Annotated in this window: 58 protein-coding genes (1 of these 58 only partly in view); 33 read left to right on the top strand and 25 right to left on the bottom strand. The window is 56.5% G+C overall.

The features are described from left to right. From mrdB to lipA, 6 genes are all read left to right on the top strand, one after another. On the top strand, positions 1-655 hold the 3' portion of the coding sequence (gene mrdB / locus QCD69_RS14990; RefSeq protein WP_253454924.1) for a peptidoglycan glycosyltransferase MrdB. It extends 458 nt beyond the left edge of the window; 655 of the gene's 1113 nt are visible here — the last part of the coding sequence; its start codon lies beyond the left edge, outside the window; it ends in the stop codon at positions 653-655. Between the two features lie 9 nt (positions 656-664). Continuing rightward, positions 665-1804: an endolytic peptidoglycan transglycosylase RlpA gene (rlpA, locus tag QCD69_RS14985; RefSeq protein ID WP_253454925.1), complete on the top strand. Its 1140-nt coding sequence runs from the start codon at positions 665-667 to the stop codon at positions 1802-1804. A 133-nt stretch (positions 1805-1937) separates the two neighbouring features. Further along, a complete protein-coding gene (gene dacA / locus QCD69_RS14980; RefSeq protein WP_253454926.1) occupies positions 1938-3149 on the top strand; it encodes a D-alanyl-D-alanine carboxypeptidase DacA in 1212 nt (403 codons plus the stop codon). Between the two features lie 109 nt (positions 3150-3258). After that, on the top strand, positions 3259-3522 hold the full coding sequence (gene ybeD, locus QCD69_RS14975; protein ID WP_013201269.1) for a DUF493 family protein YbeD: 264 nt from the start codon (positions 3259-3261) through the stop codon (positions 3520-3522). A gap of 76 nt (positions 3523-3598) precedes the next feature. After that, positions 3599-4249: a lipoyl(octanoyl) transferase LipB gene (gene lipB, locus QCD69_RS14970; protein ID WP_253454927.1), complete on the top strand. Its 651-nt coding sequence runs from the start codon at positions 3599-3601 to the stop codon at positions 4247-4249. 139 nt (positions 4250-4388) lie between these two features. Next, positions 4389-5354 (top strand): lipoyl synthase, encoded by a 966-nt coding sequence (lipA, locus tag QCD69_RS14965; RefSeq protein WP_253454928.1) that lies wholly within the window; start codon positions 4389-4391, stop codon positions 5352-5354. A gap of 73 nt (positions 5355-5427) precedes the next feature. Here lipA and tatE read toward each other — a convergent pair whose 3' ends face one another. From tatE to pagP, 5 genes are all read right to left on the bottom strand, one after another. Continuing rightward, on the bottom strand, positions 5428-5634 hold the full coding sequence (gene tatE / locus QCD69_RS14960; RefSeq protein WP_125288552.1) for a twin-arginine translocase subunit TatE: 207 nt from the start codon (positions 5632-5634) through the stop codon (positions 5428-5430). A gap of 280 nt (positions 5635-5914) precedes the next feature. Continuing rightward, complete coding sequence (locus QCD69_RS14955; protein WP_301252587.1) at positions 5915-6718, bottom strand: deaminated glutathione amidase; 804 nt, start codon at positions 6716-6718, stop codon at positions 5915-5917. Continuing rightward, positions 6718-7173: a GNAT family N-acetyltransferase gene (locus QCD69_RS14950; RefSeq protein WP_253454930.1), complete on the bottom strand. Its 456-nt coding sequence runs from the start codon at positions 7171-7173 to the stop codon at positions 6718-6720. Before QCD69_RS14950 ends, QCD69_RS14955 begins: the two co-directional genes overlap by 1 nt. A gap of 676 nt (positions 7174-7849) precedes the next feature. Next, entirely contained in the window at positions 7850-8059 is a 210-nt protein-coding gene (gene cspE, locus QCD69_RS14945) for a transcription antiterminator/RNA stability regulator CspE (RefSeq protein ID WP_004156612.1), read from the bottom strand. A 150-nt stretch (positions 8060-8209) separates the two neighbouring features. Beyond that, on the bottom strand, positions 8210-8785 hold the full coding sequence (gene pagP / locus QCD69_RS14940; protein ID WP_253454931.1) for a lipid IV(A) palmitoyltransferase PagP: 576 nt from the start codon (positions 8783-8785) through the stop codon (positions 8210-8212). 1316 nt (positions 8786-10101) lie between these two features. Between pagP and QCD69_RS14935 the strand changes: the two genes are divergently transcribed. Beyond that, positions 10102-10347, top strand: coding sequence for a hypothetical protein (locus tag QCD69_RS14935; RefSeq protein WP_253454932.1), 246 nt, complete (start codon positions 10102-10104; stop codon positions 10345-10347). A 32-nt stretch (positions 10348-10379) separates the two neighbouring features. Here QCD69_RS14935 and QCD69_RS14930 read toward each other — a convergent pair whose 3' ends face one another. Together QCD69_RS14930 and QCD69_RS14925 are read right to left on the bottom strand one after the other, a co-directional pair. Continuing rightward, the gene (locus QCD69_RS14930; protein WP_253454933.1) at positions 10380-10793 is read right to left on the bottom strand and encodes a CesT family type III secretion system chaperone; all 414 of its coding nucleotides are present in this window, start codon (positions 10791-10793) and stop codon (positions 10380-10382) included. Between the two features lie 18 nt (positions 10794-10811). After that, positions 10812-11720, bottom strand: coding sequence for a hypothetical protein (locus QCD69_RS14925; RefSeq protein ID WP_301252580.1), 909 nt, complete (start codon positions 11718-11720; stop codon positions 10812-10814). A gap of 131 nt (positions 11721-11851) precedes the next feature. Between QCD69_RS14925 and QCD69_RS14920 the strand changes: the two genes are divergently transcribed. After that, complete coding sequence (locus QCD69_RS14920; protein WP_301252579.1) at positions 11852-12796, top strand: lytic transglycosylase domain-containing protein; 945 nt, start codon at positions 11852-11854, stop codon at positions 12794-12796. Positions 12797-12844: 48 nt separating this feature from the next. Here the strand turns inward: QCD69_RS14920 and QCD69_RS14915 are convergent, their stop codons facing one another. After that, complete coding sequence (locus tag QCD69_RS14915; protein WP_301252578.1) at positions 12845-13486, bottom strand: hypothetical protein; 642 nt, start codon at positions 13484-13486, stop codon at positions 12845-12847. Positions 13487-13890: 404 nt separating this feature from the next. On the opposite strand from QCD69_RS14915, the gene QCD69_RS14910 reads away from it, so the two are divergent. The 11 genes from QCD69_RS14910 to QCD69_RS14860 all read left to right on the top strand — a co-directional run bounded on the left by QCD69_RS14910 (position 13891) and on the right by QCD69_RS14860 (position 20875). Beyond that, a complete protein-coding gene (locus QCD69_RS14910; RefSeq protein WP_253454937.1) occupies positions 13891-14850 on the top strand; it encodes a sigma 54-interacting transcriptional regulator in 960 nt (319 codons plus the stop codon). A gap of 107 nt (positions 14851-14957) precedes the next feature. Beyond that, complete coding sequence (locus QCD69_RS14905) at positions 14958-15188, top strand: hypothetical protein (protein WP_253454938.1); 231 nt, start codon at positions 14958-14960, stop codon at positions 15186-15188. Between the two features lie 73 nt (positions 15189-15261). Next, positions 15262-15624, top strand: a complete 363-nt coding sequence (locus tag QCD69_RS14900) for an EscI/YscI/HrpB family type III secretion system inner rod protein (protein ID WP_301252577.1) — start codon at positions 15262-15264, stop codon at positions 15622-15624. Between the two features lie 6 nt (positions 15625-15630). Then, a complete protein-coding gene (gene sctJ, locus QCD69_RS14895; protein WP_253454940.1) occupies positions 15631-16404 on the top strand; it encodes a type III secretion system inner membrane ring lipoprotein SctJ in 774 nt (257 codons plus the stop codon). Between the two features lie 3 nt (positions 16405-16407). Further along, positions 16408-16986 carry a type III secretion protein HrpD gene (locus QCD69_RS14890; protein ID WP_253454941.1) on the top strand — a complete coding sequence of 193 codons (579 nt, stop codon included), beginning with the start codon at positions 16408-16410 and terminating at the stop codon, positions 16984-16986. Then, entirely contained in the window at positions 16973-17563 is a 591-nt protein-coding gene (gene sctL, locus QCD69_RS14885) for a type III secretion system stator protein SctL (RefSeq protein ID WP_301252576.1), read from the top strand. The genes QCD69_RS14890 and sctL overlap by 14 nt, the downstream gene beginning before the upstream one ends. Positions 17564-17659: 96 nt before the next feature. Continuing rightward, positions 17660-17887, top strand: a complete 228-nt coding sequence (locus QCD69_RS14880; protein ID WP_253454943.1) for a type III secretion protein HrpF — start codon at positions 17660-17662, stop codon at positions 17885-17887. Beyond that, entirely contained in the window at positions 17874-18257 is a 384-nt protein-coding gene (locus QCD69_RS14875) for a type III secretion system chaperone (RefSeq protein WP_253454944.1), read from the top strand. The genes QCD69_RS14880 and QCD69_RS14875 overlap by 14 nt, the downstream gene beginning before the upstream one ends. Positions 18258-18270: 13 nt before the next feature. Further along, on the top strand, positions 18271-20364 hold the full coding sequence (gene sctC, locus QCD69_RS14870) for a type III secretion system outer membrane ring subunit SctC (protein ID WP_301252574.1): 2094 nt from the start codon (positions 18271-18273) through the stop codon (positions 20362-20364). An 11-nt stretch (positions 20365-20375) separates the two neighbouring features. After that, complete coding sequence (gene hrpT / locus QCD69_RS14865) at positions 20376-20561, top strand: HrpT family type III secretion system protein (protein WP_125288536.1); 186 nt, start codon at positions 20376-20378, stop codon at positions 20559-20561. After that, positions 20558-20875 (top strand): hypothetical protein, encoded by a 318-nt coding sequence (locus tag QCD69_RS14860; RefSeq protein ID WP_253454947.1) that lies wholly within the window; start codon positions 20558-20560, stop codon positions 20873-20875. The genes hrpT and QCD69_RS14860 overlap by 4 nt, the downstream gene beginning before the upstream one ends. A gap of 278 nt (positions 20876-21153) precedes the next feature. On the opposite strand, the gene sctU is transcribed toward QCD69_RS14860, so the two are convergent. Then, on the bottom strand, positions 21154-22239 hold the full coding sequence (gene sctU, locus QCD69_RS14855; RefSeq protein ID WP_253454948.1) for a type III secretion system export apparatus subunit SctU: 1086 nt from the start codon (positions 22237-22239) through the stop codon (positions 21154-21156). Beyond that, positions 22239-23039 carry a type III secretion system export apparatus subunit SctT gene (sctT, locus tag QCD69_RS14850; RefSeq protein WP_253454949.1) on the bottom strand — a complete coding sequence of 267 codons (801 nt, stop codon included), beginning with the start codon at positions 23037-23039 and terminating at the stop codon, positions 22239-22241. The genes sctU and sctT overlap by 1 nt, the downstream gene beginning before the upstream one ends. 405 nt (positions 23040-23444) lie before the next feature. Between sctT and QCD69_RS14845 the strand changes: the two genes are divergently transcribed. Further along, on the top strand, positions 23445-25214 hold the full coding sequence (locus QCD69_RS14845) for a hypothetical protein (protein ID WP_253454950.1): 1770 nt from the start codon (positions 23445-23447) through the stop codon (positions 25212-25214). A 282-nt stretch (positions 25215-25496) separates the two neighbouring features. Here the strand turns inward: QCD69_RS14845 and sctS are convergent, their stop codons facing one another. From sctS to sctW, 9 genes are read right to left on the bottom strand one after another with little or no spacing between them, the layout of a single operon-like run. Beyond that, positions 25497-25757 carry a type III secretion system export apparatus subunit SctS gene (gene sctS / locus QCD69_RS14840; RefSeq protein ID WP_253454951.1) on the bottom strand — a complete coding sequence of 87 codons (261 nt, stop codon included), beginning with the start codon at positions 25755-25757 and terminating at the stop codon, positions 25497-25499. A 7-nt stretch (positions 25758-25764) separates the two neighbouring features. Beyond that, entirely contained in the window at positions 25765-26418 is a 654-nt protein-coding gene (sctR, locus tag QCD69_RS14835; protein ID WP_125288530.1) for a type III secretion system export apparatus subunit SctR, read from the bottom strand. Between the two features lie 4 nt (positions 26419-26422). Continuing rightward, the gene (locus QCD69_RS14830; protein ID WP_253454952.1) at positions 26423-27442 is read right to left on the bottom strand and encodes a FliM/FliN family flagellar motor switch protein; all 1020 of its coding nucleotides are present in this window, start codon (positions 27440-27442) and stop codon (positions 26423-26425) included. Then, positions 27439-28041 (bottom strand): type III secretion system HrpP C-terminal domain-containing protein, encoded by a 603-nt coding sequence (locus QCD69_RS14825; protein WP_253454953.1) that lies wholly within the window; start codon positions 28039-28041, stop codon positions 27439-27441. Before QCD69_RS14825 ends, QCD69_RS14830 begins: the two co-directional genes overlap by 4 nt. Then, a complete protein-coding gene (locus tag QCD69_RS14820) occupies positions 28038-28499 on the bottom strand; it encodes a type III secretion protein (protein WP_301252571.1) in 462 nt (153 codons plus the stop codon). The genes QCD69_RS14825 and QCD69_RS14820 overlap by 4 nt, the downstream gene beginning before the upstream one ends. Continuing rightward, positions 28483-29844, bottom strand: a complete 1362-nt coding sequence (gene sctN / locus QCD69_RS14815) for a type III secretion system ATPase SctN (RefSeq protein ID WP_301252569.1) — start codon at positions 29842-29844, stop codon at positions 28483-28485. Before sctN ends, QCD69_RS14820 begins: the two co-directional genes overlap by 17 nt. Beyond that, a complete protein-coding gene (locus tag QCD69_RS14810) occupies positions 29841-30737 on the bottom strand; it encodes an FHA domain-containing protein (protein ID WP_253454956.1) in 897 nt (298 codons plus the stop codon). Before QCD69_RS14810 ends, sctN begins: the two co-directional genes overlap by 4 nt. Before the next feature lie 10 nt (positions 30738-30747). Next, positions 30748-32856 (bottom strand): type III secretion system export apparatus subunit SctV, encoded by a 2109-nt coding sequence (gene sctV, locus QCD69_RS14805; RefSeq protein WP_301252567.1) that lies wholly within the window; start codon positions 32854-32856, stop codon positions 30748-30750. Further along, positions 32853-34016: a type III secretion system gatekeeper subunit SctW gene (gene sctW, locus QCD69_RS14800; protein WP_301252566.1), complete on the bottom strand. Its 1164-nt coding sequence runs from the start codon at positions 34014-34016 to the stop codon at positions 32853-32855. Before sctW ends, sctV begins: the two co-directional genes overlap by 4 nt. Before the next feature lie 281 nt (positions 34017-34297). Here sctW and QCD69_RS14795 point away from each other — a divergent pair, with 281 nt between their 5' ends. The 3 genes from QCD69_RS14795 to QCD69_RS14785 all read left to right on the top strand — a co-directional run bounded on the left by QCD69_RS14795 (position 34298) and on the right by QCD69_RS14785 (position 37160). Further along, positions 34298-34840: an RNA polymerase sigma factor gene (locus tag QCD69_RS14795; protein ID WP_253454959.1), complete on the top strand. Its 543-nt coding sequence runs from the start codon at positions 34298-34300 to the stop codon at positions 34838-34840. A 191-nt stretch (positions 34841-35031) separates the two neighbouring features. Continuing rightward, positions 35032-36522 (top strand): PAS domain-containing sensor histidine kinase, encoded by a 1491-nt coding sequence (locus tag QCD69_RS14790; protein ID WP_253454960.1) that lies wholly within the window; start codon positions 35032-35034, stop codon positions 36520-36522. Continuing rightward, positions 36519-37160 carry a response regulator gene (locus QCD69_RS14785; RefSeq protein WP_253454961.1) on the top strand — a complete coding sequence of 214 codons (642 nt, stop codon included), beginning with the start codon at positions 36519-36521 and terminating at the stop codon, positions 37158-37160. The genes QCD69_RS14790 and QCD69_RS14785 overlap by 4 nt, the downstream gene beginning before the upstream one ends. On the opposite strand, the gene QCD69_RS14780 is transcribed toward QCD69_RS14785, so the two are convergent. Next, positions 37138-38259 carry a hypothetical protein gene (locus QCD69_RS14780; protein ID WP_301252564.1) on the bottom strand — a complete coding sequence of 374 codons (1122 nt, stop codon included), beginning with the start codon at positions 38257-38259 and terminating at the stop codon, positions 37138-37140. The two genes, QCD69_RS14785 and QCD69_RS14780, sit on opposite strands and share 23 nt — an antisense overlap. A 702-nt stretch (positions 38260-38961) precedes the next feature. Between QCD69_RS14780 and QCD69_RS14775 the strand changes: the two genes are divergently transcribed. Then, positions 38962-39183, top strand: a complete 222-nt coding sequence (locus QCD69_RS14775) for a hypothetical protein (RefSeq protein WP_253454964.1) — start codon at positions 38962-38964, stop codon at positions 39181-39183. Positions 39184-39631: 448 nt separating this feature from the next. Here QCD69_RS14775 and gntT read toward each other — a convergent pair whose 3' ends face one another. Next, positions 39632-40948: a gluconate transporter gene (gntT, locus tag QCD69_RS14770; RefSeq protein WP_301252562.1), complete on the bottom strand. Its 1317-nt coding sequence runs from the start codon at positions 40946-40948 to the stop codon at positions 39632-39634. A 207-nt stretch (positions 40949-41155) separates the two neighbouring features. On the opposite strand from gntT, the gene QCD69_RS14765 reads away from it, so the two are divergent. From QCD69_RS14765 to QCD69_RS14740, 6 genes are all read left to right on the top strand, one after another. Next, positions 41156-41377, top strand: a complete 222-nt coding sequence (locus QCD69_RS14765) for a hypothetical protein (RefSeq protein ID WP_301252560.1) — start codon at positions 41156-41158, stop codon at positions 41375-41377. A gap of 820 nt (positions 41378-42197) precedes the next feature. After that, a complete protein-coding gene (locus tag QCD69_RS14760) occupies positions 42198-43622 on the top strand; it encodes a cytochrome ubiquinol oxidase subunit I (RefSeq protein ID WP_125288515.1) in 1425 nt (474 codons plus the stop codon). Position 43623: 1 nt separating this feature from the next. Continuing rightward, entirely contained in the window at positions 43624-44631 is a 1008-nt protein-coding gene (cydB, locus tag QCD69_RS14755) for a cytochrome d ubiquinol oxidase subunit II (RefSeq protein WP_125288514.1), read from the top strand. 22 nt (positions 44632-44653) lie between these two features. After that, entirely contained in the window at positions 44654-44803 is a 150-nt protein-coding gene (locus tag QCD69_RS14750; protein ID WP_125288513.1) for a DUF2474 domain-containing protein, read from the top strand. A 216-nt stretch (positions 44804-45019) separates the two neighbouring features. Next, entirely contained in the window at positions 45020-45274 is a 255-nt protein-coding gene (locus QCD69_RS14745) for a CsbD family protein (RefSeq protein WP_125288512.1), read from the top strand. A gap of 347 nt (positions 45275-45621) precedes the next feature. Further along, entirely contained in the window at positions 45622-46953 is a 1332-nt protein-coding gene (locus QCD69_RS14740) for a carbohydrate porin (protein WP_301252559.1), read from the top strand. An 85-nt stretch (positions 46954-47038) separates the two neighbouring features. On the opposite strand, the gene QCD69_RS14735 is transcribed toward QCD69_RS14740, so the two are convergent. The 3 genes from QCD69_RS14735 to pqqU form a co-directional block, all read right to left on the bottom strand. Next, complete coding sequence (locus QCD69_RS14735; RefSeq protein ID WP_301252557.1) at positions 47039-48142, bottom strand: ABC transporter substrate-binding protein; 1104 nt, start codon at positions 48140-48142, stop codon at positions 47039-47041. 172 nt (positions 48143-48314) lie between these two features. Continuing rightward, positions 48315-50708 (bottom strand): glucose/quinate/shikimate family membrane-bound PQQ-dependent dehydrogenase, encoded by a 2394-nt coding sequence (locus QCD69_RS14730; RefSeq protein ID WP_253454969.1) that lies wholly within the window; start codon positions 50706-50708, stop codon positions 48315-48317. 147 nt (positions 50709-50855) lie between these two features. Further along, positions 50856-52967, bottom strand: coding sequence for a TonB-dependent receptor PqqU (pqqU, locus tag QCD69_RS14725; RefSeq protein WP_441004985.1), 2112 nt, complete (start codon positions 52965-52967; stop codon positions 50856-50858). Positions 52968-53430: 463 nt separating this feature from the next. Here pqqU and QCD69_RS14720 point away from each other — a divergent pair, with 463 nt between their 5' ends. The 3 genes from QCD69_RS14720 to QCD69_RS14710 all read left to right on the top strand — a co-directional run bounded on the left by QCD69_RS14720 (position 53431) and on the right by QCD69_RS14710 (position 55687). Beyond that, positions 53431-53811, top strand: a complete 381-nt coding sequence (locus QCD69_RS14720) for a hypothetical protein (protein WP_253454970.1) — start codon at positions 53431-53433, stop codon at positions 53809-53811. A gap of 41 nt (positions 53812-53852) precedes the next feature. After that, positions 53853-54989 (top strand): iron-containing alcohol dehydrogenase, encoded by a 1137-nt coding sequence (locus tag QCD69_RS14715; protein ID WP_301252555.1) that lies wholly within the window; start codon positions 53853-53855, stop codon positions 54987-54989. A gap of 305 nt (positions 54990-55294) precedes the next feature. Continuing rightward, entirely contained in the window at positions 55295-55687 is a 393-nt protein-coding gene (locus QCD69_RS14710; protein WP_301252554.1) for an RcnB family protein, read from the top strand. A 100-nt stretch (positions 55688-55787) separates the two neighbouring features. On the opposite strand, the gene QCD69_RS14705 is transcribed toward QCD69_RS14710, so the two are convergent. Beyond that, on the bottom strand, positions 55788-55985 hold the full coding sequence (locus tag QCD69_RS14705) for a hemolysin XhlA (protein ID WP_253454973.1): 198 nt from the start codon (positions 55983-55985) through the stop codon (positions 55788-55790). Positions 55986-56265 lie beyond the last annotated feature (280 nt).

Genomic DNA, 56265 nt, shown 5'->3' with positions numbered 1-56265 from the left:
GGTGGCGGCGCAGCCCGATCTGGGAACGGCTATCCTGATCGCCTCCTCCGGCCTGTTTGTGCTGTTTTTATCAGGCATGAGCTGGAAGCTGATCCTCGTGGCCGTGATGCTGGTCGCCGCCTTCATTCCGGTGCTCTGGTTCTTCCTGATGCACGACTACCAGCGCGACCGCGTCATGATGCTGCTGGATCCGGAAAGCGATCCGCTGGGCGCGGGCTACCATATTATTCAGTCCAAAATCGCTATCGGCTCCGGCGGGCTGCGCGGCAAAGGCTGGCTGCACGGCACCCAGTCGCAGCTGGAGTTTTTACCCGAGCGTCACACCGACTTTATCTTTGCCGTGCTGGCCGAAGAGCTGGGCCTGGTCGGCGTGCTGGTGCTGCTGGTGCTCTATATTCTGGTGATCATGCGCGGCCTGCTGATGGCGGCCAGAGCGCAAACCACCTTTGGTCGCGTGATGGCAGGCGGCCTGATGCTGATCTTCTTTGTTTATGTCTTTGTGAATATTGGCATGGTCAGCGGTATATTACCCGTGGTCGGCGTCCCGCTGCCGCTGGTAAGCTACGGCGGCTCCGCCCTGATTGTTCTGATGGCCGGGTTTGGCATTATTATGTCGATCCATACCCACCGTAAACTGTTGTCGAAAAGCGTTTAAGAGGCTTATATGCGTAAGGATTGGCTCTGGATTAGTCTGGCAGCGGCGCTGCTGGCAGGCTGTGTTACTGAACAACAGCAGGCACCGGTTACACAGCAACAGCAAACCTATAACGGCCCGGTCGTTGAAATCGGCGGCGTCGAGCCGCGCTACGAGCCGTTAAGCCCCAATGCCAACCAGGATTATCGGGTCAACGGCCAGAACTACCGCATCGTCACCGATCCGTCTAATTTCAGCGAAACCGGGCTGGCCAGCTGGTATAGCGAATCGGCCGACGGCAGCCGCACGGCGATTGGCGAGCAGTACGATCCGCAGGCGCTGACGGCGGCGCACCCTACTCTGCCGCTGCCGTCCTATGTGCGCGTCACCAACCTGGCGAACGGACGACAAATCGTGGTGCGGGTCAACGATCGCGGGCCTTACAAGCCGGGCCGCATTATCGATCTGTCCAAAGCGGCGGGCGATCGCCTGAATATTTCCAATAACTCCCGCGTGAAGGTGGACTTTATTAAGGTCGCGCCGGACGGCTCGGTTTCCGGCCCCGGCACCATCGGCACCACGGTCGCGAAACAAAGCTACGCGCTGCCGCCTCGCCCGGATCTCAGCGGCGGCATGGTGGTAATGGGCGGCGCGGCGGCGGCACAGGGCATGACAAGCGCGCAGGAAAGCACCGGCGCCTCGTCTTCTGAACAAACACCGCCTGACGTCCGGCCCGTGGATAACAGCACGCTCAGCAGCGACGACAACCTGGGCGCGCCGGTACGCAGCAGCGGCTTTTTAGGCGCGCCGCAGCCGTTGGCCAATGGCGTCCTGGAAGGCAGCGAGCCTGCACCAGCGGAACCGGCACCGGTGCCGACTCAGCCAGCCCCTGTCTCGGCGCCAGCCGCAGCGACTTCGGCACCGGCCGCAGCCGGAACGGCCTTTACGGTGCAGGCGGGCGCGCTGAAAGATGGCGCACGCGCACAGCAGCTGGCGGCCTCGCTGAGCAAACAATTTGGCGTGCCGGGCAGCGTTGACGCGCGCGGCGGCGTTTATCGCGTGCAGCTGGGGCATTTTACCTCGCGTCAGCAGGCGGCAGCGCTGCAGCAACGGCTTGCCAGCGAAGCCAACCTCACCTCTTTCGTGACCACGGCAGCTGGCAAAATGTGATAACGATCCGGCAATCCATCTTTACCTGGCGTTACGCTGTATGAGCCAGGTAAAGACGGATGCCGCTCCGAAATGCATTTGCTATAGTGAGTCACTTTTTTTTAACTTAGCCATGGATGTTGTTGTCCCCGACATGAATACTCTGACCTCTTCCCAACTGTTCAAACGCCTGACGGCAGGTTCGCTGATCGCCCTCAGCCTTACCGCCTTCGCCCACGCTGAAGACGTGAACATCAAAACCATGATCCCGGGCGTGCCGGATATTGATGCCGAAGCCTATGTGCTGATCGATTACAACTCTGGCAAAGTGCTGGCGGAGAAAAACGCCGACGCGCGCCGCGATCCGGCCAGCCTGACAAAAATGATGACCAGCTACGTGATTGGCCAGGCGGTCAAAGCGGGCAAAATTCATCAGGATGATATGGTCACCGTGGGTAAAGATGCCTGGGCGACCGGCAACCCGGTGTTTAAAGGCTCTTCGCTGATGTTCCTGAAGCCGGGCGATCGCGTGCCGGTTTCGCAGCTGACTCGCGGTATCGTGCTTCAGTCCGGCAACGACGCCTGTGTGGCGATGGCCGACTATGTCGCAGGCAGTCAGGACACCTTTGTCGGCTTGATGAATAACTACGTTAAGGCGCTGGGTCTGCAAAATACCCATTTCCAGACCGTACACGGCCTGGACGCCGAAGGTCAGTACAGCTCGGCGCGCGATATGGCGCTGATCGGCCAGGCGCTGATCCGTGACGTGCCGGATGAGTACTCGGTCTATAAAGAAAAAGATTTCACCTTTAACAATATCCGCCAGACCAACCGCAACGGCCTGCTGTGGGATACCAGCCTGAACGTTGACGGCATCAAAACCGGCCACACCAATGCGGCAGGCTATAACATCGTCGCTTCCGCGACCGAAGGCCAGATGCGTCTGATTTCGGCCGTGCTGGGTGGACGTACCTTTAAAGGCCGCGAAGTAGAGAGCAAAAAGCTGCTGACCTGGGGCTTCCGCTTCTTTGAAACCGTGGCGCCACTGAAAGCCGGTAAAGAGTTCGCCTCCGAGCCGGTGTGGTTCGGCAACAGCGACCGCGTGCAGCTGGGCGTGCAGAAAGACGTTTACCTGACTATCCCTCGCGGCCGCATGAAGGATCTGAAAGCCAGCTACACGCTGAGCAACACCGAACTGCACGCGCCGCTGGCGAAAAACCAGGTGGTCGGCACCATCAACTTCCAGCTGGACGGCAAAACCATTGAGCAGCATCCGCTGGTGGTGCTGAACGATATGCCGGAAGGCGGATTCTTCGGCCGTATCGTTGACTACATCAAGCTGATGTTCCATCACTGGTTTGGCTAAATCTGTCGCGTTCCGCGCTTGATTTCGGCCTGAATGGCCCGCATATTGATATTATCTGTAGGCTCCCGCTGTTGGCGGGAGTCTTTGTTTTAGCGTTACCGGAGCCCCTATGAAAACCAATCTTAAAGAACTGCTCGAATTTCCTACCCCGTTCACCTATAAAGTGATGGGTCTGGCGCAGCCGGAACTGGTTGATCAAGTAGTTGAAGTCGTACAGCGCCATGCGCCTGGCGATTACTCTCCGGATGTAAAACCCAGCAGCAAAGGCAACTATCACTCGGTTTCTATTACCATTACGGCGACCCATATCGAGCAGGTGGAAACGCTGTATGACGAGCTGGGCAAAATAGAAATCGTGCGGATGGTGCTGTAGCCATCACCGATCGGGGGCTGACCACGGCCCTCGTTCGGCGTTATACTCCCTTCTTTACTCCCTGACCGGACTTTCCATGCATCAGGATACCCTACTCGTTCGTCAGCTCGGTTTGCAGCCCTGGGCGCCCGTCTCTCAGGCCATGCACGATTTTACCAATCAGCGCGGCGCGGAAACGCCTGACGAAATCTGGCTGGTGGAACACCCGCCGGTATTTACTCAAGGCCAGGCCGGTAAAGCGGAGCATCTGCTGATGCCGGGCGATATCCCGGTTATGCAGAGCGATCGCGGCGGACAGGTCACCTATCACGGGCCAGGTCAGCAGGTCATGTACGTGCTGATAAACCTGAAACGGCGCAAAACCGGCGTGCGGGAGCTGGTTACCGCCATTGAGCAAACGGTGATTGCCACGCTGGCGCACTACGATATCGAGGCCGCTGCCCGGCCGGATGCGCCCGGCGTTTACGTCGAGGGCAAAAAAATCTGCTCGCTGGGCCTGCGCATCCGCAACGGCAGCTCTTTTCACGGGCTGGCTTTGAACGTGGATATGGATCTTGCGCCTTTTCTGCGCATCAATCCCTGCGGCTACGCCGGGCTGGAGATGACACAAATCAGCGCCTATAAAAAGGGCGTGACGCTGGCCGACGTGCAGCCGTTGTTAATCAAGCATTTTGCCCGCGAGCTGGCGATAGCGGACGTAAAGTGGCTGGACGAGCGAACGCCATAAATTTACAATTCCGTCACATTTTCTCCTCTGCCCTGGCTGAAACCCGCGCCGCGAGGTGATATAATTTTTGCGCTTTTCTCAAAAAAATTTGAACGTCACGCGGCTGATTAGCGCATGCCAACCTGGAAACAGCAAGATTATGAGTAAACCTATTCAGATGGAACGCGGCGTTAAGTACCGCGACGCAGATAAGATGGCGCTGATCCCGGTCAAAACCGTGGTCACCGAACGCACAGAGATTTTACGTAAGCCGGAGTGGATGAAAATCAAACTCCCTGCCGACTCCAGCCGCATTCAGGGCATTAAAGCCGCCATGCGTAAAAACGGTCTGCACTCCGTCTGTGAAGAGGCTTCCTGCCCTAACCTTGCAGAATGTTTTAACCACGGCACCGCCACCTTTATGATCCTGGGCGCGATTTGTACCCGCCGCTGTCCTTTCTGCGACGTGGCGCATGGGCGTCCCGTGCAGCCCGACGCCAACGAGCCGGAAAAGCTGGCGCAGACCATCGCCGATATGGGCCTGCGCTACGTGGTGATCACTTCCGTTGACCGCGATGACCTGCGCGACGGCGGCGCTCAGCACTTTGCCGACTGCATCACTGCTATCCGCGCTAAAAATCCGACCATTAAAATCGAAACGCTGGTGCCGGACTTCCGTGGCCGTATGGATCGCGCGCTGGATATTCTGAACGCCACGCCGCCGGACGTGTTTAACCACAACCTTGAGAACGTACCGCGCGTATACCGCCAGGTTCGTCCCGGCGCCAACTATGAGTGGTCGCTGAAGCTGCTGGAGCGCTTTAAAGAAGCGCATCCTGAGATCCCGACCAAATCAGGCCTGATGGTGGGTCTGGGCGAAACCAATGCCGAGATCGTGGAAGTGATGCGCGATTTACGCCGTCACGGTGTGACCATGCTGACGCTGGGGCAGTATCTTCAGCCAAGCCGCCACCATTTACCGGTACAGCGCTACGTCAGTCCGGCGGAATTTGACGAAATGAAAGAGGCGGCGATGGAAATGGGCTTTACCCACGCGGCCTGCGGCCCGTTCGTGCGTTCTTCCTACCATGCGGATATGCAGGCGAAAGGCCTGGAAGTGAAATAACTCTTTACATATTTGCAACAAAAACAAAAACGGATGACCCTGTCATCCGTTTTTTTATCGCTTAACGCGGGCGTTACTCTTTATGAGCAACCTGTTCAGCCGCTTTTTCTTCAGCGACAGGCGCTTTCTTCGCGGAGGTGTCATCGTCGCTCATCGCCTTTTTAAAGCCTTTGATCGCCGAACCCAGATCGCCGCCCAGCGAGCGTAACTTGTTGGTTCCAAAAAGCAATACAATCAGAGCGCCAATAATCAGCAGTTTGGCAATACTGATACCTTCCATACACACCTTCTTTATTTAACCGGACCGGTAAAGGTCAATAAGCATAAAGTGTATTAACGCGCAGATTGTCGGTCAATACAAACTGCCATCTGTAACAGAGTAATATCTGCACAGCGGCCTGCGAAATGATATCAGATAAAGCGGCTCAGGAAAGCCTGAAATCGCGGATGTTGGGGGCTGGTGTACCACAACGCGTTATCAATGCCACACCATTGTTCCATAGCGGTATGGTGATATCACCCGTTGCCCTCTCACTCCGAAGCGTTCCTTACCCAATATTTCAAAGCTTCCGCGAGCTGATAAGTTCAGGGCGAGCAAAACGGCGATTCTCCAGCACCGGCAGCACGCTACGCGCATGAGCGATACGGGCGGGATCCAAATCAGCAAAAAGCAATATCGGCGCTTCAGCCGCCCTGGCTATCGCCACGCCCAGCGGATCGACCGTCAGGCTGCAACCAATATTACGCGGGCCGCAGTCGCCGACGGCCACCATATAACAGGTGTTTTCCAGCGCACGCGCCGTTACCAGCACCTCCCAGTGCATCTCCTTCAGCGGCCCTCTCACCCAGGCGGCTGGCAGCACCAGCACTTCCGCGCCGTCCAGCGCCAGACGACGAGCCTGTTCAGGAAAACGCACGTCGTAACAGGTCATCAGACCCACTTGCATACCGGCAACTTCCACCAGCGGCGGCACCTCGTCACCGGCGGTGACATTGCGGGATTCCTGCATGGTAAAAGCGTCATAAAGATGCAGCTTGTCGTAGCGGGCAAGGATTTCGCCATTGCGAATGACGATAAGCACATTCAGCGCTTTGCCGTTATCGGTCGGCACGTGTACGGTCATTATTGTGGTTAACCCGTTGCCGCGACTGGCTGCACGGATTTCGTTTAAAAATGGCCCGTCCAGCGGCTGAGCGGCTTTCAGCACCAAATCCGGATCGGCGATATCACGAGCCAGCACGGCTTCCGGTAAAACGAGCAGATCGGCACCGCCGGCCAGCGCCCTGGTCATTAAGTCCGTACAGGTTGCCGCATTCTCCTGCCAGCTACGGCTGACCGCAAACTGTCCTGAAGCCACTTTCATTATGTCTCTCCGTGGGGATAAAAAGCGTGCGCATCGAGATTTTTAATCAGGTAGCGGGGAGCCTCGCTATAGCCTTCCCGGCTATAAAAGGCGTTAGCCTTGGTGCGCTGCTCATGGCAGTGGACTTCCATCCGATCGCAGCCGTGGGCTTTTGCCAGCTTCTCGGCGTGGCTTAACAGTTGATGTCCGACGCCTTCGCTACGCTTGCCGTCCGCGATACAAAAATAGCTGATGCGCGCGAAATCCCCCGCCAGCGCCAGCTGCGGAATAAAATGTAGCGAGAGAAAGCCTAATACGGTGCTGCCCTGCTCGGCAATCAGCAGCTGTTCTGCCCTGTCGTCGATCAGCTGCGCCAGACGACGCTCAATAAAGACTTCGGTGTTGGCATAGCCCAGTTCGGTTAACAGCGCGCTCAGGGCAAAACCGTCGTGCGTATTCGCCAGTCGGATCCTCATTCTCTCTCCTGTTAATTGCGGCCCGCTCAGGGCGTCAGCGCTTTTCTTCTACAGGTTATATAGCCTGACTGACACGATAAGCAACCCGACCGACGCCGACGCCTGTTACAGAATAAGCCGCGTTTGGGCTTCACAGACCGCAAAACAGGCATCTGCACCCGGCGCAGTTAACGATGACTGTTTCGTTTATCACGTTTTGGCACACTCTTTACGCAAACAGGAAGAAGCGCTAACAGGACAGGATCTTTGCGCACGCAAGCAGAGAGCAGGACTCGCAGGCGGAAATCTGTGCGGCACGCATGCACTGAGCATTAAGGGAACCTACGCGGCACGCCAGCAAAGGGCGGTACTTACAGACGGTAACCTGCACGACACGCAAGCACAGAGCATTAAAGGAACCTGCGCGGCAGGCCAACAGAGGGCGGAACTTACAGGCGGCAATCAGCGCGACACGCATGCACAGAGCATTAAGGGAACCTTTGCAACACGCAGGCAAAGAGCAGTACTTACACAGGCGGGAACCTGCGCAATATGCAGGCACAGAGCAGTACGGGAACTTTCGCAACAGCTATCCGGCTTACAGGCTCACCTGGCCGGGCATTCCATGGAGACGAGGCATCACTCAGGCGAAAAAAAACCCGCCATAAGGCGGGTTTTTAAAATTCTGTCTGATAACTTAAATAGCGGCAACGTTAGCAGCAGATGGGCCTTTGGCACCGTTGGTGATTTCGAACTCTACGCGCTGACCTTCAGCCAGAGTTTTGAAACCGTTGCTCTGGATGGCAGAGAAGTGAACGAACACGTCTTTGCTACCATCTTCAGGAGTAATGAAACCGAATCCTTTGGACTCATTAAACCACTTAACGCTACCTTTGATCTTAGACATCTATATTACCTTTACATGAAAAATGGACACTAAACTGTGTCGACGGTTAGTACAGCAATTGCTGAGCCTTTTGTCCAGTAGCCTTTCACGAAAAAGTGATAAATATCGCTTTTTTTACGCATCAATTTTAATTTTAGCGTGCGCCTGTTGTTAAAACTGCCAGCGCAGCCAGGCAAAATAGACGTTGCCGTTGTTGTAAGTCCCCGGAATATAAGTCATCTGGAAGGTGGCATCACGAAAACCTATTGAAGCAAGCGGCAAAACCGCCGGAACCGGGATATATTTCCAGTTGTCTCTTGCCGTTACCCCAGCCGTATAGCCCAACCCCAGCCGAAAATCTTTATTGCGCAGCGGCTGCCAGATTTTTTCCCAGCCGTAGCCGCCGAAGGGTTCCCATTTGTTAAAGGAGTCCTTGAAGGCCATCACGTACAGGCCGTTCCAGTTGCCTTTTTCGTCATAGCGCGACATGCCGCCGCCTGCACCCCAGGGGCGCTCGTTGTATTTATCAATATGCGCCTGGTCGTAAGTCCAGCGGTTGTGCCAGGTGATAGCCGGCACGTAAAGGTCGTAATGCTGCGGCTCGTTCCAGGTCGTGCTGACGCCGTCGCTAAAATTTTGCCAGCCGCCGGAGATCGCGGCGCCCAGTGTTTGTGCCTGAGCTGTAGCGGACAGGCTTCCTGCGCCTGCCAGGCTCAGGAAAAGAAGAAAAAAGCGAAAAAATGTCATTTTAATCTACCGCTCACCCGTGGTGCTGTTAAAAAATCTCTGCCGTTGCTGATTAAAAACGGCAGGCCTGGTCATATTGTTAATCCGGCCCCTATTGTAATTACCGCCATTAAACGGTTCATGAATGCACAGCGAACAAATTTTCAACTGTGCAAATTTTTTTAAAGTTGAGCCGGTCGACATTGCGGTTATGCAAAGTTCTCTTTTTTTTCTGATTAAAAACGGGACGAAATAATGCGCTAATGGGGTCAGTTACAATCATGAATTGTTTTAATGGAGTTTGATCTGGATCATTTATTTAGCGCAATTAATGCTTATTTAACCAAAAAAAGAAATAAAAGCGCCCAAAGTAACAATATTCATCGTCTCCCTATTGTAAATAAAAGGAAAGAACTGGGTTATCTCTTTTGAATCATGTTGTTATGGGTTAATATCATTTCACGAAACTGATAAATATTATTTATCGATCTATACGCGTTTTTTGGTAAAATTAATCCTGGTTAACACAGAAATTTAAGGAGCCGACGTGAGAATACGATGCGGGAGATGTGGGCACGCAGAGCTCATTTTCACGACTCGCGGCGACCGCTTTGGCGATCATCACGGGGCGATATGTGCGTATTGTTGGAAACCCATCACCTTAAAAGATTGCCTGTTTCGTCAGGCTATCGCGGTAACTGAGCAGGATGAAGCCGACATATTCCATCAGTTACCGGATAAAAAGGAAAAAATGACCGCGGCGTCCGCTCTGGCGAAACCGGCGGGCAAAAGGTGACAATACGCGCGTATTGCCACCTGATGACTAATCAGAAAAGTACTTTAAAGACGCCGGTTAACGTCAGCAGGCCGACAATAAAAATAATCGCAATAATCCAGAGAATAATCTTCATTCCATTTTCCTCAGCCAGATAAAAAAATTACTACTGTGTAGCCACTTGATTATAGAAGAAGATTTCCGTCCTGCCGTTTTCGCCGTCCGTTTTTTCCGGCCCCCGCCCGTGGTAAAACAGCCTCCGTCGCTTTTCATGATGACCTTTTACCGCTTCGTTCGCAGACGTTCCTGACCTCTGCCAGCAATTTAGTACCATTTTTCGCCTTTTATCCTTAAATCATTGTGATTTCAGGCACCTTCACGGTGTTTAAATAAAAATAGTTAAAAATCAATGAATTAAATAAATATCCAGCCATGCATTTTTTAAGCGACAGCGATCGCACTTTGCGCTTTCTTTACAGAGGAATCTTAGGCGCGCAGGCAGGCGCTGGCTAGACTTAACAGGGCTTGCGATACCAATCCCTGACGGTAATAAGGAGATCTTATGAGCACTCTGGACAGCAGCCTGGGTCGATACAGCCTGAAGGCAAAAAACGAGGGCGATCATATCCACGGCTCAATTGCCATTAATGATGAAGGCGGCTCGCCGCTGACGCTGCAGGAGTTCGATGAGCATTATCTGGATGATGTGATCAATAACGTTATCTATCCTGTCACCGGCGGCAACCGTGCCATTACCAACGCCTTCAAAGAAGAGCTGGTGAAGGCCGGGTTTAAACAGCCGCACTGACAGCGTAAGGGCCAACTTTCGTGGCCCTTTTTTTATGACGAGCCTGTGGTCGGCAGGGTCAAAAAGCGCTGCATGCTTTCCGCCTGTGCGATAAAGCGTTCAAACAGCGCCAGCAGCTGGTGCGGCTCCAGTAAAATAAAAGGCTCGCGGGTCCACAGCAGCACGCTTTGCTGCTCCGGCAGCGTGGCGGTCAGCACCGGCGGATGCGCCAGCCCCAGCAGATTGCACTGCAACAGCATGTTCAACGTGGCGGGATCGGCAAAATCACTTTCGCGCATCGGCAGCTGACAGCTTAGCGTCAGGTAATCTCGCGGGCTCTCCTCCCACAGCAGCGCGATGCCCTGCGCTTCCATTACGTAGCTTCCGCTCTCTTCCAGCTGCGCCTCATCAATGCGCAACTGACGCAGCAGCGGAGCCAGTAGCGTTTTCAGTCGACTGATAGCCATAATTTTCCTGTTAAGCGTTTACACGCCGCGGTTAATGTTGCGCATCAGCTCCGCCACCTCTGTACGGGTCGCATCATCCTGACGACGGCGCCGGGATTCATACACGGATCGCTTCATCTCTGGTTTTAGCTCGGTGACATCGCCGCCGCTTTCGGTTTGATAGTACACATTGATATTTTTCGAGGCCTGATATTGCTGATACAGCCCGCCACCGTGGCGCCGGGCAATCTGTTTCAACGAGCTGAGATCCTTACTGTCGATAGGCTGCCCCTCCCGCCGCATCTCGCGCTGGTAAAGCGCATTGACTTCCTCGCGGCTGGCCTTGTCGCCATGCACTAATCGCTCCCGCACCTCGGGATTAGCGGCCTGCGGCGCGTACTCTTTCACGATGCGATAGCGTTTGGACAGGTCGTAGTTCTGCTCTTTGTCGGCACGGCCATAGAGCGGCCAGGCATCGGAATAGATGCGCTCGCCGTTGATGCGTCTGTCGCCTACCATCACAAAGGCGTGATCGCCATCCAGCGCGCTGCAAACGGCTACCGGCTCGCTGATGCCGGAGGAGGCCAGCAGCAGGCCGTTTACCGCCGCCATTTCGCCGCAGTTTCCGGCCCGAAAGCGGGCGGCGCGCCATGGGCGGTTATCCTCAGAGCTGTTTTCGGCCCGGCAGGCGACCGTACGTTTTACCACGCCGCCGCGCGTGTGCAGGATGTCGTGGATCTGGTTAGCAGACCCCTTATCTAATGTTTTCCAGGTGTCTTCGATCGAGCGATTCGCTTTTTTCAGGATCTGCTGCTGGCTTTCCGTCACGGTGATGATGCGGCCATTGCGCGTCCCTTCCAGGCCCGGCTTGCCCGGCAGCATTACTTTCGCGTCATGACGGGTGCGGTGGCTGGCGCCAGAAGAGGTACCAAAAAGATTAAAGGGCATAAATTTTCCATCTGGTAAAAATCCGTAGCAGTAAGTGGCGTGACAAAACGGGAAGTTCCCCTCAGGCGGAACCCATACCGCCTCCGGGCCACTAATCATCACTCTTCCCTGGTCTACGCTTAAGGAAATTCATGATGACCCCAATTTCTTCCGCTAACGCTTTGCCGCCGACTATCCCCGGCCTGGATAGTTTGTTGTCGCCCGGCGAAGATTTACTTAGTCCGCTTAATGAAAAACACCAGGCCTCGATTAATTTCGCGCAGTCAGGCAGTCAGGGCACCTCGCTGGAAAGTCTGCTTGATAATAACGGCAACGACACGCAGCAAAACAGCGACCTGTCGCAGCAGGTATCGCAGCTGATATCGGAAATCATGAAGGCCGTGCTGCCGCTGATCCAGCAGCTGCTTCAGGGCCAGCAGGCCAGCAGTGGCGAAAACGGCGCTACCGGTTCAGGCAGCACCACCGCGCCAGTAACGTTCAAAAACAGCGGTAACCCAGCGGAAAACAGCGGAGCGCAAACCGCTGTCCCAGCGCTGTCCGCAGCCCAGACGAGCGCGACGTCAGGCAGCTCTCCGGCCCTCTCTCTCGGCAGCAGCGATCTTCATCTGCCCGACTCGCTCAAGCCTTTTGAGGCCGACATTCAGGATGCGGCGCAGGCTACCGGCGTGCCTGCTAACGTGCTTGCCGCGCAAATCTGGCAGGAGTCCCGCGGCAATCTGGGCGCGGCGACGGTCAACGGCGGCAACGGGCTACAGGATGCCGGTCTGATGCAGGTCAACAGCAATACCTTTGCCGATCTGCAAAGTAAAAATCCGGATTTGCTGGGCGCCAACGCCAGCCCTGATAACGCGCATGACAATATCATGGCGGGCGCGCTCTACATGAAAGAGCAGCTCGGCGCATTTGATGGCAGTATGGGCGCAGCTCTGCGCGCCTATAATTCCGGGCCAAACAACGTCAACACCGCTGATTTAAGTGATATTTCCAAAACGGGCACGGGCGACGCGACCTATGTCGATAAGGTGATGGATTTTGCCAATACCATTGCTACCGGTAAAGGCACGCTGCCAGCCTGATAAAAAAAGGGCGATCGACGATCGCCCTGAAAAGGTATGCCGGAAAACCTATTTGCTTTCGCCGCCGCCCTGCGCACCAGCGCCGCCGGAAAGGGCCGAAAGAATGGCGCCCAGGCCCAGCATCTGCAGGGCACCGCCCAGCTTAGCGGCCAGCCCGCTGCTACCCTGCTCGTCTTCGGCTCCCTTACCACCCTGCGTTGCGCCGCCCGAGCCGCCTGAGCCACCCTGGCCGGATGCGTTGGCGCCTTCAGATGACTGCCCCAGCATCTTTTTAATCATCTCCATCAGCTGGGCCATGATATCGCCGCTGCCGGCGGCTTCCTGAGCGCCGGACGTTCCGTTGCCAGAGCCCGAAGAGCCAGAGCCGTTTTTATCGCTGTTCGCCTCGCTGCCTTTCAACAGCTCCAGAATGGCGTTCAGCAATTGCGTAATACTGCTTTCGTTGCCTGTCGACTGGCTGCTGCCGTTACTGCCGTTACTGCCGTTCTGGGCAAGCGCCTCTTTGCTGCCAAACTGCACGCCCTGGCCGCCGCCGCTGTTTGACGCCGAAGTAGCAAAATTCAGGATATTACCCAGTCCCGGGCTGCCCTGACCGTTATTTTGCTTGTTGCTGAGTGGTAGCTCCAGACCCGCATCGCCACCCGTTTTGCCGCCGCCAATCGCGCCGTTTACACCGCCGCCTATTTTCATGCCGCTTCCTCTGTTCAGTGAAATGATCGTCACGAGTCCACCCGTCAAGGCTTCGTCTCCGTGTTGGGTGGCGATCGGGCCGGGCATGTTCCATTGGCGCTGGTAAAGTCTTAATTACGGTAAATTAAATTACACATTCTTAACGTTTTGTAATCTAAATAATGCGCTTGTTTACATCAGCTTACCGCTGCGCTGCGAAATTTGTGTAGGGATTTCCCTACCTTGCCCCACGGAGATCCCCACAACAACTTCAGAGGAAACTGATAGCCTCTCAAGGCCGCGCTAGTAAATAGTAAGCGAATATTGAGTGTTACCCCGAGCAGCCCGCCGCTGATCCCGTGTTGTTTTCGCTTAAGTTGCAGCAGATTGCTAACTGCATAGTCCGAGGGTAGACAGGAGAAAATATGGTAACGGGTAGTGAGAAACAATCAGGCAGTATCCGTCACGATAAAGTCACGGCTTTCCTTACCGAGCCTGGCGCAGCCAGAACGGATATCCACGCCAGCCTGCATCCGCTGATCGACAACCTTGCGCCGCTGAAAGTCGATCTGCTGCTGGAAGGCGAAACCGGGACGGGCAAAGATACGCTGACCCGCCGCATCTACCAGCTTTCGGGCGCGAAAGGGCCGCTGATTTCCGTGAACTGCGCGGCTATCCCGGAAAACCTGGCGGAAAGCGAACTGTTCGGCGTGATCGCCGGCGCCTACACCGGCGCCACGCATTCCCGGCCGGGCTACATTGAAGCCTCTGACAAAGGCATTCTGTTTCTGGATGAAATAGACAGCATGCCGCTGATATTACAGGCGAAGCTGCTGCGCGTGCTGGAAACCCGCGCCATTCACCGGCTGGGTTCCACGCAGCCCGTGCCGCTGGATCTACGCGTGATCGCCGCTTCCCAGACGCCGCTGATTGAGCTGGTGGACGCAGGACGTTTTCGCCGCGACCTCTATTTTCGGCTTTCCACCATCAAGCTGGAGACGCCGACGGTGCGTTCCCATGCCGAACTGATTATCCCGCTGTTTCGCCGCTTTACCCAGGAAGCGGCCATGCGGCTACAGCAGCCTATTCCGCCGCGTTCGCTGGCGCTGGACGAAGCCCTGCTGCTGCACAGCTGGCCCGGCAATATTCGCGAGCTGAAAGCCGCGGCGGAACGCCACGTGCTGCATCTGCCGCCGCTGTGTAATATCACGCCGGGCGAAGGCGAAGCGACATTATTAAAAGATCGCCTGCGTCGCATTGAGCGCAGCCTGATTAAAGAGTGTCTGCATCGCCACGGCCATAAGATTGATGACGTGGTGCATGAATTAGGTATTCCGCGCCGCACCCTTTATCACCGTATCAAATTGTTGAATATTGTTGCCTGATGCGTTTATAAAAATAATTTATTTTCTTTGGAACCCTTTTTGCGCCACACCCACTTAATTAACGAATATGCTAACAACCACCCCTTAATATAATCAGGAGCCACACTATGTCTTCAGTATCCTCAGGTATCTCTACTGCAGCTACAGCGGCAACAAGAGTTGAAAGCGCAACTGATGGCGCAAGCTTTATGTCACAGATGCAGGATGTTCAGGGCCAGATGCAGCAGGATATGGTCGATAAAGCCAAGCTTGATGCACAGAACAACAAAATGAACGGCGTTGCAGACAGTGCCAGTAAGGCGGGTTCTGCTGCCGCTCAGGTAAAAATCCAGTACTAGTTTCGCCTGCTGGTGCGGGTCTGCGCCCCTGACCCGCACCGCTTTTCGTTCTGTTATCCAGCGCGAGATCGTTATGAAAATAAATTCCTCCCCGGCAGATTTAACCGAGCTTCCGCAAATAAAAACCACGGCGGAGCCGCAGCAAAGCGACGTCGATTTTTTTTCGGCCCAGCTTAAAGAACCGCAGGTTGAAAAAGTTTCCGCCCCTGCCGAAGTCACGAATTTTCTTTCCGGCATTGCCAGTTCATTAAGTAATAATGAACACCAGAGAAAAGAAGCCTATCAGGATTTACAAAAAGCTTCCCGCTCGTCCAATTTATTAGAATTTAGTCAGGCTAATGCCGCCTTATCTAATTACTATATTGAAAATTTAATGAATGCAAAAATCGTCGCCAAAGGCGTTCAGAGCATTGATAAACTGACCAACCTACAGTAAGCCCCTATGAAACTTTTGCTGAAATGGCTAATGATTAGCTCGCTGGCGCTTTTTCTGGTCGGCTGCGGCGATAAAACCGTGCTGTACAGCGGGCTGGCGGAAAGCGACGCCAACGATATCATCGCCGAACTGAATCAGCATCAAATTGCCGCGCAAAAGCTGATTGAAAAAGCGGGCATTTCCGTGTCGGTCGATGCGGAAAATATCGAGCGCAGCGTAAAAATCCTCGACTCCGCCGGGCTGCCGCACAAGGCGCGCACCAATCTTGGCGAGGTGTTCCAGAAAAGCGGCGTGATTTCCAGCCCGATGGAGGAGCGCGCCCGCTATATCTATGCGCTTTCGCAGGAGGTGGAATCGACGCTGGCGCAGATCGACGGCGTGGTGGTGGCGCGCGTGCACGTAGTGCTGCCGGAAAGGCTGGCGCCCGGCGAGCCGGTACAGCCCGCTTCCGCCTCGGTGTTTATCAAATACCATAACACCCTGGATCCGGACAGCATTGAGCCGCGCATCCGCCAGATGGTTTCCACCAGCATTCCGGGCCTGGCGGGCAAAAGCGATAAGGATTTAGCGATCGTTTTTGTGCCGGCGCAGACCTATGAAGACAAGATTGAAGTGGTACAGATGGGGCCGTTTCAGCTTTCGCCGGATGAGTACGGCACGGTGAAATGGGTATTCGCGCTGTTCGCCATCGTGCTGCTGATCGCCTTCGCTTTGCTGCTGTTCAAGCCCGGCCGGAAAAAAGAAAAACCGGCCAGCGCCGCTGCGGCGACAGGAAAATAAGCCGTGGAGCAGGCTTCCATCGCGGACTGGCTGCACTGGTGGCAGCAGGGCTGGTGGCAACAGGCGGAGGCGGGCTGGACATCCGACTTTTTCGCTCTGCCGCCGGCGGCGCAGCAGGCATTGAGCTGGCAGCAGCCGCAGGCCGTCGCGGCCAGCTTCGGCATCTCCCCCGCCCTGCCGCCGGAACCGTCAGCGCGGATGCTGGCGCTGATCGCGTTCGACGACGAGCGCTGGCAGCGTCTACTGGCGCTGCTGGCCGCCACCTGCGCCCCACAGGCCACGCCGTCCGGGATGGCGGGCAGCGATTTGATCTGGTGTCGGCGCTTAAGCAAAGGCCTGCGCTGCGACAGCTGGCTGGATGCCGCCTGCTTTCATCCCTGGCCCATCGGCGGCCTGCTGCTGCTGCGCGCGCTACATCCGGAAAGCTGGCCTCGTTTACGGCTGCGTTTTCCCCCTGAATGGGCCGCACAGCTGGAAGAATATCCCACGTTAACGCTGCCGCACGCCAGGCTGGCGGCGCTTTACGACGCGGCCATCTGGCAGTGTCAGCAATCAGGAACCGAGCCGCATGTGGATCACTAAAAAACTTGCCGTGCTGGCGATGCCTGCGGGGCCGCTGCTGAGCCGCGAAGCGCTGGTTGACCATCAGCAGGCGCTGAGCCTGCTGCAAACGGCGGAACAACAGGCGCAGCAGCGGCTGGCCCGTGCCGAAGAAGAAGCCGATCGGCTGCTGGAAGAAGCCAGAACGCGCGCGGACGCGGCCGTTGCCGATCGACAGCAGGCTTTTGTCGCGCAGGCGGAGCAGTTTTTCGCCGACTGGCAGCAGCAGCAGCAGCAGTGGCAGGAGGCGCTGATTCCCCAGGCCGAGGCGCTGCTGAAACAGGCAATGAATCAGCTGCTGGCGGCGCTGCCCGCCGATGACCGCCTGACCGCCATGCTGCGGCAGCTGCAACAGGCGCAGGGCCGTCAGGCTGCCGCTACGCTAAGCTGCGCGCCCGTCCGACAGGATGAAGCTGCCGCCTGGCTGAAGCAGCATCCGCTCGACTGGCAGCTGGTCAGCGACAGTTCGCTGGATGCCGACACGCTGCGGCTGACCACCGACAACGGCGAGCTGAGCCTGAGCTGGACTCAGGTTTGCGCGGCGCTGATCCCCGACTAGCGCCCTTCTTTTCTGCCACAACAATTTTTTCGCCTCGTCGGAACCCGCTCGCGTTCTCCGCCACTTAATGGCACCCCCCAACCGGAGACTGAAACGATGAGCTATGAAGATTCGATCCAGCGTCGCCTGACCAGTCAGGTCGCGCACGCGCAAAAAGATATGTATCAGTTCGCGCAAGAGAGTCAGGACCAGCCGTTTAACGTCAGTGATATGTACGCCTTCCAGAACGAGATGCTCGACGTCTCCAACGCCAACTGGGCCAGCTCGCAGTACACCCAGTACAAGCATGGTATCCGCAAGGCCATCATTGATGCCATCAACTGATGTCGCCGATCTGATTGAAGCCTGTCTGGATAAAACCAACGGCGAGCTGGCGCTGTGGATTGACGAGATGCCGATCACGCTACAGCGCCTGCCCGGCGGCTGGTTTTTTTTTGCCGAGCTACAGCTGCCTGTGCCTGTTAATGATGCGCTGATGCAGCGGGCGCTGCGGCTGACCGACCCGGCGCTGCATCACTTCGGCGACCTTACCGCCGCGCTTTGCCTGCATCCGCAGCGCGAAACGCTTTGTCTGCTGGCGCGGTTAAAAAGCGACGCAAAAGAGGCCGCCGTCGCGCTGTTAGAAAGTCTTTGTAATCAATGTGAAATCTGGCAGGACACCCTGCTGATGCTAATGCGGCCAACGAGCCTGTAACAAGGAGAGAAGCGTGCCTACGCCGTCTGCTTTTTTACCCTTTCGCCCTTTGCTGCTGGCTTTGGCGATCGGGCTTTCTGTCTCACACAGCTACGCCACTACACCGGAAGAATGGCGCGAAGGCGCCTACGCCTATTCCGCTGACAATACGCCGCTCAGCGTGATCCTGCAGGATTTCGCCAGCAGCCACGGCGTGGATGCCAACGTCACCGGCCTGCCCGATACCTTTGTCACCGCGCGCCTGCGCTCCGACAATGCCGAGGCCTTTCTGAACAGGCTGGCGCTGGAGTATCGCTTTCAGTGGTTCGTCTATAACAACACGCTTTATGTCAGCCCACAGTCGCAGCAGACCTCGCGTCGTCTGAAGATCAGCCCGGATGCCGCGCCCGATATTAAACAGGCGCTACAGGGCGTCGGCCTGCTGGAGCCGCGATTCGGCTGGGGCGAGCTGCCCGACGACGGCGTGGTGCTGGTCACCGGGCCGCCCAAATATGTCGATCTGATTGCGGATTTCAGCAAAAAATCCGAGCCGGAAACCAGCGAAGACAAGCAAATGATGGCGTTTCCGCTGAAATATGCTGACGTGGCGGATCGCACTATCAAATATCGCAACCAGACGCTGGTGGTGCCCGGCGTGGCCACCATGCTTAACGAACTGCTGGGGCAAAACAGCAACGGTTCGGCCAACGGCGCCACCACCACGCAGAACGGTCGCGGCGGCAGCGACAGCCCCTACCAGGCGATGCAGAACGAAAGCCGCAGCATCATGGAACAGATGATTGGCCGCAATACCCGGCTTGGCCGCAGCAACGAGCAGCAGCCGGGCAAAACGCTGCAGGGGAAAGTCTCCGCCGACGTACGCAACAACACGCTGCTGGTGCGCGACAACAAAAAGCTGCGCTCGGAGTATCAGGAGCTGGTCAGAATGATCGACGTGCCGCAGAAGCTGATTGAAATCGATGCGGTCATCGTGGATATCGACCGCAACGAGCTGGCCCGTCTTTCCACCAACTGGTCCGGGCAGTTCGGCAACGTAACCGCCGGCGCGTCGATGCTGAACGGCGCCAGTACCCTGTTCGTTACCGATTTTAACCGCTTCTTCGCCGATATTCAGGCGCTGGAAGGCGAAGGCACCGCGTCGATTATCGCCAATCCGTCGGTGTTGACGCTGGAAAACCAGCCTGCGGTGATCGACTTCAGCAATACCGCCTTTATCACCGCCATCGGCGAGCGGGTTGCGGACATTCGGGAAGTAACGGCGGGCACCAGCCTGCGCGTCACGCCGCGTTCAATCGGTGATAACCCGGAAAAAGCCGCCGTGCAGCTGGTGGTGGATGTGGAAGACGGCAAGCTGGACAAAAACGAGGACGGCAGCGCGCAGGGTACGGAAAACGGCGTGATCAGCACTCAGGCACTGGTGCAGGAAAAACGGTCGCTGGTGATGGGCGGTTTCCACACCAAGCAGAGCGGCGATGACGAAGAGCGCGTGCCGATCCTCGGCAAAATTCCACTGCTGGGCAAGCTGTTTACCTCCAACAACCGCACCACTTCTCAGCGCGAGCGGCTGTTTATTATTACGCCGCACCTGATTGGCGACCAGGTCGATCCTTCCCGCTACGTTGATGCGCAAAACAGCGCGCAGATTAACGATGCGCTGCGGGATATCAACCGACGCCATCAGTTCGGCGACATGAAGCGCACCATCGAAAATGCGATGCAGGATCTGGCCGAAAGCCGTCAGCCGGGCGGTTTACAGCCCAGCCAGACGGGGCTGCCGCTCGGCTCGCTCTGTTCGGTACCGCTGACCTTCCGCGCCAGCGCTCGCCAGCAGTGGTACGGCAACGACGCGATGCAGATTTCGGTAGGTGTGATCACCAACACCAGCGGAAAAGAGGCGCGCTTTGACGAGGCATCCTGCCGGGGCGATCGCACGCTGGCCGTGGCCGCCTGGCCGCATACCCGCCTGCAACCGGGCGAATCCACCGAGGTGTACGTGGCTTACGATACGCAGGCGCCGGCCAGACCTGGCCGCGTATCGCTGCTGCAATCGGCGCCGGTGTCGCTGTCCACCAGCGGCGTAAAAACGACGCGCCTGCTGTCGCGCTAATGAGGCTGATAATGAAAAAACCTGTTCTGATCCTGCTGATGGCGATGCTGCTTACCGCCTGTGCAAAGCCTAAGTTCGCGGGCTGTAGCGAGATGTCTTGCCGCCCGGTGTCGGACGATCGGGCGGTCACCATCTGGTGGCAGCCGGATATGCGCAACGGGCCTTTTGACTATTCACAGGCTTCGGTTAATCAGTGATCCGCGTCGATTCCCATCGCGCCTTTCTGGCTGCATGGCAGCGTGGTGAGGCGTGCTGCTGGTGCGATCCCGTCGGACACGAGCTGCGTTTTTATGCGCAACCCGTGCCGACGCTCCAGCTGCTGCCCGCTCCTTTTTCCCCTTTCCGGCTGCGTGAGGCGCTGATGCGCCGCTTTCTCGCGCCCGGCCGTTACGAAGGCTGTTATCTTTCCGCTACGCCCGAAGGCGCGCCGCTGCTGATGCTCCAACTCACCGGCAGCGAAGTGCCGCAGGATGCGATCGGCACGCTGTATTCGCTGGCGGATATGACGTAGCCAGCAGGCCCCGACATAAAACGGGGAAACGTATAATATAAAAAAGCGTATTCCCGTTTAGGCTACGGATTATCTGGCACTAAATTTCCTTAAGCAGTTTCCGTAGCGGAAAGGTTTCCGTATTCCGGGAAATAAGCCGTAAACGGCCATCTTCAAATGGAAGCTTTACCATTAATATATTGATTTTAATGATATAAATCCAATCAGCCAACTTTGAACTTACTAAAAATGACATCACACCCGAGCTCAGTAAAGCGGCCCTGGCATTGCACGCTCTGTTACTCTTCGATTTCCAGCACTTCATCCAGCTGCTGATCCTCCAGCTCTTTCAGCAGGCGATAGACCTGGGCGACGGCCTTCAGCGTTTCTCGCGGGATATAGTCGCCTTCATTCACCGTTCTGAACAGCGTGCGGGTCAGCCAGACGAAACGGATCACCGGCATCTGCCGTTTTTTGGCTTCCTCAATAATATCCTGCGCATCTAAGCCTTCCGCCTTAAACAGCAGGCGCGGCAGCGGCGTTTCACCGGCGCGGTAATAAAGCCCGACGGCAAAGTGCGTAGGGTTGACCAGCACCATATCCGCCTCTTCCACCGCCACTTCTCTTCTGGGCCTGGGCTCTTCGTTAAGGATCTGATGCGACAGCGATTTGCGATGCCCTTTCATGTGTGGATCGCCTTCGCTCTGCTTGAACTCGTTGCGGATATCGTCATGGCTCATGCGCTGCTGTTTGAGGAAGAAATATTTTTGCAGGCCGAAATCGAACGCGCTCAGCACCAGCAGCAACGCCAGCGTTTCCCGCACGATTTTTATAAACAGCGCCAGCACCGCCTGCCAGAAGCCGTTGAGATCCTCGCCGTAGGCCAGCTGCGCCAGCGGCCCCAGGTCGGGTTCGATCGCCAGGTAAAAAATAACGCCGATGGCGACCGCCTTCAGCACGCTGGTCAGCAGCGTGCTCAGTTGTTTGCCGGAAAACATATTCTTCAGGTGGCCGACCGGATTGATGGCGTCGAACTTTGGCGCCAGCGCCTCGGTAGAAAACAGCGGGCCGAACTGTAGCCAGCCGCCGATAATGCGCAGCAGAAAAATCAGCGCGCAGACGATGCCGCAGAAATAGCAAAGCACCATCACCCCGTCCAGCATCACTTCCTGCATGGCATGGCCGAAAGGATCGTTCAGGCGGGCAAGCGGCAGCATAATCATCGCCTCCAGCCGCTGCATGCCGCCGCCGACCAGCGCGAAAATCGTCTCCATCACGCCTACGCAAATCAGCAGTTTGGGAATATCCGGCGTCTGGGCGACCTGACCCTTTTTGCGCGACTCCTTGAGCTTTTGGGGCGTGGCGTCTTCGGTTTTTTCCGCCATCAGCGCACCCCTTTAAACATGTCCGCCAGCTGCGGCACCAGATCTTTTAAATCGAACAGCCGCTCGCCTGCAACGTAATTCAGGATCGGCAAATAGAGCACAAAGAACAGCATGCCCAACAGGCATTTGGCGGGCATCGCCAGCACGGTAGCCTGGAGCTGCGGGCTGTAGATGCTGAGGATGCCGACGCTAAAATCCACCAGCAGCAGCAGCGCCACCAGCGGCCCGGCGTAAAGCACCATATGCGTGAAGATACCACCCAGCAGCTCCAGATAGACCTTCAGCCCGGCTTCGCCCGGCAGCGGCAGCCACTGCATCGGCGGCCAGAGGCTATAGCTATCCCAGATAATCTGCGTAATGGTCGACAGGCCCAGCCCGACTACCAGCAGCAGGATAATCGACTGCTGCATCAAAAAGCCGAGCGGCGTGGCGTCCGGCCCGAGCTGCGGGTTGAGCTGGCCGCCCGTCAGCGCGCCACGCTGGTTATCAAACAACGCGCCCACCGACTCGAACAGCCAGAACGGCATCGCCATCAGCAGGCCGATCGCCACGCCGATAATCACCTCTTTCAGCGCCAGCGCCGCCAGCAGAAACAGCGAGGGATCGTCCGCCGCCAGCTGCTGCTGGATCATCGGTGCGGGAAACAGCGCCAGCGCCAGCACGATGCCGGAGCGCAGGCCGCCTTTAATGGCGTTGAACGAGAACACCGGCGACAGCAGCAGGCAGGGGAAAATGCGCGCCATCGCCAGCGTCAGCGCAAGGATAAAGTGGTAGCCATCAAAAAGGACGTTGTTCCACATATTGTTAAATCTTTCGGGTTGCCGTTTATAGCTGAGTGGCAGAAAACCACAGAAAGTTCACTAAAAAAGCTATACGGATGTACGGATTACTTAAAGATGGTAAGCGCCTGCTTACGTTCATTGCGGGCAAGATTATTCTTACAAGATATTTTAAGAAAAACCCCCATCACAAGCCCCTTGCAAAAAAAATAAAAAAAGGTAAATCGCGCCCTGAAAAATAATATTAACGATCATCGTAAAAAAATCATATTCGTAACGAATTTCCCATGTTAAAAAAGAAAACAGGCGCAGTTAAGACCCTTACAAGGTTGCATAATATTAAATGAAACCGGATATTTAAGATTAAATATCCAATGGGTTAACTCGCCTGGTTAATTAAAAATTATTTTTTCATTGGAGAAAAAAATGCCCACTACTACTGTTAATGACGTACATACGAAAAGCGTTGCCACTTTTAACGATCTGCGCAAGCTTGCCCCTGCCTATGAAGGCGAAAGCGTGCTGCTTCGCTGTCACACCGCCCCTGGTGAGGCCATTTATAAAGGCACCGGCGGCGGCTGGTTTGTCGGCTCGCTGACGGCAGCAACGGACGATGGCGGCACCATTGCCAATACCGCCGGCAACGCCTACCACTGGCGTCGACAAATCAATAACCTGGCAGATTTAAACATTGGCGACTTTGGCGCCGTACCGGATGGTAAAACGGACGCTATCGCCGCGATCAAAGCCATGTATAACTTCACGTTTAAGCATTCAGGCGAGGCATATAAAGCCTGGATTACTTTTCCTGAAGGTAATTATGCCGTATCCAGCCTGAATATTTCTTCTGTTTACCTGCGTATGCTGAGAATTAATGGGCCTACCGTTGCTTACGGCTACTCGCCTGTGGCAAAGCTCACGCTTATAGGCGATGAAGGCAGTTTTGTTTTTAATACCAATGCTCGCCGCACGGAAGTTTCCTGCCTCGAAATTTATGGTCAGTACGATTTAGCAAAAAATACGCGCGGCTTTATGACGAATAAATGCGCCGAAGGACAGTACTATCAGTGCGACAGGCTTAATATTAGCCAAACGGGCGGCATCGTATTTAATATGATCGATACGCTGGATACGAAGTTCAACAGCTTTTACACCAGCAATACTTACGACTCTATTTTGAAAGGCCGTCCGTCTTATCAAAATTCATGGAATCATCTTACCGCTATCGAACTCAGCAACTTTAACGTACAGGAAAGCCACTCTACTACGCCGGCCTTTGATTTACCGCGCGCCACCCAGTGCTGTATCTACAACGGCTGGATGGAGAAATGTAACTACCCGATGGATATCAGTAACGGCGAGTGGACCATTGACGTGTTCAGTATGGAAGGCGCAACGGTGCCTGCCGATATCACCTTTACAAAAGCTATTTTGCGCCATATCAATTTGCAAAACGCCGCGTTTAACCGTAATAACGCCACGGTAGTGCGCTATCTCGGCGGTTACGATATGGGCTACCGTCGTGAAGAATCTTTTGGCACCACGCTGGCCGGATCCATGGCGGCTAACTGGTACAGCTCCAATCTGCGCTTTAACAACACCACCGAAGCGCCGGTATGGGTTTACGTTGGCGACTATGTCACCACGGCCGAAAGCGATCAGGTTACCGTGCGCTTTTTAGGCGCCCGTTCTGAGAGCCCGGCAGCAAGCGGCGCCATTAATAATCTGACCAATAACTTTGGCGGCGGGGAAGCTATCCTGCGTATGCGCCGGGCGAAAGGCGACGATACGGTTAAAGCAGTGGGCGCGGTGGAAGTCAGGGGATCGAGCCCGGTAACCGATATCCGGCTAAACCGGCCCTATGCGAATAATGTGAGCATCTATGTGAAGCTGCCCGCCAACAGCGGCTACGTTCACGTACAGGTTGAAAGCACTACCGACAGCCGTTTTCATGGCGGCAAGTGCTTCCTGTGGACACCGCGTGGCGAGGTCGTGGCAGATACGGTAGTCAGCAAGCTGAGCTCTCCGTGGACACCGGTTGATGCCGCTGCTTTTGGTACGCTTAGCGGGCACGGCATCGCTTTTGATACCGACGGCACGCTGGTGCTGACCACGAAAGCACTGCCGAAAGACAACAAGCTGCGCGTGCGCATCAACGGTATTAACTATCGTATTCCGTTGGAAATCGATTCCTGACTATCAGCCGGTTTTTATGACCGGCCAACATTAATGGCACGACGGTAAAAGGCAGCGGCAGTAAAATTTATGTTGATGGCGAGCTGCAACAGGCACTTACGAACACCTCGTTTCCTGGCGGCGAAGCTGTCGCGGCACGCAAAATAACGGCTATGAAGTCGCTGACAGAGAAATTTACAGCGCCTGATTGCCAGAGCAGTCGCGTGAATAAACCTGTCCTTTACCCTGTAATAACAACCCGCCGATCCGGCGGGTTTATTTTTTTATAAAGCTAACTTCTGGTTAGTACTTCACGTTAGGCATCATGGCAAAGGCGCTTTGCGTGAGTTCGGTCAGCTCCACGCCGATCCAGCGGCCGGTCAGCGCCAGCGCGACGCCCACCGCCACCAGCTTAATGGCGAAAGGCAGCGTCTGATCCTGAAGCTGCATCACCGCCTGCAGCAGCGAGACGATGACGCCGACGATCACCGCCACGATCAGCGGCGGCGCGGAAAGGATCACCACCAGCAGCATCGCCTGGCGGAAAAGGGTCAGGATATCCATTTTTCCCTCACAGATAGCTGTAAAACAGGCCGTCGAGCAGCCGCGTCCAGCCGCTGACCAGCACGAACAGCAGAATTTTCAGCGGCAGCGAAATGGTCATGGGCGACACCATCTGCATCCCCAGCGCCAGCAGCACGTTGGAGACGATCAGATCCACCACGATAAAGGGAATAAAAATCAGAAAGCCGATCTTGAAGCCGTTTTGCAACTCCGACAAAACAAACGAGGGGATCAGCAGCAGCGGGCTGTCGTGAGATACCGTGGCCGACATCTCTTTTGGCCACATGCGCTGCGCGTTTTCCTGTAGGTGGATCAAGATATCCGGGTCGGTATTCTTCACCATAAAACGCTTCAGCGGCTCCGCACCGTTGCTGACCGTATAGTCGAGCCGCTCCGCGGACTGGGTGTCAATCGGTACCGTTTTTACCCGCTGGCTGATTTCGTTGAAAACCGGCGCCATCACAAACAGCGAGGCGGCCAGCGCAATGCCGTAAATCGCCATGTTGGGCGGCACCTGCTGCACGCCCATCGCGTTGCGGGTCAGCATCAGCACCATAGAGATTTTTAAAAAGCAGGTGCAGACAATCATTAAAATCGGCACCAGCGACAGCGCGCCAAGAAACAGCGCCAGCGTCATCGGGTTCAGCGATAAAGCATCCATGCGTCTACCGCGCCAGCGGGTTGTGGCCCGGCAGCATCTGGGTGATTTGCAGGCCAAGGCGGCCCTCCACGTCGACCAGTTCGCCTTTCGCTACCGCATAGTCGCCGTGGCAGAGCAGCGCTTCGCCGGGCGTCACGTTGTCGATCATCACCGTCGCGCCCGGAGCGAGGGCAGAGAGTTCTCCCAGCGTCAGCTGCAGCTGGCCGCAGCGTACCGACAGCGCCAGCGGCAGTACGGAGAAATCCGTGGCTTCCGTCGTCGATCCCTCGTCCCACTGGGGATCGGGAGTGATCGGCTGCTCAAACTCGTCAGGGGGCAAAGTCACGTCATCGTTCTCCATCTCGCTAAGATAAAAATGAGCCGTCGTACCGGGCGTTATCCGCAACTCTCCGTGCAGCAAACGCCCGGCGCAACGGATCGTTCCACGCCCGTCCGGGGCAAAAAAAGGCTGCGGCGGCAGCACCACATCACCGCGCTTCAGCGCGCCTGGCGACAGCTCGACTTCGCCGATAATCAGCGGCAAAGCCAGTGGTAAATCGGGCGGAAGCGGCATGGCTTCTCGCTGCCAGCCGGGTTTGCTCAGAAGACGCGACAGGGTGTCGGCTGAGAGCGCCAGCAGGCTGCGCGCCTCTCTGTCTCCCCATGCCAGCGTCATCACCAGCAGAAATTCGCCCGCTGCTTTTTCTTCCGTTACAGCTATGTGGCCGAACAACGCCAGAAGTTCGCCAGAAAGTTGACTTTGCCACCACGGCCAGTACCAGCTTTGTTCCGGCGCGGTCGCAGGCAGGGCAAAAGTAGGCGTGGCGGCCATCAGCGACAGCACCGCCTGCGCGTCGGTAAATGCCAGCGTGCCCGCTTCGCACTGCCAGACGCTCATTTCGCCGGGCTGATAGCCGTCAGCCAGCGCCAGACGCAGCACGCCCGGTTCACCGGCCAGCTGCCAGGGATAAAAACAGCCCGCGCCGATTTGCCCGCGCAGCCGCGCGGCCTGTTTACTGAGTTTTTTTAGCGACAGCCTGTTCATGCTTCCTGCTCCGACGAGCGTCGTTCGAAACGCAGCCGTACCTGACAGGCCATGCGCTGACGCAGCGACAGACGACAGCGCTCCTGATGCGGCAGCAGGACGCGCCAGGCGGCGGGCTGCAGCTGCAGGGCGATATCCCAACCGCCTGCGGCCAGCGCGGAAAAGCGGGCGTCGACGTGGCCCAGCTTCGGCAAGAGCAGCGTCAGCGTCATCTCAGCGGGCGGGCGCTGCTCCGTGGCAGCGAGCAGATCCGTTTCGATTTCCTGCCACATCGCCATCGCGGGCGGCGCGCCGTAAGCGCTGCTTTCATCCAGCTGCGCAAAGCCCTGCTGCTGAGAATCGGACTGGCTGAAAGGCGGCGGCGTAAACGGCCTCTCGCCCTCTTCCAGCAGTTCGCTGAACAATGCATCTTCTTCACGCGCGGGCTTGCGCGGCTCGCGGCGTAGCGCAACCTTTTCACCGTCGTCGGCAGGCTTCTCTTTACGCTGCGCGATGCGCGCTTCGCCGCGCTGCTCCCTGTGGCGTTCCGTTGTCTGGCGCTGGAGATCGTGCTGCTGTTGCAGCCGCGCCGCCTGTCTCTGTGCGGAAAGGGTAATCATTCGCTTACCTCCTGCTGTAGTAAAAATTCCAGTTTCTCCACATCGCGCTGTCGCTGCCGCGTCTCCTGACGCGCCGCCTCGACGCGCTGCTGCTGATCATGCTGAGCCTGGGTCAGTTCGTGCAGCTTCAGCTGTCCGCTGTGCACCTTTTTCAGCGCCTGCTGCTCCTGTTCGAGGGCGCGTTCCAGCAGATAGCTGGCCTGACGCACGCCGCAGTTTTGCGCCGCGAAACCCGCTCTCAGCTGCTGATAGCCCTGCCGCCGCTCGTTCAGCTGTTCGCCAGCCCGATCTGTTTGCGTCTCCAGCTGGCGCAGCGTCTGCTCCTGCTCGCGCTGCTGTCTTTCACTGCGGTTGAGCCGCTGACGACGGATCGGCAGCAGCAGATCCAGCGTGCGCCGCAGCTCAACGGCGGCGACGTCGGCAACCGGCTCCGGTTCCGGATTAACGTGACGGCGCATAGCGGCTCACCTCTGACAGCTGAAAACAGGTCTGCTCGAAGCCGGACGGCGCGCGCATCGCCTGTTGCAGATAGCCGTTGATGGCGTCCTGCGCCTCTACCGCCGCATCCGTCAGGCTGTCGTTGCCCGGCTGGTATTCGCCCAGCCGGATCAGCATTTCCACCTGCTGCCAGGCCGCCATCAGCTGGCGCACGGAGGTCGCCTCTTTAATCTGCTGGCGCGCCACCACGTTGCTCATGGTGCGGCTGAGGCTGGCAAGAATGTCAATAGCCGGATAATGACCGCGCTCCGCCAGCTTGCGCGTCAGCACGATATGGCCGTCAATCAGCGAGCGCACCTCGTCCGCGACCGGATCGTTCATTGAATCCTGTTCAATCAGCACCGAATAGAGCGCGGTGATCGCGCCGGTAGTGGTTTGTCCGGCGCGTTCAAGCAGGGTTGGCAGCAGCGTATAGACCGAGGGCGGCAGGCCGCCACGTCCCGGCGGTTCGCCGAGCGCCAGGCCGATTTCACGCTGCGCGCGGGCAAAACGGGTCAGGGAGTCCAGGATCAGCAGCACGCTTTTGCCCTGGTCGCGAAAGGCTTCGGCGATGGCGGTGGCGGTAAAAGCCGCGCGGGCGCGCTCCATGCTGCTGCGATCGGACGTGGCGCACAGCAGCACCGTACGGCTGCGCAGCTCGCTATCCAGCTCATGGTCAAGAAACTCACGCAGTTCGCGGCCGCGCTCGCCTATCAGACCAAACACAATCACGTCGCACGGCGTATTGCGCGCCAGTTCGGCCAGCAGCGTGGTTTTGCCGCAGCCTGCACCCGCAAAAATACCCACGCGCTGGCCGACGCCCAGCGTCAGCAGCCCGTCGATGGCGCGCATCCCGGTCGGCAACGGCGTGTCGATCCTGGGTCGGGCCGTTGGCGGCGGCGCATCGCCCAGCACCGGTTTGACATTGTCCGCTTCGCCCGGCAACGCAAACGCGCTGACGCTGCCCGCTTCAATCGGGCGACCAAAGCCGTCCAGCACGCTGCCCAGCAACTGCTCCGACACGCGGATGCTGTGCGGCAGAAACAGCGGCGTCACGCGGGCGCCCTGGGCGATGCCGTCCAGCTGGCCTAAGGCGGAAAGCAGCGTGTGCTGAGGGTTGAATCCCACCACTTCCGCCAGCACACGCGTGTTGTTTTTGCCCTCAATCTGGCAGAGATCGCCAATGCGGGCGCCCGGCAGGCTGCTTTCCAGCAGAATGCCGCTGATGCCGGTGATGCGCCCGTAAATAGCCACCGGCGAGAAGCGCGCCAGCCGCTGCTGATGGGCGGCAAACCAGTCGTCAAGCAGAGGAAAATCAGACTTCACCAGTTCACCTTTATCTGTTCCCGACCGGCGAATTCAACTTCGCTGGAGGTGATCGCCACCAGCCGCAAATCGCCAACCTGATCGCCGACAAACAGCCGTTCGCCGGCGTCCGTCACCACGTTAGCCCGCTTGCCAGTGGTGATCTGCACGATGCGGAAAGGCAGCTTCGCGCTGCGCAGTCGCGTATGGTTAACCAGCTGCGGCAGCACGTTATACTGCGCCTGAAAGCGCGTCAGCATCCTGTCGAGGATCTGTAACCGCTCTTTGCTCAGCTCGCCGTTCAGGATCAGTCGCCCTTTATCCATATCGATTTTCACCCCCGGCGTCAGGCCTCGCTCCCGCAGCATCGCCAGCAGCGGCGGCCGCACCTCCTGTAAGGTTTCCAGCATTTTGCGGCTGGAAGGCGTGGTGGCGGTCTGCGCCACGGTGGGCTGAAGGATCCAGCTGATAATCGTGAAGCTCAGCAGCAGGATCAGACTGACCGACAGCACCTGAATACCGCGAGAAAAAAGGCGCGAAGGCGCGGGCGCGGAGGCAGCAACCGGTGCGGCGACGGCCGCAGGTGCAACGGGCAGCGGCGCCGCGCGCATCGCTTCCCAGGGCTGCTCCGCCGGCGCCAGACAGAGCCAGACCTCGCCCAGCGCAAAAGGCGTATCGGGCGACAGCGGATCCAGCAGCGTCAGCGGCTCGCCCTCCGCCTGGCGCACCTGGCCTTCAATGCCGTGCAGCTGCCAGCGCTCGTCTTCAAAACACAGCGCGGCGTGCTGAGAAGCCACGCCGTCGTCAGTTAATTGCAGATCGGCCTCTTCGCTGTGGCCCAGCGTCCAGCGCCCGCCGCTGACCGGCAATGCCGCTCCCTGATGGCGGCCCGTGAGTACGCGTAGCTCAAACATAATCCACTCCTCAGGCATCGAAAGCGTCGATGCCCTCCTCCAGTTCAAGACGACCGACAACGTTAATCGCCAGGTTGGTTTGCAGCTCGGCAAACGACAGCACCGGCACCTGATGGAACTCATCCTGAATCAAACCGCGCAGCGGACTGCGCAGATCCTGCGCCACCAGCAGCACCGCCAACGCCGACTGTTCCGGCATAAAGGCGCTGCGCAACTGGGTCAGGATGGCCATCGTTTGTTCCTGGGTCAGCGCAAAAAAGACCTCGTTCTGCGTCTGGCGCAGCGCGTCGCGCAGCTGCTCTTCCATCTCCGGCGTCAGTAGCCAGACGTGCAGGCCATCATCCTGCGCGTACTGATAACAGATGTGTTCTTTCAGCGAGATACGCACCAGATCGGTCAGCAGACTGATATCCCGCTCGTGCTGACCGTGTTCGATCAGCGCTTCGGCAATGGCGCGCACCGAGCGCAGCGGGATGCGTTCCGCCACCAGGTTTTGCAGCACGTTAGAGAAACGCGCAATCGGCATCACCCGCTGGAGCTCCTGCGCCAGCTCGGGCTGTTCGCTCTCCAGCCAGCCCATCAGCGCGCGCGTCTCCTGCAGACCGATAAAGTTGGGCGCGCTGGCGTGGATGGCGTTTTCCATCCTTTTCATCAGCAGTTCGTGAAAACCCCAGCGCGGCACGTTTTCGTCCTGGAGCACCGCGTGATCGGCGGGCAGCCACAGCAGCGTCGTTTCTCTTCTGGCTTCCGTGCCGGGCTGCACGCCCTCCTGCGCCGCCAACGCTTCATGTTCGTGGCGGCTGACGGCAGGCGTCGTTACGCCAAAGGTGCCGATAACGCGCGGGATCTCGTAGACCGAATAGCGAAACTCATCGGCGGGCTGCTGCTCCTGAAACTCGATATCAAAAGCGGGCAGCGTAAAGCCGTAGTTATAAACGATGCTGTTGCGCAGGCGACGGATAGCCTGCACCAGCTCCAGCGTTTCCGCCGTGCCGCGCGCGTTGGCCGGAAATTGCAGCAGATAGGGCCGCGTGGGGTTGAACTGGCGTAAATCTTCCGTGCCGTTCAGCTCGGGCGGGATCACCTCGTTTTCCATCTGCGGCTGGCTGGCTACCAGCTCTCTTTTTGTGCGCCACACCTGAAAACTGCCCGAGGCCAGCGTCAGCAGCGCCAGCACCACAAAGACGCCGGTCGGCATCCCCGGCAGCAGCGCAAAGCCGAACATGCCGATGGAGGAAAAAATCCAGGCTTTAGGCTGGCTGGTGAGCTGCTCCGCAATTTCCCGACCGATATTGTTATCCATGCTGCTGTCGCCGTCGGACGAAACGCGGGTGATAATCATCCCGGCCGTCAGCGAGATCAGCAGCGCCGGGATCTGCGCAATCAGGCCGTCGCCGATAGTCAGCACCGAATAGGTGTGCATCGCATCGCCTGCCGGCATTCCCAGCTGCATTACGCCAATGCTGAAACCGCCGATCAGGTTAATAAAGAGGATAACTAACCCGGCGATCGCATCGCCTTTTACAAACTTCATTGCGCCATCCATTGCGCCGAACAGCTGGCTCTCTTTCGCCAGATCGACACGTTTGCGTTTGGCGGTATTCACATCGATGATGCCCGCGCGCAAATCGCTGTCGATCGACATCTGCTTGCCCGGCATCGCGTCCAGCGTAAAGCGTGCGGCCACCTCCGCCACCCTTTCCGACCCTTTAGTGATCACCAGGAAGTTCACCACGGTCAGGATCAGGAACATCACCATCCCCACCGCAAGGTTGCCGCCGACCACGAAGGTGCCGAAAGCGGCCACGATATGGCCCGCGTCCTGCTGTACCAGGATCTGTCGCGTGGTGGAAATCGACAGCGCCAGCCGGAACATGGTGGTCAGCAGCAGCACCGCCGGAAAGCTGGAAAACGCCAGCGGCTTGGGCAGATACATCGCCAGCACCACCAGCAGCGAAGAGAGACAGATATTGACGGCAATCAGCGCATCGATCAGCCCCAGCGGCAGCGGAATAATCAGCATAAACACGATCGCCAGCGCAAACATCGCGCCGATGATCTCGGAGCGCTGCATGGCCGCCAGCGCGATGCGGTTGAGGATCAAAAACAGGCTGTTCATACCGCTCCCTGACTTCCCGCGCGGTTCTGGTCATTGATAAGTTTGGTGATGGTGGCGCGCAGTAGCGTCGCTGCTTCCGGCTGATTTTTCTGGTCCCGCCACAGCTTCGGCGGCATATCGTTGACCAGCGGCAGCAGCCCGTTCAGAAAGCGCATCCGCGCCTGCGGCTGTTCGACCTCAAACTCTTTCACGATGGCGGTGATATCGCGCGGCTGTAGCCCCATCTCCGCGATGCCCAGCAGACGTCGGGTCATCGCCAGGCCGTCGAGCGCAGAGAGCGGAATTTTCCCGCCGCTGCGTAGCCGGTTAAGCAGTTTGTCGCTGTTAGCGATCATCTGCGTCAGCTGCCCCGCCTCGCTCAGGGCAACATGGATTTTGTGCAGCGAGCGCGAAGAGAGCGAAGGCGTCAGCGAGGCAATATCCTCCGCCAGCGCGCGCTGTAAAGTACGCAGTCCTGGTACAAACTGCTCACGGCCAAAACGCTCCAGCAGGCTGTCCAGCATTACCGCCGCCGACTGATGCTTAACGATGCCGTGATAGTAGAGATGACGTATTGCCTGCTTTTCCGTGGGATCGGTGGTAAAGCTGGCGATGGCCGAGGCCGTATTCAGCCCGGCCCTTACGCTTTCGCCGTACTGCTCGTCGAGTTTGTTCAGCGCCTCGCCAGCGGCGTTGGCGGTCGCAATATCGCCGCTGCGATCGGCTTCGCGCAGCGTCATCCGCAGCAGCAGATCGCAGCGCGCCGGATCGTTGTCCACAGAGGCCACCAGCTGCTCCGCATCCGGCTCCCGCCCCAGCACCCCTTTCAGGGCACCAAGCCGCGCCTCCAGCTTCTCCTGCTGTTCGTCGTCCAGCATCTGGTAGAGTTCGCCAAGCCGCTCGATGCGCTCTACCGCGCCGCGATTGCTGCGCAGATGCTGGGTATTGATCTGCCGACGGTTCAGGCCCTTGGTTTTTTTCTCTACCTTTTCGCTGAACATCATGCCGATCTCTTCCAGCGAATCGGTCAGCGAGGCGGCCGCCAGAGGGGTGTTTACCGGTCTTGCCCGAACCTCCGGGCCTGTGCCCGTGCCCGTTGCTGCCGGACGCGGTATATCCTGCTTTAACACCGTTTTGGCCAGCGCCTGTTGATACTGAAGAGAAGATTGGACTTTTATCATCCCGGCCCCAAAGGTTGATTTCGCGATGGGATTAAGTGGTAAAAAAACGAAGCCGGTTCCCCAATAAATAAAAGTAAAAAAAAGACGACCAGCTGAAACTTTCAACCTCCGTTATTAGTGTAAAAACTTGCACAACTCTTTTTGCTTTTTTGTCGCTATTTGTCTCAGATGATTCTTAGTTAATTCACAACAACCGCGCTATGACTGCTATTTCATCTTTTTTTTGGCCTGGCACACCCTTTGCAATAACAACGTATCTGAATAATGCCAGGAGCAAAAAAATGTTAACTGCCACGCCAATTGAAATGTCTTTTACCCCTGAAGCCCCGGTCGCCGTTTTATGGCAGGAAATTCTTTGCCAGCAAAATCGCAAGCTGCATAATTTTATTCGCAAGCGTGTTTCAAATCGGGAAGACGTGGAGGACATTGCGCAAATGACCTGTGTGGAAGTGCTGCGCAACAGCCATAAATTTTTAGGCGCGTCGCGGCCGGAAACCTGGCTTTTTGGCATCGCCGCCAATCTCATCCGCAACTACTACAAAACGCATCAGAACCGTTTCCTCTTTGACAGCATCAACGAAGACAACGTGCTGGAACTGATTCAGGAATGCGATCCCAGCGATATTATCGCTAACGATCAGCTACTCAGCGTAATGGCCGCGTCGATCGATCGCCTGCCGGAAGAGACGCGGCGGATGCTGACGATCCTGGTGGAGCGCAACGGGAGCTACCAGGACGTGGCAACCTCGCTGAATATCCCTTTAGGCACGGTAAAATCGCGCCTGTCGCGCGTGCGTGAATCGCTGAAAAGCACGATAAGCTGAGGAACAGGATTTTTGCAGGCTGATGCGCGTAATAATTAATTATTTGCGATCCGTCACCATTTTCAGAGTCAGGTTAATGGCCTCCTGACAGAATATTTGCTGTACTGAGTCAGTTAAAAAATTTTCTGAGCTGCACGATAAGCTGTAATAATTTATGCTTATTATCCCTTTTTCATTAAACAGAGAGAGAAATGCTTTCGTCTGAGATATTTAGCCTTAACGTCAGTAAAGAGCCTTATAATGGCCGCGCCATTCTGCCCGACTTCGCGCTTGACCGCGTTAACGACGCCATCTATTTGGTGCGTCAGGATGCCCAACTGGCTTATATCAATAATAAAGCCTGCGAAATGCTCGGTTATAATTACCAGGCGCTTATTCGATTAAGCTATTCCGATATTGAAGGCGAACTGCAGGATCCCGACGTCGCCGCGCTGTGGTGGAAACTGAGCCTGCGGCCGGAAGGGATCCGCTTTACCTCGCAGCACCGTATGCATAACGGCGAAATCATCCCGGTCGAGGTTAACTCCAGCGCCTGGGAGCACGAGGGCGAAATGCTGGTGCTGTGCGTGGTGCGCGACGTGCGCGAGCTGAAGCAGCGCACGGAGCGCTATTTGCAGCAGGAGCAGCAGTTTCGCTCGCTGGTGGAAAACTCGCCGGATCTGATAGCCCGCTTCGATACCGATCTGCGCTGCCTTTATGCTAATCCGCGCGTGCTTGATTTAATCGGCTGTAGCGAAGAGAAAGCGCGCGGCTGGCGGCTTACCGACAGCATTCCGTTTGATGAGCCTGGTATGCAGCTGTTTCGCCTGGTTTCCAATACGCTGGCAAGCGGCGAAAAGAGCGAATCGGAACTGGAGGCGCGCTTTGGCGAACGCGCGATGGTGCTGCACGTGCGCTGCGTACCGGAATACGATTTGAAAGGCGAAGTGGTGACAATCCTGGCCGTGGGCCGCGATATCACGCGCCTGCGGGAAGTGGAAAACGAAGTGCGCGCCGCGCATCATCAGCTGCGCCTTCTTGCCAGTAATCAGCAGGAGCGCACCGAGCAGGAGCGCAAGCATATCGCGCGGGAGATCCATGACGAGCTGGGCCAGCATTTAACCAGCCTGCGCGCCGGGCTGTCGGTTATCGGCATGCAAAGCAAAAATCCCGCTCGCGTTTCCAGCCAGGTGGATTACCTGATGACGCTGATCGACAGCACCATCCAGGTGGTGCGCGACGTCTCCACGCGGCTGCGCCCCAATATGCTGAACATGGGGCTGATGCCCGCGCTGGAGTGGCTGCGCGACGAGTTTGTCAAAAACGGCGGCTGTAGCTGTATGCTGATCGTTCCGGAAGGCAAGCCGGTAGCGCTCTCCGACCAGGTGGTGACCACGGTGTTCCGCATCGTGCAGGAGTCGCTTACCAATATTTCCCGTCACGCCCGCGCCAGTAAGGTATCTATTATCGTCCAGACCACCCGCGACGCGCTGGTGATCCAGGTACGCGATAACGGCCGCGGTTTCCAGATGCACTCCGTGCGTCACGACGCCTTCGGGCTTTTAGGGATTAAAGAGCGTGTGGATATGCTGAATGGTCAGGTGACCATCACCAGCCGTCCCGGCGAAGGCACGCAGCTGGAACTGACCCTTCCTTTAAAAAACCAGGCCTATTTTCCGTCAGCAACCAGGGATGCAGGATGAATGATGTCATAAGATTAGTGATCGCCGACGATCACGCCCTGATGCGTGAAGGGCTGAAACAGATATTTGCGCTCGACGACCATATCACCGTCGTGGGCGAGGCTGGCGACGGCGGTCAGGTACTGGAAAGGCTGCGTCTTGGCGGCCTCGATCTGCTGCTGCTGGATATCTCTATGCCCGGCATCAGCGGCGAAGATTTAATTAACCGTATTCGCTCGCAGTATGAAGATCTGCCTATTCTTGTGCTGAGCATGTTTAACGAACCGCAGATCGCCCGTCGCGTGCTGAACTGCGGCGCGGGAGGCTACATCACCAAGGACAAAAATCCGGATGCGCTGCTGGCGGCGATCCGCAGCGTGGCGCGCGGATCGCGCTATATCGACCATGATCTGGCGCAGGAAATCGTCTTTGCCGAATACCAGAACGGCAACCGCGCGCTGCACGAAACGCTGACGACCCGCGAACGCCAGATCCTGCTGATGCTGGCGCACGGCGAAACCATCAACGCCATTGCCGAAGCCCTGGCAATCAGTAATAAAACCGTCAGCACCTATAAGTCGCGCATGATGGAGAAAATGCAGTTCAGCAGCAACGCCGATATCGTCAGATACGCGATCAGCCACCGCCTGGTGCAGTAGCTTCAGGCGTTTTGATCTCCGTTTCTTCCACGGGCGGCGTCTCTGCCGCCTGTGGTTTCTCCGGCTGCCAGGCGCGGTGGTGGCGCTTGCTGACCAGGAAAATCGGCGTGGCGATAAACAGCAGCAGGCTGCCCGCCATGCCGCAAACCAGCAGGCTGATGCCGCCCGGCCAGCCCGCGCCGGAGGTTAATCCGGCCACGACCAATGCCAGGATAAAGAAGAAGGAAAGCGTCAGGCTGACCGGCCAGATATTGGTAATATCCATATCGCTGAGCGCCATTTTCACCGGTTTTACCGCGCGCTTCTCGGCCTCTTTCTCTGCCCGGATCCTGCCTTTTACCGCTTCCAGATCGATACCCGGCGCAATAAAATCGCCCAGCTGCTGCGGATGATGCAGCTCGTCAAAGACGCGCGCGACGGGCGGGAAAGTCAGCGGCCAGCTGGCGCTGTGCACGCCGTAGGCGGTCAGCGCGGGCAAGGTAATGCGCGGCAGCTGCACGGGTTGCAGATAGCGGTTGTTGTAAACCACCCAGCTCTGGCGCGTTTCACCCCGCATAACGTGATAAAGCCGAAAGCGATCCGCCGGCGGATAATGCAGATGACTGACGCGCGCGCGTATCGAAGGAATATGATGGTAGCGACAGTAGTTGACCCGACCCTGTCCCTGCGCAGCCAGCAGCACGCCCAGCGCAGGTAAAAAATACCAGGAGGTACCATCCGCCGCGAACGGGCCATTAAGATGCTCAAGAAACCTTGCTTCGCTGCTGCCGTTCAGATGTTCAGGCCACCAGCGCCAGCTGCGGCCAATTACGCGTTCGGTCGGCACGTTAAATACGCCCATCGGCTCCGTTTCCGCAGGCAGAATGGCAAAAGGAAAAATCTTGCTGAAAAAGGTCAGCGCGTCATCCGCCCCATCCCATTCACCGCCTGCTTCCAGGCCATGCAGATTCGAGGTCAGCTCCGCCCAGCCGTTTTTACCCAGCAAATCGACCTGATATTTGGTATCCGCCAGCCTTTTACCCAGCCGCAGAATCGACGACGGAATGCCGTCCAGCGGCAGATCGGGCACCTGGAAAGCGATGTCTGTTTGTTCTTCCATACTGCAATAATCCCCAAAGGCGAGCGCCCGCCCATTCGGTCAGATAATAAAAAGAAGCCGCAAGGCTGAATATAAAAAGCTGCGCCAGCGGCCGACGGCAGCCACGCCAAAAAATTTGGCTTAAGTTAAAAAGTCGCGACAATTCAAAAGATTATACGTACCAGCCTTGTTATCTGGCAACCCATGAAATAACCCGCGACAAGAAAAAGGATGAAGTTCGCCGCGCCAGGAAAATAGTCGTTAAAAAAGAAAAGGTAAGCGTAGACGGTTAATCCACAATTAAAGTAGCAGAATAATGAAAGGGAGCGATTCGGCAGAATAACTACGCTTAAGTTAAATTGGCGGTAACAATAACTTTTGTTTTTTTGCCACGTCGGCCGATGCTTTCTGATAGCCAGACGAGCTGATGCGGCTCGCAAATCACGCCAGCCTTGTTTCATGCATTTTCATTATTTTATGCGCCGTTATCCAAAACTAAAAAGCGATACCCTTCTGCGGCCAAAAAGCGCCTGTTCGTTATTGACGGAAAAAATGAGAGGCATAAAGTTGATCCGCACCGCAGCAAAACGGCACTGGCCTGAAACATCAGCGCGGCAGCACTCAGGAGAAGCAAAGCGATAAGGTGAGGCAGCATGGTAAACGCGAATTATCCCAGCTCGCGGGCCGGTCGTTTCAGCAGGAAGCAACGTAAAAGGAGAAGGCATGCAAGTCAAAATCGCAAAACTTGAATCTGACGTGGATAACATCAAAAACCATATCAGCGATATCAGAACGGACCTGCGGGAGATGCGTTACGATATCGACAAATTAAACATCAATCTGCGTCTGGAAATGAAATCCGACTTTCGGCTGATGTTTGCTGCGCTTATTACCTCGGTGCTGGGGCTGGCGGCGCTGATGGCGAAAGGGTTTTACTGGTTTTAAACCGGCATAGGGCAAACCGGCGCAGCCGTTGCGCTTACGCCAGGCCTACCGCAACCCTACGTACAGCATCACAACCTTTATCGCTCTGCTTCAGGCTGGCCGCCACTCTCTTACCGCAATGCCATAGTCAGAGGGCAGAAAGGGCTGAGCAGATAAGCGGGCCGTTTGGCGCATGGACGCGCCAACCGAGCCTCCAGGGAAGGATTCACGGCATGTCCGTGTTCCGATCTGCCCTTTCTGCCTTACATCAGGCTTGCCGCCACTCTCTTACCGCAATGCCACAGTCAGAGGGCAGAAAGGGCTGAGCGGATAAGCGGACCGTTTGGCGCATGGATGCGCCAACCGAGCCTCCAGGGAAGGATTCACGGCGTGTCCGTGTTCTGATCTGCCCTTTCTGCCTTACATCAGGCTTGCCGCGACTTCTACTCCGCAGCTAAATTAAAAATGCTTAAAGCGCCATCTGTAAAAGCAGGCAGCCTGCCAGCCCACATACCGCAATAATCGTTTCCAGCACTGACCAGGAGCGCAGCGTCTCCCCGATACTCAGGTTAAAGTACTCTTTAAACAGCCAGAAACCCGGGTCGTTAACGTGCGAGAAAATCACGCTGCCGGATCCCACCGCAATCACCATCAGCTCCGGGCTGACGCCCGTGGTGACAATAATCGGCGCCACAATCCCGCCTGCGGTGATCGCCGCAACCGTGGCCGACCCCAGCGCCAGACGCAGCGCGGCGGCAATAGACCATGCCATCAAAATAGGCGATACCGAACTGCCCTTCATCAGGCTGGCGATATATTTATCCACGCCGCTGTCGACCAGAACCTGCTTAAAGGCACCGCCGCCGCCGATAATCAGCAGCATCATGGCGATGATTTTAATGGAATCGCCCAGCGTGTCCGTAATTTGCTCCATGGTGCGGCCACGATTCAGCCCAAACGTAAAGATGGCAATCAGCACCGCAATCAGGGTGGCCATAATCGGATCGCCGAAAAACTCCGCGTACGGCAGCAATACATGCCCTTTTGGCAGCACCATCTCCGCCACCGCGCGCACCGCCATCAGCACTACCGGCACCAGCGCCGTCCAGACGCTGACTGCAAACGTCGGCATCTCCGCTTCGCTAAAGCTCTTCGGGTTATACAACCCCTGCGGCACCGGCTTATCAATGCCTTTTAAAAAGCGTGCAAATACCGGCCCGGCCAGGATTACCGTCGGGATCCCCAGCAGCGTGCCGTACAGCAGCGTTTTGCCCATATCGGCATGAAACAGCGTTGCTATAGCCGTGGGGCCTGGGTGCGGCGGCAGAAACCCGTGCGTCACCGAAAGCGAGGCCGCCATCGGCACGCCAACAAACAGCAACGGCACGCGGGCCGCCGCCGCGATCGACAATACCAGCGGCAGCAGCAGCACAAAGCCAACTTCGTAAAACAGCGCGAAGCCGACGGTAAAGCCAGTCAGCACCACCGCCCACTGAATGTGATCCTTGCCAAACTTATTGATAAGCGTAGTGGCGATGCGCTGCGCGCCGCCGCAGTCCGCCAGCAGCTTCCCCAGCATTGCGCCAAATCCCATAATCAGCGCCAGACTGCCCAGCGTACCGCCAACGCCGGCTTTTATTGAGGTAATAACTTTATTGACGGGCATTCCCTGCATAACGCCCACCGCCAGCGCCACGAGGATCAGGGCGATAAAACCGTTCAGCTTGAAACGAACCATCAGCAACAGCAGCAGCGCTACGCCGATGACGACAAAGAGTATTGGCATGATGTTTCTCCGGCAGCCTGTGGGCCGCTTCTGTTTTTCTGCCAGATGCGGCAGGCATAAGTAGGGAACAACAGACAGGTAGTGACCTGCTGCTGGCATGTTAACGGTAACATGGCGCAACTAAAATGGGCTGCCGCAGAGGAATTTACAATTTGAGATGAAGATCAAACTTTTGTTACTACCGTTTTTTACGTAATGATAACAACTGTGAGAAGAACCCAGCCTGACCGCAAGGCCAACCCTGTTTTAAACAGCGGTCTGCCTTTTAATCAACAAGCCAATACCGGCAGCGCCAAAAAGAGCGCAAAAGCTGCCTCAATCAGACGCCGCACCCAGGTAAGTTTGGGCGGCTATAGCGGTTTGGAAAAGCGGCGTATAGCTGCCGAATACTGCCCGGCACAGAAAGCCACTCACAACACCAGCAGCTAAAGCCAGCGAGGGCGCCTGCCCTGCCGTATCGCCACGCTCATCATGGCCAGATTGTCTGGGCCGACGCTAAGGAAGCCAGATACATCGGTAATAATGTTAACACTATGGCCGTCATCCTCCTGTCCCTGTGGCAAATCCATACACATACTTTTTAGTCCGCCGACTTGACCTGCAACAAGCAAATTTGACTTAAAGCCAAAGATAATGTAACAAAATAATTCTGTATGCATCGAAATGCGTTTTTCTGGTTTAACATTTACATTGCTTTGCGTAACGATGATTGCTTTCGGGAACTATCAGCCCGGTGGTAACATTCATTCACGCAATTTTTAAACCTCAGAAATCCTAATGGCAACATAAAGATAACATTAGCTTCTGTAGGGGCGTTAATCGGCAGTTTAATTTCCAATTTGTGCGCTTATTCGCAGGATTGATATTCTGTTAAGTTTCTGTGCTACGCGCTATTATAAAAAAAAGATAAGTTTCTTTTTTTATTGGCTCACCCGTCCACAGGCGTCAAAACGCAATGAAAACGTTTTCACGCGCTGAAAAGCACATTATTTTTACACAAATGTAGCAAGAGGTAATTATAGTTTAACAATAGGAGTCAATAATTTAACGCAGCGGTGAAACAATTCATCGCAAAGATCCATGCTGTTATATCTGAGATTCCTATTACTGTTGCTACTCCTTCTCCCGATTTGGTCTCAGGATCAAACTTCGTTGAAATAACCGCATAAACAGGGACTGCACTGCAGCTCTATTGTTAACGTGCGGTAAATAAAAAAGAAAGGCAGTTTATGTTAGATCGAGGTCAGCAATGTTTGGATTAGATGCGTTCCACCTGGCGAGGATACAGTTCGCGTTTACCGTTTCCTTCCATATTATCTTCCCGGCTATCACCATCGGGCTCGCCAGCTTCCTGGCGGTGCTGGAAGGTCTGTGGCTGAAAACGAAAAACGAAGATTATCGTGACCTGTACCACTTCTGGTCGAAAATCTTCGCCGTCAACTTTGGTATGGGCGTGGTGTCCGGCCTGGTGATGGCGTATCAGTTCGGCACCAACTGGAGCGGCTTCTCGCAGTTTGCGGGCAGCATCACCGGTCCGCTGCTGACCTACGAAGTGCTTACCGCATTCTTCCTGGAAGCCGGCTTCCTGGGCGTGATGCTGTTTGGCTGGAACCGCGTGGGGCCGGGCCTGCACTTCTTCGCGACCTGCATGGTAGCGCTGGGCACCATCATCTCTACTTTCTGGATCCTCGCCTCTAACAGCTGGATGCAGACGCCGCAGGGCTATGCCATTCAGGATGGGCTGGTGGTGCCGGTAGACTGGTTTAAGATTGTCTTTAACCCGTCCTTCCCGTTCCGCCTGCTGCATATGTCCACCGCGGCTTTCCTGGCGAGCGCCTTCTTTGTTGGCTCTTCCGCTGCCTGGCATTTGCTGCGCAAAAACGACACGCCGGCAATTCGCAAAATGCTCTCTATGGCATTGTGGATGGCGCTGATCGTATCGCCAATCCAGGCGGTGCTGGGCGATGCCCACGGTTTGAATACGCTTGAGCATCAGCCGGCGAAAATCGCGGCGATTGAAGGCCACTGGGAAAACCCGCCGGGCGAACCTACTCCGCTGATCCTGTTCGGTATCCCGGATATGGAGCAGGAAAAAACCAAATACGCGCTGGAAATTCCTTACCTGGGCAGCCTGATCCTGACGCACAGCCTGGACAAGCAGGTGCCGGCGCTGAAGACCTTCCCGAAAGAGGATCGTCCTGACTCGCTGATCGTGTTCTGGTCATTCCGCGTAATGGCCGGCCTGGGCATGCTGATGATTACCCTGGGCGTGGTCAGCCTGTGGCTGCGTTATCGCAAACGCCTGTACACCTCGCGTCCTTTCCTGTGGTTCGCGCTGCTGATGGGCCCTTCCGGTCTGATCGCGCTGCTGGCGGGCTGGTTCACCACCGAGATTGGTCGTCAGCCGTGGGTGGTTTATGGCCTGCTGCGTACCAAAGACGCGGTATCGGCGCACGGCGAGATGCATATGAGCATCAGCCTGCTCGCCTTTATCCTGGTCTATATGTCGGTGTTCGGCGTGGGCTATATCTACCTGTTTAACCTGATCAAAAAAGGACCGAAACAGGGCGAAGGCCACGATGAACCTGAAGGCGGCCCTGGCACACGTCATACTCAGGCGCGTCCTCTGTCTGCCGTGAAAGAAAAGTTAAACGCGCCGGAAAAGGATAAATAACGTGGGCATTGATACTTCTATTATCTGGTTCACCATCATCGTCTTCTCGACGCTGATGTACATCGTGATGGACGGATTCGATCTCGGTATCGGTATTCTGTTTCCGTTCAATAAAGATGCCGCCGAGCGCGACATGATGGTCAATACCGTCGCGCCAGTGTGGGACGGCAACGAAACCTGGCTGGTACTGGGTGGCGCGGCGCTGTATGGCGCCTTCCCGCTGGCCTATGCGGTGATCCTGGACGCGCTTTCCGTGCCGCTGACCCTGATGCTGATTGGTCTGATCTTCCGCGGCGTGGCGTTTGAGTTCCGCTTTAAGGCAACCGAAGTGCACCGTCCGTTCTGGGACAAGTCCTTTATCGTGGGCTCGTTCCTGGCGACCTTCAGCCAGGGCGTGGTGCTGGGCACCTTTATCAACGGTTTTGAAGTAACTAACCGTGCCTACAGCGGCCCTGAGCTGCTGTGGCTGACGCCGTTCTCGCTGTTCTGTGGTCTGGGTCTGGTCGTGGCGTACGCGCTGCTGGGCAGCACCTGGCTGATTATGAAAACCGAGAACGAGCTGCATCGCAAAATGACCGCGATCACTAAGCCCCTGCTGCTGGTGCTGCTGGCGATTATCGCTATCGTCAGCGTCTGGACACCGCTGGAGCACGCCGACATTATGCATCGCTGGTTTACGCTGCCTAACCTGTTCTGGTTCCTGCCGGTACCGGTGCTGGTGCTGCTGGCTTCCATCGCGCTGTTGCGCGCGCTAAAGCGTCATGCGCACTACTCGCCGTTCCTGCTGACGCTGGCGCTGGTTTTCCTGGGCTTTACCGGTCTGGGCATCAGCGTGTGGCCAAACATTATTCCGCCACACATCACCATCTGGATGGCGGCGTCGCCACCGCAGAGCCAGGGCTTTATGCTGGTTGGCGGGCTGCTGATTATCCCGGTTATTCTGTTCTACACCTTCTGGAGCTACTACGTGTTCCGCGGGAAGATCAAACCGGACGAGCATTACCATTAATTACGGCTTATCGGAGGATAGTATGGTTGAAACTCAGCAGGCGCCTAAGCTCCCGGTGTGGAAACGCATCCTGTGGCTGGCCGTCATTTATGCAGGCAGCGTGCTGGCGCTTGGCGTTGTCGCGACACTGTTTCGCTTTATGATGACCGCAGCTGGCATGAAGTCTCACTGATACTCTGATTGCCGGTTGTTTGAAAGCCCACGCCCGCGTGGGCTTTTTTTATGCCTGGCGTACTTAAAGCGCGTGAGGCCAGGAACTATCCGAGCCTTTTACCGCTTTTTCTTTACATCATTCATAAATTTACACACAACCGCAGCGGCAAGCCTTCACTGATGGTCTATGCTTTAATTTCTCATGAGGAAATCATGTCATCAAGAAGGAGGCACTATGAGTCTACTAGATAAAGCTAACGATAAAGCCGAAGAAGCGCTGGGCAAAGGCCAGGAGCAGTTTGGTAAGGCCGCCGAGTCTCCGGAGCATGAGTTCAAAGGCAAGGTTCGTCAGGGCGCAGCCAAAGCTTCTTATGCCGTTGACGATGCGCTGGACTGCGTGAAGACCAAAACGCAGGATTCCCCTTTCGTTTCGCTGGCGATTGCCGCGGGCGTGGGCTTCCTTGCCGCGAAGATTTTCGGTCGCCGCTAGTCGCGTAACGTTACTGCATCAGGGCCGGTTATCCGGCCCTTTTTTTTGCCCGTCATTCGTCGTTTTGTCCGTTTTTCCCCCCCGCCCTCGCCCGCACAGGCCCTGCAAACCGTGATCCATGCCGCTTTTTTGGCAAAACCCGGACTTATTCAGCACTATTTATAACAATAAAATTCCGAATTAGTGCTTTCATTCTGCCGCACAGGCCATCGCTCCCGCCTTTAGCCAGCCGTTTCCTCCTTACAGTACGCATTGTGCCGGAGATAATGCTGATAAAAGCATGATGGCCGCGACCGCGTTTCCGCTTGTGGAAGCGCAGCGCTATCACTAAAACAGGGTTTCCCAATATGAAAAGCGAATCCACCTTGAAAAGAACAGTGGCGTTCTGTGGTGTTGGATTACTGCTGGCCTCCGGCCAGGCGCTGGCGGACTACGCGCCGCTCAGCATCGACTCGCCTTACGCCTTTGGCGACTGGGGCGGCAACCGTAGCCAGCTTGAGCAGGACGGCGTGCAGTTTCAGGTGAACTACACCATGGAATCCGCCAGCAATTTCTCCGGCGGCTATAACCAGTCCACGTCGGCACGCTATACCGATCAGTGGGGCTTCGGCACCACGCTGGACCTGGAAAAACTGCTGAACTGGACCGATACCCAATTTCAGGCAACCATCACCAGCCGTAACGGCCAGAACCTGACGGATTATATCAACGATCCGCGCTCCGGCGGCCTGTCATCGGTGCAGGAAGTCTGGGGACGTGGACAAACCTGGCGTCTGACGCAGTTCTGGATCAACAAAGGCTTCTTTGACCACACGGTGGAAGTGAAAGCGGGTCGCGTAACCGTGGGTGAAGACTTCGACAGCTGGCCAAGCAAGTTCCAGAACCTGGCGTTCGGCGGCGGTCAGGCGGGCAACTGGCGTGGCGATCGCTGGTATAACTGGCCGGTTTCCCAGTGGGGCGGCCGCGTGAAGTTCAACTTTACGCCAGAAGTCTTCCTGCAGGTCGGCTTCTATAATCAAACCCCGTCCAACTACGACACCGGCAACGGTTTCCGCCTGGACGCCAGCCCGACGCTGGGCAATCTGGTGCCGGTTGAACTGGCCTGGCAGCCGAAGCTTGGCGCGGATAAGCTGGCCGGCAACTACCGTGCAGGCTTCTACTACTCTTCGGTGAGAGGCGACAACTACAGCTCTTACAGCAACGGCCAGTACGGCGAGGATAACCACTCTTACGGCGGCTACCTGCTGCTGCAACAGCAGCTGTTCGCGATGGGCGGCGATAACAAGCGCGGCCTGAGCATTGTGGCCCAGGGCGTAATGAACGATCACAAGACCTCGAAAACCGACAATTACCAGTCGCTGGCGCTGGTCTGGACCGGGCCGTTTGACTCCCGTACGGAAGATGAAATCGGTATCGGCGCGGCGCGTATTCACGTCAATGACGACTACAGCAAAATGCTGCGCCAGACCAACCGTGAAAACGGCGTGAACGATTACGATAATCCAACTTATCTGCCGATCCAGAGCGGTTCGGAATATAACTACGAGATTTATTACAACGCGCACGTCACTAACTGGATGAACCTGCGTCCTAACCTGCAATACGTTGCATCGCCGGGTGCAGTCAGTGAAGTGAAAGACGCCTTTGTTGGCGGCATTACCGCGACCATCAACTTCTGATGGTGTTCAGGCGGGCTTTACGGCCCGCTTTTTTTCCCCGCAATGCCTCTTCCCTTACGTTATCAATCCACACAAACGCCGTCGTTTACTGCTGCGCATAGCTGAGGGTGACGGGCGCATCAGGCAATTTAGTAAAGCGGGTAATAATCTGGTGGAAATCGGCGGTGGGATCCAGCTTGCTGAACGCCTGTGGATAAAGATCGCGCGCCAGAATTTCCATCCCGATAATGTTATACGGGTGATTGTAGAAATGATGGTAAATCCCGTACACCCTGCCCTGCTGCACCGGCGTAATCTGTTGAAGTCCGCTGCGGTTGACCAGCGTGGTAAAGGTCGTTTTTACCTCCTGCGGCAACACGTTATAGCCAAACGGCAGCACGTTTTTATTCGGCCGTTTCGAGCCTGTCATAATATAAACGTCCGGTTTCATGGCGATAATTTTCTCCAGCGCGACGAAGCCTGAAGCCCCGGGCAGCAGCGCCGAGCCGATGTTTTTACCGCCAACGGCTTCTACCAGACCGCCCCAGCCGTTATGGCCGTGCGTAAAGCAGCAGCTGTCCGAGTTGCCCGCTATCGGTTCAATAAAGACCGTAGGTTTTTTAGCGATCTGCCCAATGGTTTGCTGCATGGCATCAAAACGCTGGTTATAAAAATCCGTATAAGCCTTCGCGCGCGGCTCCTGGTTCAGCACCTTGCCCAGCAGCGTGATGCTGTTGGCAGTGTTCTGCGCCGGGTGCAGTTCATAATCGATAAACATGACCGGGATATGCAGGCGCTGCAGCGTATCCAACACGCCAGTTTGCTTTAATGCCGCTTTGGCGCGCAGCTGAGCGATCATCAGATCCGGCTGCTGTGCCACCACGCTTTCCAGATTCACCTGTCCCTGGTCATTAAAGCCCATATCAATGATCTTAGCTGCTTCCGGCCAGGTTTTACTGAGCAGTGCCCAGGTCTGCGGATCCTGCTTTTTCGGCAAATTATTCCAGGCTACGACGCGATGAAAAGGGTTCTCCCGATCAAGCAAGGCCAGCGCCATGATGTCACGACCGTCCTGCAGGATGACATGCTGCGGTTCTTTGGCCAGGGTGATTTTTTGATTATCCATATCGGTAATCTGTAGCGGATAGGTAGTCGCGGCGGCGCCCGCAGACACAGCCAGGGAAGCCAGTAACAGCCAGCGGCGGATCATTGCATCTCTCCTTTAAAAATAAGCGAGGCTGACTATACCGATAATCATTCTGCATTGCTTCTCTTTCGGCGGCGCTCCTGTTGGGCAGGCTCTGCGCCCTGTCGCCAACCTATAAAAAAAGGGCAGCCCGAAGGCCACCCTTGTTATTCGTCAGAAGCCAGCGGCTTCGGATTTATTTTTTCGCATCGTCCGGCAGCGCATAGGCAACGATATAGTCGCCCAGCTTGGTGCCGAAGGAGCCGTGACCACCTGCCGCGATCAGCACGTACTGCTTGCCGTTCACTTCATAGGTCATTGGGGTTGCCTGGCCGCCAGCTGGCAGACGCGCTTCCCACAGTTTTTCGCCGTTGGTGACGTTGAACGCACGCAGATAGTTATCTGCCGTTGCGCCGATAAACATCACGTTACCCGCCGTAGAGATTGGGCCGCCCAGCATAGGCATACCCATTTTGAACGGCAGCGGCACCGGCGAGCTGTCACGAACGGTACCGATGCGTTTTTTCCACACGATATCGTTGGTTTTCAGGTCAACCGCAGAGATGTAGCCCCATGCTGGCTGCTTACAAGGGAAGCCCAGCGGAGACAGGAACGGGTTCAGGGTCACGCCGTACGGCACGCCGTACTGCGGCTGAACGCCAGTCTCGCTGCCGCTGCCGCCTTTGTCGTTCTCATCCGGCCACATTGGGTTATTTGGACCACGTGGGATCAGACGGGAAACGAACGGCAGCGCCATTGGGTTGGTAATGGCAATCTGACGATCGGTATTAACTGAAATACCGCCCCACTCGAACATGCCCAGGTTACCCGGGAATACCAGGGTGCCCTGCTCTGACGGTGGCGTGAACGGGCCTTCATAACGCAGGCTGTGGAACATCACGCGGCAGATCAGCTGATCGTAAATCGTCGCGCCCCACATGTCCGCGCCGGACAGCTTGTCTTTTGGACGGTAGGTCAGCTCAGAGAAGTGCTGAGTAGGAGACAGACGGTCGCCTTTTGCCGGGCCCTGAGGCACTGGCGTTTCTGGCGCAGGAACGACTTCTTTACCGCTACGACGATCCAGAACGAAGATATCGCCGGTTTTGGTTGGTACATAGATAACCGGAACGGTGCTGCCGTCTTTAACGGTAATGTCCGCCAGCGTCGGCTGGGCCGGCACATCCATATCCCACAGATCGTGGTGAACGGTCTGGTAGAACCAGGCCACTTTACCGGTGGTCGCATTCAGCGCCAGCATACCCGTCGCGTAACGCTCCATTTCTGGCGTGCGGTTACCGCCCCAGATATCCGGCGTAGCTACGCCAATTGGCAGGTAAACCAGATCCAGTTTGGCATCGTAAGCAGCAGGCGCCCACGAGTTAGGTGAGTTAGCCACATAGTGCTGCTCGCCTTCCGGCACCACGTTCGGATCTTTCGCGCCCGGATCGAATGCCCACAGCAGTTTACCCGTGTTGACATCGAAACCACGCACCACGCCAGAAGGCTCTTTGGTGGAGTAGTTATCGGTTACCGCACCGGCCACAACGATAGTGGTATCGGTAACGATTGGCGGAGAAGTCGGTTCGTAAGCACCAGCACGCGCGTTAGGCATGTTCTGCTGCAGGTTCAGCTTGCCGTTTTCACCGAATTCCGGGCACAGCGCGCCGGTTTCCGCATCCAGTGCGTACAGGTGACCATCGTTCACCGGCAGGATAATGCGACGTGCGCACAGCGCAGGCTTGCCGCCAGCCGGCACATCGGCCGCCGCCGGGGTTTCATGATAGGAAACGCCACGGCAGGTTACGTGCTGGAAGGAAGGATCGGTTTTCAGCTGCGGATCGAATTTCCACTTCTCTTTACCGGTAGCCGCATCCAGCGCAAACAGGATCTGGTGAGGCGTACACAGGTACAGGGAATCACCGATTTTAATCGGGGTGACTTCGTCAGTCATTTCGCCCGGATCGGTTGGGCGCTTCATATCGCCGGTACGGAAGGTCCACGCTTCTTTCAGCTGGCCAACGTTTTTATCGTTGATCTGCGTCAGCGGCGAATAGCGAGTACCGGCCTGGGTACGACCGTAAGCAGGCCAGTCGCCGGCAGCGATGCCGTCAGCCGATTTTTCAGCGTTCGCGGCCTGTTCCGTGCTGAGCGAGCCGTTGATTTCCTGCGGATCGTTGAACACCGCGTAAGCCAGGGCGATAACCGTAACCGCCAGCACCGCGCTCAGCGCGCCGCGTGCCGCTTTGCCCTGAGACAATCCACGGTAAACGAAAGGCAGCACCAGCCACAGGCCGAGGAAGAAGGTCACGTCCAGACGCGGCGTCAGCGCCCAGAAGTCTGAGCCTACTTCCCACAACGACCAGATAAGCGTTGCCAGCAGGAATACCGCATACAGCATCAGCGCTGAAGAACGGCGACGGAACAGCAGCCAGGCGACAACCAGTTCAACCACACCCGCGATGATGTAGTAGAACGAGCCGCCGAGTTTGGCCAGCCAGATACCGCCAATCAGCAGGTATAACCCGCTGAGTGCGGCAAATACAGCCGTAAGGATCACGAGAGTCCGTGATAACGGTGCTTTACTTTGCATAGTATGGACCTTACCAAAATTTAACGTCTTCGATTAGGCAGCAGCCAAATCGTAAAAAAACACCCGGTTACATACAGCTTATCCATCCCGGTGCTTTGAACCTGCCGCCAGGCTTACGCCCGACGGCTGGCTGTTCTGGATTAGAGTTTACATAAAGGTATAAGTGAGCGTTGCGCCGACGCCGTAATTCCGTCCCGGCGCCGGTTCGTAGTAGCGTCCGTTGCCTTCGTTAACGATGACCGATCCGACGTACTCTTTGTCAAACAGGTTATCGACGCGGGCAAAGGTATCGAGCGACCACTTATCCCAGTTAAAACGATAGCCGCTATTCAGGCTGGCAACGGTATAGGATGGCGCCTTAGCGTCATTTTCATCGTCGGCCTGAATGCTGCCCATATAGCGGACTTCCGCGCCCGCGTGCCAGCCCTCTTCCGGCAGCCAGCCTAAAGAAGCGTAGCCCATATTCTTCGCCACACCCGGCAGGCGATTGCCGGAAGGCGTACAGCTGCCGGCGCTATCGCAGGTTTCGTTGCGGTAGGTAGCGTCCAGCAGCGTCCATGCCATTTTCAGCTGCCAGTTTTCGGCGAACTGTTGATCGAGCGCCAGCTCCAGGCCGCGACGCCGGGTTTTACCCGCATTTTTATACACGGAGCGGCCGTTGCTGCTTTGCGCCACCACCAGCTCGTTATCGGTATTGGTCTGGAACAGCGCGGCGGTAAATAAACCGTAGCCGATACGGGTTTTGCTGCCCAGCTCGAAGGTGTCGCTGGTTGACGGCTTCAGGCCCAGGTTCAGCCCGGTCTGGCTGCCGCTGATGGAGCGGTAGGAAAGCTCGTTAATCGTCGGCGTTTCAAAACCGCGACCGGCAGAGAAGTAAAGATTGGAGGCGTCTGTCAGCGCATAATTCACCGAGCCCATCGGCAACAGCTTGTGATAGCGCTTGCTGCCGCTATCGTCACCGTTGCCGGCGGTCATATAATAGTCGGTGGAATCAAAGCTGACGGTGCTGTAGCGCAGCCCGGCATCCAGCGTCCATTTTGAGGTCAGGTTCCAGCTGGTTTGCAGATAAGGATCGAGATTCCACATCACGTTCTTTTCGTTGCGGCGCTGGCTGCCCTTCTCGCCCAACAGCGTGCTGCCGTTATCGATACGGTAATTTTCAAATCCCTGACGACGTTCGGTCAGGGTTTCATAGTCCAGGCCGCCGATCAGGCTGAACGGCACGGAACCGAGCCGATCGTCGTGCTGCCAGCGCGTATCCACGCCGGAATATTTACGCTCCAGCACGATTACGCCGCCCGGATAAGCCGGGTTTTTCTGTACGGCGACGGGGATCGACTGATACTGCGTGGTGTGACGCTCGCCGTGCCAGGCCGTCAGCGTAAGCCGATCGTTATCGCTCATTTCGCGCTGATAGCGCAGGCCCAGCTGGGTCTGGTCAAGACTCTTGCGAGTATTGTAAGCCTCACCGCGCGGCGACTGGCGAGGGTTCGCTTTCCACTCGTCGCGGGTCAGGCCGCCCGGATCGTTGGCATCCACCGAAACGCTGTTAAACATCAGCGTCAGCGTGCTGACATCGTCGATACGCACGCCGAATTTGCCGTTGCCCAGGCTTTTTTGCGTGCCGCTCTGGTCGCGGAAACCGTGCGTGGTGAAACGCGACCCGGAAATCATATAGTTTACGTCGCCCGCATGCGTACCGTCGCCGGTGGCGCCGCTCGCTTTAACGCTGTTGCGCCAGCTGCCGTAGCTGCCGTAATAAGTGCCTGCGGTTAAGGTGGTCGGCTGGCTGCCGGTTTCGCTGTCGATATTTACCACGCCGCCGGAAGCGTTGCCGTAAAGGGCGGAGTAAGGGCCGCGCAGCACTTCAACCTTATCAACCGAATTGATATCTATATTAGACGTCTGGCCCTGCCCGTCCGGCATGGTGGACGGGATGCCGTCAACATAGACGCGCACGCCGCGCACGCCGTACATGGAACGGCTGCCAAAGCCGCGAACGGAGAGCTGGAGATCCTGTGCGTAGTTCTGTCGATTCTGAATTTGCAGGCCGGGCACGCTGCCCAGCGTTTCTGACAGATTCACCTGTGGCGCGCTGTTGCGCAGCTGCTGACCGCTGACCACGCTGACGGCGGCTGGCGTATCCAGTTCAGAAAGCCCGCTGCGCTGTTTGATGACCATCAGCGAGCTCTCCGGCGTGGAGGCGGCATCCTTCTGCGCGGCGGCAGACTGTGCATGGCTGGTCGCAGGCTGAAGCAGGACCAGCGGCGTCAATAAAAGAGCAGATTTTTTATTCACAGGATTGGTTCGGTTGATCAATTCGTTGCCAGAATGCGTGCAGCCTGACGCCCGATAAAGCTTCTCTGCTGTCGATAAAATCGCCAGCGCAGAAAAAGTATACAAGCTGTTTTGAAACTTGCCTGCTAATCCCCTGCAAAATAAGGGTAATTGCGCTTTCCGCCCGTGCAAACGCCTGTGCGCAGGCTGAGAATAAGATGAAAGTATCAAAAACGTCCGGATTGTAGCATTCAATAACCTGTTTGCAACCGTTGTTAAAGATTTGGCTGAACTGATTCAGCAATAAGCCACAAAATGATAATAGGTTCGTTACATCCCCGCGCGGCGCGGCTTGACCCCGCTTTTTGTGCGGTTTTACGCTTTTACAGGGCGGATCCAGAGCGAAGGCTATACTTAGGCCATTATCCGTTGTTAAGGGAATATCATGCGCTGGCTGGATCCACTAAAACTCTCCGACCTTTTCCCCACGACGGCTTTACTGATTGCGGCCCCGCTGCTGCTGTCTGCCTGTTCCTCCGGCAATAGCGGTATGGTTTGCGAAGGTAAAGTCGAAACGCTGAGCGGCCAGGTTCTGGGCAATACCGAAGGTAAAATTATCGACCGCTTTACCTCTTTTCACGTCACTATGGACAAGCTGAAGCTGGAAAGCGGCGAGCTTTACTCCAGCAACCCGCAGCAATATATTCCTTCTGCCGTGACCAGAGAGGGCTGGCTGGCGCAGCGGCTTTCCGATACCCGCTTTAGCGTGATCAACGCGCAGCAGGACAGGATGATTACCTTCAGCTGCCCTGCGCGCGCCATCTGAGTGCGCAAAGCTGTTTTTATTTTAAGTGCCGAGGGACAGAAATGATCGTCAGTCAGATAGCAAACCGACAAACCTTTTTCGGCCGTGGCAGCCTGAACAAGCTGGTGCCATTGCTAAGCGAAGATCCGCAGCCGACGCTGCTGTTTTGCGCCAACTCGTTTTTACAGAGCGAAGCCTGGCAAAAAATAAAAGCCGAGCTGGAGCCGCTGCTGATCGGGATTGAAGTGGTGCGCCACGAAGCATCGCCTGAAGAAATCGACGGCTGGGTGGCACGCTGGCGCGATCGGGCCGCGCGCGTGGTGGCAATTGGCGGCGGCAGCGTGCTGGACGCCGCTAAAGCCTTTGCCGCCGTAAGTCAGCATCCGTTAAATACTCTGCGCTATCTGGAAAAGGTGGGCGATACGCCGATAAGCGGCAACACGCTGCCCGTGATTGCGGTACCAACCACGGCCGGAACCGGCAGCGAGGCGACGCAAAACGCGGTGGTAACAGATAAAGCCGACATCAAAGTGAAGGCTTCGCTGCGTCACGCCCATTTTGTGCCGCACGTTGCGATCCTCGATCCCGATCTGCTGCGCGGCGCGCCAGACCACGTGCTGGCCTGCTGCGCTATCGACGCTTTCACCCATCTTTTTGAAGCTTATCTGTCTGCCAAAGGCAATCTGTTCAGCCGTCACGCTGCCCTTAGCGGCCTGCGCGCTTTTCTCAGCGCGTGGCCTTATCTGAACGATCCTGGCGAACAGGGCGATTTGGCCCGCGAACAGATGATGATTGCTTCCTGGCAGGGCGGGCTGAGCCTGAGCATGGCCGGGCTGGGCGTAATCCACGGTATTGCAGGCGAGCTGGGCGCGATTAAAGACTATCACCACGGCGAAGTGTGCGGGCGTCTGCTGCTGCCGTTCTTACAGCTGCTGAACGACAGTGAAAATGCGCAACAGCAAAAGCTGATGGACGAGCTGGCCGTCGCGCTTTTCCCCGGTTTTACGCTGCCGCCCGCGCGTATGCTGGCCTCATGGCTACAGGATAAAGCCATCACGCCTTTCTGGCAGGATCCGCCGCCGCTCACGCAGGCCGAGGCCGACTGGATCCTGACACGCGCCAACAGCAAGAACGCGTTGATCGAGTACAGCGAGGCGCAGCTGCGCTTTATGCTGGAGCAGGCGTTCCATATCGCCTGATATTTGCCGTAATCCCGCTTTACCGCCGCGCCCGACAAGCGCGGCGAACTTTGCCTCACCTTTTGCGAAAACGGGCTTTGCCGCTCGTGCCTGACAGAAGCGGCGAACTTTGCCTTACCTTTTGCGACAACAGGCTTTCCCGCCGCGCCCGACAGAAGCGGCGAAGCCTGTCAGCTTTCTGCCAGCAAAGCGTAAATTAACCGTTAAACCTCTGCTTCTTAAGAATAATGATATTGTTAAGCGCCCGCCTGCCCCCCAGATTAACGCCATCGACCAGAAAAAATCAGACCTGCAAGGAAATGAAAATGAAAAAGTCAGGCGCTATTGCCCTCTCCGCGCTTTTATTCGCCACCAGCCTGAGCGCGTTTGCCGAGGGGCCACGGCAGGACGGCCAGCCGCCGGTTAAGCATGAGCAGCAGCACGGCAATCCATCGCACGGCAATTCACAACCAGAACAGCACCGCGACCGCCGGCACAACGCGCATCCGGCAGAGCGCCGTCAGGCAGCGCATCCGGAATTCCGCAAGGGCCGCCCGCTGCCGGAAAAATATCGCGGCGAAGGCTATCAGGTAAATGACTGGCATAAACGCGGCCTGAAAGCGCCACCGGCGGGCCATCGCTGGCAGAACATTGATGGTAACTATGTGCTGATTGCCATCGCGACCGGCGCAATCGTCTCGGTGATCGCGCATCACTAACGGCAGTTAATCTGCCTTACCAGACCGATCGGGGGGCTGTCCTTTTTGAACAGCCCTTTTTTATCCCTGTTGAGATGGTCAGGAAAACAGGGGCATTCGTTTAAAAAATCAGCCTGGCCACGCCCAGCCCAACGCCCAGCACCACAAACAGCGCGGCGATTAGCCAGATGGTTTGCGTGTTGAGCGAGGAATGTAGCTCTTTTCTGACGCTTTCTATATCGACTTTCGTGGCGTAGTTCGCTTTGATAACGGCAACGTCAATCAGCAGCTTCTCGACCTTTCCTTCCAGTAGCTTCATCTTTTGCTCCATTTTTTTCTCCCTTTAGCCTAAGCCAGCCTTGATGCGATCATAGGATATGAACAAAAAAACACCAGCGTTTTTTTGCGAGAAAAATGCGGCAATCCTCTGAAATATTGATGAAAATTACTGCAACAAAGAAAAAGAATTTCATTAGTCGGATAGCGGGATTTGGGCAGCGGTCTGCTTTGGTGAAAGGGGCAAAAAAGCCAACGGGTGAAATGCGTGAAATGCGTGAAATGCGTGAAATGCGTGAAATGCGTGAAATGCGTGAAATGCG

The organism is Erwinia sp. PsM31, from assembly GCF_030433775.1.
Taxonomy (GTDB): domain Bacteria; phylum Pseudomonadota; class Gammaproteobacteria; order Enterobacterales; family Enterobacteriaceae; genus Erwinia; species Erwinia aeris.
The sequence above is the reverse complement of the archived record's forward strand: the minus strand, read 5'-3'. Positions and strand labels throughout refer to the sequence as shown.

Bases quoted from the DNA above. Each gene is read 5' to 3' on its own strand.
- rlpA (WP_253454925.1), top strand. From the start codon at position 665: ATGCGTAAGGATTGGCTCTGGATTAGTCTGGCAGCGGCGCTGCTGGCA.
- dacA (WP_253454926.1), top strand. From the start codon at position 1,938: ATGAATACTCTGACCTCTTCCCAACTGTTCAAACGCCTGACGGCAGGT.
- ybeD (WP_013201269.1), top strand. From the start codon at position 3,259: ATGAAAACCAATCTTAAAGAACTGCTCGAATTTCCTACCCCGTTCACC.
- lipB (WP_253454927.1), top strand. From the start codon at position 3,599: ATGCATCAGGATACCCTACTCGTTCGTCAGCTCGGTTTGCAGCCCTGG.
- lipA (WP_253454928.1), top strand. From the start codon at position 4,389: ATGAGTAAACCTATTCAGATGGAACGCGGCGTTAAGTACCGCGACGCA.
- tatE (WP_125288552.1), bottom strand. From the start codon at position 5,634: ATGGAAGGTATCAGTATTGCCAAACTGCTGATTATTGGCGCTCTGATT.
- QCD69_RS14955 (WP_301252587.1), bottom strand. From the start codon at position 6,718: ATGAAAGTGGCTTCAGGACAGTTTGCGGTCAGCCGTAGCTGGCAGGAG.
- QCD69_RS14950 (WP_253454930.1), bottom strand. From the start codon at position 7,173: ATGAGGATCCGACTGGCGAATACGCACGACGGTTTTGCCCTGAGCGCG.
- cspE (WP_004156612.1), bottom strand. From the start codon at position 8,059: ATGTCTAAGATCAAAGGTAGCGTTAAGTGGTTTAATGAGTCCAAAGGA.
- pagP (WP_253454931.1), bottom strand. From the start codon at position 8,785: ATGACATTTTTTCGCTTTTTTCTTCTTTTCCTGAGCCTGGCAGGCGCA.
- QCD69_RS14935 (WP_253454932.1), top strand. From the start codon at position 10,102: ATGAGCACTCTGGACAGCAGCCTGGGTCGATACAGCCTGAAGGCAAAA.
- QCD69_RS14930 (WP_253454933.1), bottom strand. From the start codon at position 10,793: ATGGCTATCAGTCGACTGAAAACGCTACTGGCTCCGCTGCTGCGTCAG.
- QCD69_RS14925 (WP_301252580.1), bottom strand. From the start codon at position 11,720: ATGCCCTTTAATCTTTTTGGTACCTCTTCTGGCGCCAGCCACCGCACC.
- QCD69_RS14920 (WP_301252579.1), top strand. From the start codon at position 11,852: ATGATGACCCCAATTTCTTCCGCTAACGCTTTGCCGCCGACTATCCCC.
- QCD69_RS14915 (WP_301252578.1), bottom strand. From the start codon at position 13,486: ATGAAAATAGGCGGCGGTGTAAACGGCGCGATTGGCGGCGGCAAAACG.
- QCD69_RS14910 (WP_253454937.1), top strand. From the start codon at position 13,891: ATGGTAACGGGTAGTGAGAAACAATCAGGCAGTATCCGTCACGATAAA.
- QCD69_RS14905 (WP_253454938.1), top strand. From the start codon at position 14,958: ATGTCTTCAGTATCCTCAGGTATCTCTACTGCAGCTACAGCGGCAACA.
- QCD69_RS14900 (WP_301252577.1), top strand. From the start codon at position 15,262: ATGAAAATAAATTCCTCCCCGGCAGATTTAACCGAGCTTCCGCAAATA.
- sctJ (WP_253454940.1), top strand. From the start codon at position 15,631: ATGAAACTTTTGCTGAAATGGCTAATGATTAGCTCGCTGGCGCTTTTT.
- sctL (WP_301252576.1), top strand. From the start codon at position 16,973: ATGTGGATCACTAAAAAACTTGCCGTGCTGGCGATGCCTGCGGGGCCG.
- QCD69_RS14880 (WP_253454943.1), top strand. From the start codon at position 17,660: ATGAGCTATGAAGATTCGATCCAGCGTCGCCTGACCAGTCAGGTCGCG.
- QCD69_RS14875 (WP_253454944.1), top strand. From the start codon at position 17,874: ATGCCATCAACTGATGTCGCCGATCTGATTGAAGCCTGTCTGGATAAA.
- hrpT (WP_125288536.1), top strand. From the start codon at position 20,376: ATGAAAAAACCTGTTCTGATCCTGCTGATGGCGATGCTGCTTACCGCC.
- sctU (WP_253454948.1), bottom strand. From the start codon at position 22,239: ATGGCGGAAAAAACCGAAGACGCCACGCCCCAAAAGCTCAAGGAGTCG.
- sctT (WP_253454949.1), bottom strand. From the start codon at position 23,039: ATGTGGAACAACGTCCTTTTTGATGGCTACCACTTTATCCTTGCGCTG.
- QCD69_RS14845 (WP_253454950.1), top strand. From the start codon at position 23,445: ATGCCCACTACTACTGTTAATGACGTACATACGAAAAGCGTTGCCACT.
- sctS (WP_253454951.1), bottom strand. From the start codon at position 25,757: ATGGATATCCTGACCCTTTTCCGCCAGGCGATGCTGCTGGTGGTGATC.
- sctR (WP_125288530.1), bottom strand. From the start codon at position 26,418: ATGGATGCTTTATCGCTGAACCCGATGACGCTGGCGCTGTTTCTTGGC.
- QCD69_RS14830 (WP_253454952.1), bottom strand. From the start codon at position 27,442: ATGAACAGGCTGTCGCTAAAAAAACTCAGTAAACAGGCCGCGCGGCTG.
- QCD69_RS14825 (WP_253454953.1), bottom strand. From the start codon at position 28,041: ATGATTACCCTTTCCGCACAGAGACAGGCGGCGCGGCTGCAACAGCAG.
- QCD69_RS14820 (WP_301252571.1), bottom strand. From the start codon at position 28,499: ATGCGCCGTCACGTTAATCCGGAACCGGAGCCGGTTGCCGACGTCGCC.
- QCD69_RS14810 (WP_253454956.1), bottom strand. From the start codon at position 30,737: ATGTTTGAGCTACGCGTACTCACGGGCCGCCATCAGGGAGCGGCATTG.
- sctV (WP_301252567.1), bottom strand. From the start codon at position 32,856: ATGAACAGCCTGTTTTTGATCCTCAACCGCATCGCGCTGGCGGCCATG.
- sctW (WP_301252566.1), bottom strand. From the start codon at position 34,016: ATGATAAAAGTCCAATCTTCTCTTCAGTATCAACAGGCGCTGGCCAAA.
- QCD69_RS14795 (WP_253454959.1), top strand. From the start codon at position 34,298: ATGTTAACTGCCACGCCAATTGAAATGTCTTTTACCCCTGAAGCCCCG.
- QCD69_RS14790 (WP_253454960.1), top strand. From the start codon at position 35,032: ATGCTTTCGTCTGAGATATTTAGCCTTAACGTCAGTAAAGAGCCTTAT.
- QCD69_RS14785 (WP_253454961.1), top strand. From the start codon at position 36,519: ATGAATGATGTCATAAGATTAGTGATCGCCGACGATCACGCCCTGATG.
- QCD69_RS14780 (WP_301252564.1), bottom strand. From the start codon at position 38,259: ATGGAAGAACAAACAGACATCGCTTTCCAGGTGCCCGATCTGCCGCTG.
- QCD69_RS14775 (WP_253454964.1), top strand. From the start codon at position 38,962: ATGCAAGTCAAAATCGCAAAACTTGAATCTGACGTGGATAACATCAAA.
- gntT (WP_301252562.1), bottom strand. From the start codon at position 40,948: ATGCCAATACTCTTTGTCGTCATCGGCGTAGCGCTGCTGCTGTTGCTG.
- QCD69_RS14760 (WP_125288515.1), top strand. From the start codon at position 42,198: ATGTTTGGATTAGATGCGTTCCACCTGGCGAGGATACAGTTCGCGTTT.
- QCD69_RS14750 (WP_125288513.1), top strand. From the start codon at position 44,654: ATGGTTGAAACTCAGCAGGCGCCTAAGCTCCCGGTGTGGAAACGCATC.
- QCD69_RS14745 (WP_125288512.1), top strand. From the start codon at position 45,020: ATGAGTCTACTAGATAAAGCTAACGATAAAGCCGAAGAAGCGCTGGGC.
- QCD69_RS14740 (WP_301252559.1), top strand. From the start codon at position 45,622: ATGAAAAGCGAATCCACCTTGAAAAGAACAGTGGCGTTCTGTGGTGTT.
- QCD69_RS14735 (WP_301252557.1), bottom strand. From the start codon at position 48,142: ATGATCCGCCGCTGGCTGTTACTGGCTTCCCTGGCTGTGTCTGCGGGC.
- QCD69_RS14730 (WP_253454969.1), bottom strand. From the start codon at position 50,708: ATGCAAAGTAAAGCACCGTTATCACGGACTCTCGTGATCCTTACGGCT.
- QCD69_RS14720 (WP_253454970.1), top strand. From the start codon at position 53,431: ATGCGCTGGCTGGATCCACTAAAACTCTCCGACCTTTTCCCCACGACG.
- QCD69_RS14715 (WP_301252555.1), top strand. From the start codon at position 53,853: ATGATCGTCAGTCAGATAGCAAACCGACAAACCTTTTTCGGCCGTGGC.
- QCD69_RS14710 (WP_301252554.1), top strand. From the start codon at position 55,295: ATGAAAAAGTCAGGCGCTATTGCCCTCTCCGCGCTTTTATTCGCCACC.
- QCD69_RS14705 (WP_253454973.1), bottom strand. From the start codon at position 55,985: ATGAAGCTACTGGAAGGAAAGGTCGAGAAGCTGCTGATTGACGTTGCC.